This window comes from Haemophilus sp. SZY H36 (genome assembly GCF_018829625.1).
GTDB classification, from domain to species: domain Bacteria; phylum Pseudomonadota; class Gammaproteobacteria; order Enterobacterales; family Pasteurellaceae; genus Haemophilus; species Haemophilus haemolyticus_K.
In genome coordinates, this window is the sequence record NZ_JAHKKA010000001.1 from 576,382 (window position 1) to 634,052 (window position 57,671).

56 protein-coding genes, 2 tRNA genes and 1 other RNA gene (2 of these 59 only partly in view) are annotated in these 57,671 nt (G+C 37.7%); 17 read left to right on the forward strand and 42 right to left on the reverse strand.

The window, feature by feature from the left end; genetic code table 11:
* Positions 1–1,141, forward strand: partial view of a heme ABC transporter ATP-binding protein/permease CydC gene (gene cydC / locus KP713_RS02535; RefSeq protein WP_215769764.1) — the 3' portion only. 590 nt of this gene lie to the left of the window's left edge; only the last 1,141 of its 1,731 coding nucleotides appear in the window; the start codon falls outside the window, past its left edge; its stop codon occupies positions 1,139–1,141.
* A 20-nt stretch (positions 1,142–1,161) separates the two neighbouring features.
* Here the strand turns inward: cydC and ffs are convergent.
* Positions 1,162–1,260: signal recognition particle sRNA small type (gene ffs / locus KP713_RS02540), an RNA gene on the reverse strand.
* Positions 1,261–1,398: 138 nt separating this feature from the next.
* Between ffs and nrdG the strand changes: the two genes are divergently transcribed.
* Entirely contained in the window at positions 1,399–1,866 is a 468-nt protein-coding gene (gene nrdG / locus KP713_RS02545) for an anaerobic ribonucleoside-triphosphate reductase-activating protein (protein ID WP_106013389.1), read from the forward strand.
* Between the two features lie 16 nt (positions 1,867–1,882).
* Here nrdG and rapZ read toward each other — a convergent pair whose 3' ends face one another.
* The 6 genes from rapZ to yjgA all read right to left on the reverse strand — a co-directional run bounded on the left by rapZ (position 1,883) and on the right by yjgA (position 5,702).
* The gene (gene rapZ, locus KP713_RS02550) at positions 1,883–2,743 is read right to left on the reverse strand and encodes an RNase adapter RapZ (RefSeq protein WP_215769765.1); all 861 of its coding nucleotides are present in this window, start codon (positions 2,741–2,743) and stop codon (positions 1,883–1,885) included.
* Positions 2,744–2,765: 22 nt separating this feature from the next.
* Positions 2,766–3,260, reverse strand: a complete 495-nt coding sequence (gene ptsN / locus KP713_RS02555; protein WP_140520438.1) for a PTS IIA-like nitrogen regulatory protein PtsN — start codon at positions 3,258–3,260, stop codon at positions 2,766–2,768.
* Between the two features lie 2 nt (positions 3,261–3,262).
* Positions 3,263–3,988, reverse strand: a complete 726-nt coding sequence (gene lptB / locus KP713_RS02560) for an LPS export ABC transporter ATP-binding protein (RefSeq protein ID WP_106013390.1) — start codon at positions 3,986–3,988, stop codon at positions 3,263–3,265.
* 2 nt (positions 3,989–3,990) lie between these two features.
* A complete protein-coding gene (gene lptA / locus KP713_RS02565) occupies positions 3,991–4,509 on the reverse strand; it encodes a lipopolysaccharide transport periplasmic protein LptA (protein WP_215769766.1) in 519 nt (172 codons plus the stop codon).
* Positions 4,493–5,095 carry an LPS export ABC transporter periplasmic protein LptC gene (lptC, locus tag KP713_RS02570; RefSeq protein ID WP_215769767.1) on the reverse strand — a complete coding sequence of 201 codons (603 nt, stop codon included), beginning with the start codon at positions 5,093–5,095 and terminating at the stop codon, positions 4,493–4,495. The genes lptA and lptC overlap by 17 nt, the downstream gene beginning before the upstream one ends.
* A gap of 70 nt (positions 5,096–5,165) precedes the next feature.
* A complete protein-coding gene (gene yjgA / locus KP713_RS02575) occupies positions 5,166–5,702 on the reverse strand; it encodes a ribosome biogenesis factor YjgA (protein ID WP_048954109.1) in 537 nt (178 codons plus the stop codon).
* 87 nt (positions 5,703–5,789) lie between these two features.
* On the opposite strand from yjgA, the gene pmbA reads away from it, so the two are divergent.
* Together pmbA and hpt are read left to right on the forward strand one after the other, a co-directional pair.
* Positions 5,790–7,145, forward strand: a complete 1,356-nt coding sequence (pmbA, locus tag KP713_RS02580; RefSeq protein WP_215769768.1) for a metalloprotease PmbA — start codon at positions 5,790–5,792, stop codon at positions 7,143–7,145.
* Between the two features lie 323 nt (positions 7,146–7,468).
* Positions 7,469–8,008: a hypoxanthine phosphoribosyltransferase gene (gene hpt / locus KP713_RS02585; RefSeq protein WP_215769769.1), complete on the forward strand. Its 540-nt coding sequence runs from the start codon at positions 7,469–7,471 to the stop codon at positions 8,006–8,008.
* Positions 8,009–8,063: 55 nt separating this feature from the next.
* Here hpt and der read toward each other — a convergent pair whose 3' ends face one another.
* Entirely contained in the window at positions 8,064–9,575 is a 1,512-nt protein-coding gene (gene der, locus KP713_RS02590) for a ribosome biogenesis GTPase Der (RefSeq protein ID WP_005630139.1), read from the reverse strand.
* Positions 9,576–9,800: 225 nt separating this feature from the next.
* Here der and KP713_RS09090 point away from each other — a divergent pair, with 225 nt between their 5' ends.
* Complete coding sequence (locus tag KP713_RS09090) at positions 9,801–9,860, forward strand: hypothetical protein (protein WP_371316042.1); 60 nt, start codon at positions 9,801–9,803, stop codon at positions 9,858–9,860.
* Between the two features lie 133 nt (positions 9,861–9,993).
* Here the strand turns inward: KP713_RS09090 and KP713_RS02595 are convergent.
* The 3 genes from KP713_RS02595 to dnaQ all read right to left on the reverse strand — a co-directional run bounded on the left by KP713_RS02595 (position 9,994) and on the right by dnaQ (position 11,028).
* Positions 9,994–10,070 (reverse strand) — tRNA-Asp (locus tag KP713_RS02595).
* 23 nt (positions 10,071–10,093) lie between these two features.
* A tRNA-Asp gene (locus KP713_RS02600) sits at positions 10,094–10,170 on the reverse strand.
* Between the two features lie 87 nt (positions 10,171–10,257).
* A complete protein-coding gene (gene dnaQ / locus KP713_RS02605) occupies positions 10,258–11,028 on the reverse strand; it encodes a DNA polymerase III subunit epsilon (protein ID WP_140449525.1) in 771 nt (256 codons plus the stop codon).
* 60 nt (positions 11,029–11,088) lie between these two features.
* Between dnaQ and rnhA the strand changes: the two genes are divergently transcribed.
* Positions 11,089–11,559, forward strand: coding sequence for a ribonuclease HI (gene rnhA, locus KP713_RS02610; RefSeq protein ID WP_048954113.1), 471 nt, complete (start codon positions 11,089–11,091; stop codon positions 11,557–11,559).
* Positions 11,560–11,813: 254 nt separating this feature from the next.
* Entirely contained in the window at positions 11,814–12,896 is a 1,083-nt protein-coding gene (locus tag KP713_RS02615) for a porin (RefSeq protein WP_215769770.1), read from the forward strand.
* A gap of 120 nt (positions 12,897–13,016) precedes the next feature.
* Here KP713_RS02615 and KP713_RS02620 read toward each other — a convergent pair whose 3' ends face one another.
* The 20 genes from KP713_RS02620 to ffh all read right to left on the reverse strand — a co-directional run bounded on the left by KP713_RS02620 (position 13,017) and on the right by ffh (position 36,346).
* Positions 13,017–14,174, reverse strand: coding sequence for a chorismate mutase (locus KP713_RS02620; RefSeq protein ID WP_215769771.1), 1,158 nt, complete (start codon positions 14,172–14,174; stop codon positions 13,017–13,019).
* Between the two features lie 123 nt (positions 14,175–14,297).
* Positions 14,298–15,215 (reverse strand): UDP-3-O-acyl-N-acetylglucosamine deacetylase, encoded by a 918-nt coding sequence (gene lpxC / locus KP713_RS02625; RefSeq protein WP_215769772.1) that lies wholly within the window; start codon positions 15,213–15,215, stop codon positions 14,298–14,300.
* Positions 15,216–15,247: 32 nt separating this feature from the next.
* Positions 15,248–16,507 carry a cell division protein FtsZ gene (gene ftsZ, locus KP713_RS02630; RefSeq protein WP_139990268.1) on the reverse strand — a complete coding sequence of 420 codons (1,260 nt, stop codon included), beginning with the start codon at positions 16,505–16,507 and terminating at the stop codon, positions 15,248–15,250.
* 83 nt (positions 16,508–16,590) lie between these two features.
* Positions 16,591–17,868, reverse strand: coding sequence for a cell division protein FtsA (ftsA, locus tag KP713_RS02635; RefSeq protein ID WP_048954118.1), 1,278 nt, complete (start codon positions 17,866–17,868; stop codon positions 16,591–16,593).
* Positions 17,869–17,886: 18 nt separating this feature from the next.
* The gene (locus tag KP713_RS02640; RefSeq protein WP_215769773.1) at positions 17,887–18,651 is read right to left on the reverse strand and encodes a cell division protein FtsQ/DivIB; all 765 of its coding nucleotides are present in this window, start codon (positions 18,649–18,651) and stop codon (positions 17,887–17,889) included.
* Between the two features lies 1 nt (position 18,652).
* Complete coding sequence (locus tag KP713_RS02645; protein ID WP_215769774.1) at positions 18,653–19,573, reverse strand: D-alanine--D-alanine ligase; 921 nt, start codon at positions 19,571–19,573, stop codon at positions 18,653–18,655.
* Between the two features lie 119 nt (positions 19,574–19,692).
* Positions 19,693–21,120, reverse strand: coding sequence for a UDP-N-acetylmuramate--L-alanine ligase (murC, locus tag KP713_RS02650; protein WP_140520429.1), 1,428 nt, complete (start codon positions 21,118–21,120; stop codon positions 19,693–19,695).
* 67 nt (positions 21,121–21,187) lie between these two features.
* Positions 21,188–22,243, reverse strand: a complete 1,056-nt coding sequence (murG, locus tag KP713_RS02655; protein ID WP_111407202.1) for an undecaprenyldiphospho-muramoylpentapeptide beta-N-acetylglucosaminyltransferase — start codon at positions 22,241–22,243, stop codon at positions 21,188–21,190.
* 10 nt (positions 22,244–22,253) lie between these two features.
* Positions 22,254–23,438, reverse strand: coding sequence for a putative lipid II flippase FtsW (gene ftsW, locus KP713_RS02660; protein ID WP_048954123.1), 1,185 nt, complete (start codon positions 23,436–23,438; stop codon positions 22,254–22,256).
* A 5-nt stretch (positions 23,439–23,443) separates the two neighbouring features.
* Positions 23,444–24,760 (reverse strand): UDP-N-acetylmuramoyl-L-alanine--D-glutamate ligase, encoded by a 1,317-nt coding sequence (murD, locus tag KP713_RS02665; protein ID WP_106013402.1) that lies wholly within the window; start codon positions 24,758–24,760, stop codon positions 23,444–23,446.
* A 122-nt stretch (positions 24,761–24,882) separates the two neighbouring features.
* The gene (mraY, locus tag KP713_RS02670; protein WP_048954125.1) at positions 24,883–25,965 is read right to left on the reverse strand and encodes a phospho-N-acetylmuramoyl-pentapeptide-transferase; all 1,083 of its coding nucleotides are present in this window, start codon (positions 25,963–25,965) and stop codon (positions 24,883–24,885) included.
* Entirely contained in the window at positions 25,959–27,332 is a 1,374-nt protein-coding gene (gene murF, locus KP713_RS02675; RefSeq protein WP_215769775.1) for a UDP-N-acetylmuramoyl-tripeptide--D-alanyl-D-alanine ligase, read from the reverse strand. Before murF ends, mraY begins: the two co-directional genes overlap by 7 nt.
* Before the next feature lie 18 nt (positions 27,333–27,350).
* Positions 27,351–28,817, reverse strand: a complete 1,467-nt coding sequence (gene murE / locus KP713_RS02680; RefSeq protein ID WP_048954127.1) for a UDP-N-acetylmuramoyl-L-alanyl-D-glutamate--2,6-diaminopimelate ligase — start codon at positions 28,815–28,817, stop codon at positions 27,351–27,353.
* 9 nt (positions 28,818–28,826) lie between these two features.
* Complete coding sequence (locus tag KP713_RS02685; RefSeq protein WP_048954128.1) at positions 28,827–30,656, reverse strand: penicillin-binding transpeptidase domain-containing protein; 1,830 nt, start codon at positions 30,654–30,656, stop codon at positions 28,827–28,829.
* Positions 30,657–30,667: 11 nt separating this feature from the next.
* On the reverse strand, positions 30,668–30,991 hold the full coding sequence (gene ftsL / locus KP713_RS02690) for a cell division protein FtsL (RefSeq protein ID WP_048954129.1): 324 nt from the start codon (positions 30,989–30,991) through the stop codon (positions 30,668–30,670).
* A gap of 2 nt (positions 30,992–30,993) precedes the next feature.
* Positions 30,994–31,959: a 16S rRNA (cytosine(1402)-N(4))-methyltransferase RsmH gene (rsmH, locus tag KP713_RS02695; protein WP_048954130.1), complete on the reverse strand. Its 966-nt coding sequence runs from the start codon at positions 31,957–31,959 to the stop codon at positions 30,994–30,996.
* Between the two features lie 37 nt (positions 31,960–31,996).
* On the reverse strand, positions 31,997–32,452 hold the full coding sequence (mraZ, locus tag KP713_RS02700) for a division/cell wall cluster transcriptional repressor MraZ (RefSeq protein ID WP_048954131.1): 456 nt from the start codon (positions 32,450–32,452) through the stop codon (positions 31,997–31,999).
* A 204-nt stretch (positions 32,453–32,656) separates the two neighbouring features.
* Complete coding sequence (locus KP713_RS02705; protein WP_048954132.1) at positions 32,657–34,243, reverse strand: carbon starvation CstA family protein; 1,587 nt, start codon at positions 34,241–34,243, stop codon at positions 32,657–32,659.
* A 186-nt stretch (positions 34,244–34,429) separates the two neighbouring features.
* Positions 34,430–34,768, reverse strand: a complete 339-nt coding sequence (locus KP713_RS02710) for a PM0253 family protein (RefSeq protein WP_048954133.1) — start codon at positions 34,766–34,768, stop codon at positions 34,430–34,432.
* Between the two features lie 189 nt (positions 34,769–34,957).
* Positions 34,958–36,346, reverse strand: coding sequence for a signal recognition particle protein (ffh, locus tag KP713_RS02715; RefSeq protein ID WP_215769776.1), 1,389 nt, complete (start codon positions 36,344–36,346; stop codon positions 34,958–34,960).
* A 143-nt stretch (positions 36,347–36,489) separates the two neighbouring features.
* Between ffh and KP713_RS02720 the strand changes: the two genes are divergently transcribed.
* The 4 genes from KP713_RS02720 (at position 36,490) to KP713_RS02735 (ending at position 40,052) form a co-directional block, all read left to right on the forward strand.
* Entirely contained in the window at positions 36,490–37,275 is a 786-nt protein-coding gene (locus KP713_RS02720) for a cytochrome C assembly family protein (RefSeq protein WP_048954135.1), read from the forward strand.
* 135 nt (positions 37,276–37,410) lie between these two features.
* Positions 37,411–38,673: an HlyC/CorC family transporter gene (locus tag KP713_RS02725; protein ID WP_005626318.1), complete on the forward strand. Its 1,263-nt coding sequence runs from the start codon at positions 37,411–37,413 to the stop codon at positions 38,671–38,673.
* 127 nt (positions 38,674–38,800) lie between these two features.
* Positions 38,801–39,571, forward strand: coding sequence for a threonine/serine exporter family protein (locus KP713_RS02730; protein WP_005634905.1), 771 nt, complete (start codon positions 38,801–38,803; stop codon positions 39,569–39,571).
* A 1-nt stretch (position 39,572) separates the two neighbouring features.
* Positions 39,573–40,052, forward strand: coding sequence for a threonine/serine exporter family protein (locus KP713_RS02735; protein ID WP_005639515.1), 480 nt, complete (start codon positions 39,573–39,575; stop codon positions 40,050–40,052).
* Positions 40,053–40,097: 45 nt separating this feature from the next.
* Here KP713_RS02735 and KP713_RS02740 read toward each other — a convergent pair whose 3' ends face one another.
* Together KP713_RS02740 and KP713_RS02745 are read right to left on the reverse strand one after the other, a co-directional pair.
* On the reverse strand, positions 40,098–40,316 hold the full coding sequence (locus tag KP713_RS02740; RefSeq protein ID WP_005628252.1) for an HP1242/YdcH family protein: 219 nt from the start codon (positions 40,314–40,316) through the stop codon (positions 40,098–40,100).
* 118 nt (positions 40,317–40,434) lie between these two features.
* Entirely contained in the window at positions 40,435–41,193 is a 759-nt protein-coding gene (locus tag KP713_RS02745) for a hypothetical protein (RefSeq protein ID WP_215769777.1), read from the reverse strand.
* Positions 41,194–41,362: 169 nt separating this feature from the next.
* Between KP713_RS02745 and serS the strand changes: the two genes are divergently transcribed.
* Entirely contained in the window at positions 41,363–42,652 is a 1,290-nt protein-coding gene (gene serS, locus KP713_RS02750; protein ID WP_111407190.1) for a serine--tRNA ligase, read from the forward strand.
* A 51-nt stretch (positions 42,653–42,703) separates the two neighbouring features.
* Here the strand turns inward: serS and selD are convergent, their stop codons facing one another.
* The 8 genes from selD to seqA form a co-directional block, all read right to left on the reverse strand.
* Entirely contained in the window at positions 42,704–43,744 is a 1,041-nt protein-coding gene (gene selD / locus KP713_RS02755; RefSeq protein ID WP_215769778.1) for a selenide, water dikinase SelD, read from the reverse strand.
* A gap of 57 nt (positions 43,745–43,801) precedes the next feature.
* Positions 43,802–44,758, reverse strand: coding sequence for a lauroyl-Kdo(2)-lipid IV(A) myristoyltransferase (lpxM, locus tag KP713_RS02760; protein ID WP_215769779.1), 957 nt, complete (start codon positions 44,756–44,758; stop codon positions 43,802–43,804).
* 46 nt (positions 44,759–44,804) lie between these two features.
* Positions 44,805–45,572 carry a TSUP family transporter gene (locus tag KP713_RS02765; RefSeq protein WP_215769780.1) on the reverse strand — a complete coding sequence of 256 codons (768 nt, stop codon included), beginning with the start codon at positions 45,570–45,572 and terminating at the stop codon, positions 44,805–44,807.
* A 17-nt stretch (positions 45,573–45,589) separates the two neighbouring features.
* The gene (gene mepA / locus KP713_RS02770; RefSeq protein WP_215769781.1) at positions 45,590–46,450 is read right to left on the reverse strand and encodes a penicillin-insensitive murein endopeptidase; all 861 of its coding nucleotides are present in this window, start codon (positions 46,448–46,450) and stop codon (positions 45,590–45,592) included.
* Positions 46,451–46,596: 146 nt separating this feature from the next.
* On the reverse strand, positions 46,597–47,670 hold the full coding sequence (gene aroC / locus KP713_RS02775) for a chorismate synthase (protein WP_215769782.1): 1,074 nt from the start codon (positions 47,668–47,670) through the stop codon (positions 46,597–46,599).
* An 11-nt stretch (positions 47,671–47,681) separates the two neighbouring features.
* Complete coding sequence (gene mscK, locus KP713_RS02780; RefSeq protein ID WP_215769783.1) at positions 47,682–51,020, reverse strand: mechanosensitive channel MscK; 3,339 nt, start codon at positions 51,018–51,020, stop codon at positions 47,682–47,684.
* Between the two features lie 16 nt (positions 51,021–51,036).
* Positions 51,037–52,398, reverse strand: a complete 1,362-nt coding sequence (menE, locus tag KP713_RS02785) for an o-succinylbenzoate--CoA ligase (protein WP_215769898.1) — start codon at positions 52,396–52,398, stop codon at positions 51,037–51,039.
* A gap of 2 nt (positions 52,399–52,400) precedes the next feature.
* The gene (gene seqA / locus KP713_RS02790; RefSeq protein WP_215769784.1) at positions 52,401–53,012 is read right to left on the reverse strand and encodes a replication initiation negative regulator SeqA; all 612 of its coding nucleotides are present in this window, start codon (positions 53,010–53,012) and stop codon (positions 52,401–52,403) included.
* Between the two features lie 69 nt (positions 53,013–53,081).
* On the opposite strand from seqA, the gene KP713_RS02795 reads away from it, so the two are divergent.
* The 3 genes from KP713_RS02795 to fur all read left to right on the forward strand — a co-directional run bounded on the left by KP713_RS02795 (position 53,082) and on the right by fur (position 54,957).
* The gene (locus KP713_RS02795; RefSeq protein WP_215769785.1) at positions 53,082–53,864 is read left to right on the forward strand and encodes an alpha/beta fold hydrolase; all 783 of its coding nucleotides are present in this window, start codon (positions 53,082–53,084) and stop codon (positions 53,862–53,864) included.
* A gap of 98 nt (positions 53,865–53,962) precedes the next feature.
* Positions 53,963–54,487 (forward strand): flavodoxin FldA, encoded by a 525-nt coding sequence (fldA, locus tag KP713_RS02800; protein WP_215769786.1) that lies wholly within the window; start codon positions 53,963–53,965, stop codon positions 54,485–54,487.
* A gap of 29 nt (positions 54,488–54,516) precedes the next feature.
* Positions 54,517–54,957 carry a ferric iron uptake transcriptional regulator gene (gene fur / locus KP713_RS02805; protein ID WP_048954146.1) on the forward strand — a complete coding sequence of 147 codons (441 nt, stop codon included), beginning with the start codon at positions 54,517–54,519 and terminating at the stop codon, positions 54,955–54,957.
* Positions 54,958–55,091: 134 nt separating this feature from the next.
* On the opposite strand, the gene cysS is transcribed toward fur, so the two are convergent.
* Positions 55,092–56,471, reverse strand: coding sequence for a cysteine--tRNA ligase (gene cysS, locus KP713_RS02810; protein WP_215769787.1), 1,380 nt, complete (start codon positions 56,469–56,471; stop codon positions 55,092–55,094).
* A gap of 102 nt (positions 56,472–56,573) precedes the next feature.
* Here cysS and KP713_RS02815 point away from each other — a divergent pair, with 102 nt between their 5' ends.
* Complete coding sequence (locus tag KP713_RS02815) at positions 56,574–57,083, forward strand: peptidylprolyl isomerase (RefSeq protein WP_215769788.1); 510 nt, start codon at positions 56,574–56,576, stop codon at positions 57,081–57,083.
* Positions 57,084–57,137: 54 nt separating this feature from the next.
* Positions 57,138–57,671 carry the 5' portion of a TatD family hydrolase gene (locus KP713_RS02820; protein ID WP_215769789.1) on the forward strand. Its footprint extends 255 nt past the window's final position, so 534 of the gene's 789 nt are visible here — the first part of the coding sequence; it begins with the start codon at positions 57,138–57,140; the stop codon falls past the right edge of the window.

The window sequence follows — 57,671 nt, forward strand, 5'->3', positions numbered from 1 at the left end:
TCGAACCCAGTTTTTAGAATTTATCCAAGCACAAGCCGAGCTTTTATTATTTAATGCAGAAGATAAATTAAAAGAGAAAATGTCAGTCACAGAAAAAACATGGCAGGAAGATCAAGCCAAAGAAGCAAAATTAAGCGGATTTTCTACTGCACTTGTTCTGTTTCTAAATGGTTTGTTGATTTCTGGAATGCTATGGTTTGCAAGTAACGCCGATTTTGGCACAGATGAATATCGCACGGCTTATATTGCACTTTTCACTTTTGCTGCACTTGCAGCCTTTGAGATCATCATGCCATTGGGTGCCGCATTTTTACATATAGGTCAAGTGATTGCTGCAGCAGAACGTGTGACCGAAATCATTGAGCAAAAACCGCTTGTTGAGTTTAATGGTAACGAGGAATTTGAAACAAAAGTGCGGTTGATTTCTGCGAAGGATTTAAGTTTTTCCTATCCAGGGCAAGAAACGCTTGTATTAAAAAATCTTACATTAGATTTAGAACAAGGCAAAAAAATTGCTATTTTAGGCAAAACTGGAAGTGGGAAATCTTCACTCCTTCAACTTTTAGTACGCAATTATGATGCGAATCAAGGTGAGCTTTTATTGGCAGAAAAACCAATTTCCACCTATTCAGAAGAGACATTACGCAGCCAAATTTGTTTTTTAACTCAACGTGTTCATGTATTTAGCGATACGCTTCGTCAAAATTTACAATTTGCAAGTGCGGACAAAATTTCTGATGAAAAAATGATTGAAGTGCTACATCAAGTTGGTTTAAGCAAATTACTTGAGCAAGAAGAAAAAGGTTTAAATCTTTGGCTTGGGGATGGCGGCCGTCCACTTTCCGGTGGGGAACAACGCCGTTTAGGTTTAGCCCGCATTTTACTTAATAATGCGCCAATTTTATTATTGGATGAACCAACAGAAGGTTTAGATCGCGAAACTGAACGTCAAATTTTACGTTTAATTCTACAACATGCCGAAAATAAAACCCTAATTATGGTCACTCACCGTCTAAGTTCAATTGAACAATTCGATAAAATTTGTGTAATTGATAACGGAAGATTAATCGAAGAAGGCGATTACAATAGCTTAATCACAAAGGAAAATGGTTTCTTTAAAAGATTGATTGAGCGGGTATAAGAAAAGGAAGCTGGGCGGAAACCTTCCCAGCTTCTTCTCGGCACACAGTAATTCCGACTTTGGCTGCTTCCTTCCGGACCTGACCGAGTAAACCAGACACCGTTGCGAGAGACCGAGAAGGTTTCCATTGATATCGCAGAACGATTGCGGGCTATTATGCAAGAATTACTATATTATTGCAAAGATTAATTCTCTTTAATTACAAAAGTGCGGTTAATTTGCTGAGAATTTACACCATATTCCAGGAGTTTAATAATATGAACTATCTTCAATACTATCCCACTGATGTCATTAATGGCGAAGGTACACGTTGTACTTTATTTGTCAGTGGCTGTACCCATGGTTGTAAAGGTTGCTACAATCAAAAAAGCTGGTCATTTTCAGCAGGTGTATTATTTGATGAAGCGATGGAACAACAAATTATTAATGATTTAAAAGACACTCGCATTAAACGCCAAGGGTTGACGCTTTCAGGTGGCGATCCACTTCATCCCCTCAACGTAGAAACATTATTGCCATTTGTGCAACGCGTAAAACGAGAATGTCCCGATAAAGACATTTGGGTTTGGACGGGTTATAAGCTGGATGAACTAGACGAACAACAACGTGCTATGTTGCCTTATATTGATGTGTTAATTGATGGGAAATTCATTCAAGAACAGGCTGACCCAAGTTTAGTTTGGCGGGGTTCAGCAAATCAAATTATTCATCGATTTAAACTATAATATTACCGATATACCATTATTGAGTCTTTTTATTTCGCTCTAAAGATTTATGCTGAATCTGCACTATTTTTCCTTTTGCCTGAAAATATTCTCCAAGTTGTTGTGCTATATAAACAGAGCGATGTTTCCCACCAGTACATCCAATAGCAATAGTTAAGTAACTTCTATTATTTTTTTCTAAAAGCGGCAACCATGTCTCTATATAATTTCGTGTAAGATAAATAAATTCATTCACTTCTGTATGACTATTTAAAAATGCCGCCACAGGCGCATCTAATCCTGTCATTGGGCGAAGTGCCGGATCCCAATGTGGATTGGGTAAGAATCGCACATCAAAAACATAATCTGCATCAAGCGGAATACCATATTTAAACCCAAAAGATTCTATAATAATTTTAAGCTCTTTTTCGCCATACCCACAAATAAACTCTCGTAATTTTTCTGCAAGCGTATGTGTTGAAAGACGTGTCGTATCAAGAATGAAATTAGCATGTTGGATTAGTGGCTCTAAATATTGATATTCTGCATCAATCGCAACTTCAAGGGACAGATCTTGAACAGAAAGTGGGTGTAAACGCCGAGAATCACTATATCGACGAATCAACGTACTGCGATCCGCCTCTAAGAAAATAATCTTAACCTGATGATGATTTTGTAATGTTGAAAGTGTTTGCTCTAACGTCGTCGCAGAATTTGGAATATTACGAATATCTAGACTAATCGCTACTGAAGATTGTGACTGAGAAAGAATCTGAGTTAATTGAGGTAGTAAATCAAAAGGGATATTATCCACACAATAATAGCCCATATCCTCCAAAGCGCGTAGTGCCACAGACTTTCCCGCACCAGAACGTCCGCTAATAATGATAATATCCATATGCCCTCCCACTCTTTATTTCTTATTCATTATTCTCAAAAGAGATATTTTCTGAGCTATCTGAAATTTCAAAAACCTGCCAAATTTCCTCAGCACTTTTTGCTGAACGTAACTGCTTCAAAAGGTTTTTATCCGTTAGTCTTTCAGTTAAGAAAGATAAAATTGGCATATAGGTTGCGCACTGATTTTCAGGTACCAATACCGCAAATACAAGATCAACAAATTTACCATCTGATGAATCGTAATCAATCGGTGTATCTAATTGCATAAATACAGCTATTGCTTTGTCTGATAATGTTACAGGAATTTTAGCTTTAGGCATGGCGATACCATTTCCTAAACCTGAATTACCTAATTTTTCCCGTTCAAAAAGACATTCCAAACAAACTTGTTCACCTTTCTCATCATTAACTTGCTCAATGACAAAATGCGCAATAGATTCAAATAATCGTTTTTTACTGGAAAAACTTACCCCCTGACGAATATTCTCAGGGCTTAATAACTCGGTAATGTTCATCTTTATAACTTAAACTGATCACCAAGATAAACACGTTTAACATGCTCATCATTCATAACAGCCTCAGGCGTACCTGTCGCAATAATTTTACCTTCTCCAACAATATAAGCACGCTCACACACATCTAAAGTTTCACGCACATTATGATCAGTAATTAGCACACCTAATCCGCGATTACGTAAATCAGTAATAATTTTCTTAATATCAGATACTGAAATAGGGTCAACACCAGCAAAAGGTTCATCTAATAAAATAAATTTAGGATTAGCGGCTAATGCTCGAGCAATTTCTACACGACGACGTTCCCCACCAGATAAAGATTGGCCGAGACTATCTCTAATATGACTAATATTAAATTCTTCGATTAATTCATCCGCTCTTTCACGGCGTTGCTCAGCGGTTAAATCTTTACGAATTTCTAAAACAGCCATCAAATTTTCATAGACGGTTAAACGGCGAAAAATAGATGCCTCTTGGGGTAAATACCCAATACCTCGCTGGGCGCGATTATGCATTGGAAGTAAACTAATATCCTCACCATCAATCACAATCTTACCTTGATCTTGGCGAACGAGTCCCACCACCATGTAAAAAGTCGTCGTTTTTCCTGCTCCATTCGGCCCAAGTAATCCCACAATTTCATTTGAATTAACTTGAAGACTAACATCAGATACCACTTTACGGCTTTTATAGCTTTTCGCTAAATTCTCAGCAATCAAAACTGACATGATTACTTCCCTTTCGCTTTTTGTAATTGAGACGGAATTAACACCGTAGTCACTCGTGATTTCGCACCGCCATTGGCTCTAAGTTGCTGTTTCTTCACATCATAAGTGATAAGTTCACCATTAATTTTGCTATCTAATTGTTTCAACTCAGCATTACCTGTCAATGTTAAAAACTCCGTACCAAGATCATAGTGCACCTTATTAGCCTTCCCATCAACCGGTTTCCCATCGTCAAGTAATTGATGAAATGTAACAGGGCTACCAAAAGCATCAACAGTTTCTTTTTTACCTGAGTTTTCTAGTGGACGTGTAATCACAACCTTGCTTGCTTTAATTAAAATCGACCCTTGAGTTATCACAACATTATCCGTAAAAGTCACTACACTCTTTTCCATATCCAACGCTTGATTATCCGAAACGATATTAATCGGTTGATTTGTATCATCTTTAAGCGCAAAAGCCGATATGGATGTCATCATTAACGTTGTGAGTAAAAATATTTTATTATTTACGAACTTCATAATATGTTTTCACCTGTTCTTTTAAAGTAGCAACTTGTTGACGTAAATTGCCAACCATTTTTAATCCTGTTGAACTAAAATTTTGTCCATTAATCTTGACCATTGAGTCTGATGTCATATCCTGTGTTTTCAAATTGACAATTGCCATCTGAGTTTCTACACGCTGCAAATGAGAAGTTGGTTCCAAACTTTCCGCCACAACATCTCCCTCTAAATACAGCATTTCATCTTTTGTGAGCTTGGCTTTTTTAGCACTCAATTTCCAACTCTGTGATGCCAAAGCATGAGCAACATCCTTTGCTTGACTGGTATTAGATGAATTAACATCGAATAAATAGACTAATGGCATCTCAAAATCAGTATGTCCATCTACAGTATAATGTTTCACATTATCCGCAAGAGAAACATATTGTTTTTTCCCTTCTGGTGAAAACACTGTTGTTTCCATTTTATTGCCAATATAATCGGGGCTATCTGGCTTTTTCACCAAATTTGATAAATCTGGTGCATCCCGATTCAGTGAATAAAACCAACCTAGTAAACAAAAAGCAATAATACTTAAAATTACATTCCAACGAATATTCATTTTTTCTACTTTATTATCCGGATAAGTGCGGTTAAAAACATTGATAGCACTTGCTTAAGTGCTCACAAAGCTAATCTTCCAGCATCAATGATTTCAGCATTTGATAAATATCTCTATATGCTTTTGAAGGTTTATTTTGTTCCCGCTCTTTCTGTGCAGAACGAATCAAATTACGTAATTTCTGGCGATCAGCTTCTGGATAATTATTTAATAAATTCGTCAATGCTATATCACCATTTTCGATCAACTCATCACGAATTTTTTCAATTTTATGTAACATCGCTTGCTGCTGATTATGCTTATTTTCGATTTTATCTAACGCTTCACGAATTGGGGCAACATCAATACCACGAAATAATTTTCCAATATATTGTAATTGACGACGGCGAGCCTCTTTTTGTAAACGCTGGGCAAGCTCAATGGCATCAAGCAAAGATTCATCAAGGGGAATTTTAGCTAAATTTGCTTTGGTTAAATTCACAATTTTTTCGCCAAGTTGCTTTAAATCTTCCGCATCTCGCTTAATTTCACTTTTACTTACCCAAATAATTTCTTCTTGCGCCTCATCTTCCCAATCAAAAGCTTCTTTTTTCTTACGTTTCGCCATTTTTTGTCCTTTATAAAAATTGGGGGCATTTTACCATAAACTTTGAAAATAAGATAAAATGTTGCAAATTTTTAACAGGAAAAAACAATGAAAGCACCCGAAAATCAAACCGCGCTTTTAAAAGCGCAGGAGCAAGAATTACGTCACGCTGTTAGTTTTGCAGTTGAATTAGCCCAAAAAGCAGGAGCCAGTGCAGAGGTGGCTGTAACCAAAGTAAGCGGCTTATCTGTTTCAACACGATTGCAAGATATTGAAAATGTGGAATTTACTAATGATGGCGCACTAGGTATTTCCGTTTATTTAGGACAACAAAAAGGTAATGCTTCTACCTCTGATTTAAGTGAAAATGCCATTAAAAATACTGTAGAAGCGGCACTTTCTATCGCAAAATATACATCCCCCGATGATTGTACAGGACTTGCTGATGAGCAATTAATGGCCTTTGATGCGCCCGACTTAGCACTTTACCATCCTGCTAATATTGATGTAGAAAAAGCAACAGAACTTGCTCTCCGTACAGAAAAATCTGCTCTTGAAGCAGATAAACGAATCGTAAATAGCAATGGTGCAAGCTTTAATTCTCACACGGGTGTAAAAGTATATGGTAATACCTACGGTATGTTACAAAGCTATTTATCCAGTCGCTATTCATTATCTTGCTCAGTCATTGGGGGCGTAGAAGGTGCATTAGAAAATGACTACGAATATACAATTTCCCGTGAGTTTGATCGACTTCAATCACCGACCTGGGTCGGTGAAACTTGTGCGAGAAAAGTAGTTTCACGCCTAAATCCACAAAAGATTAATACATGTGAAGTACCCGTCATTTTTTTAAATGATGTTGCAACTAGTATTATTTCGCATTTAGCGGCATCAATAAGTGGCGGTAGTTTATACCGAAAATCAAGTTTTTTACTTGATCGACTAGGAACATCCGTCTTACCTGAATGGTTTAATATCAGCGAACGCCCCCATTTATTACGTGCACTGGCTTCAACGCCTTTTGATAGTGAAGGAGTCCGCACACAAAATCGTGAAATTGTTGAGAATGGTATATTACAAACCTATTTATTGACCAGTTACAGTGGAAAAAAACTCGGAATGCCAAGCACAGGTCATGCAGGCGGGATTCACAATTGGCTTATTCAACCAAATTTAACGGGAGGATTAACCGCACTCTTACGTAAAATGGATAGAGGTCTATTAGTAACGGATGTTATGGGACAAGGAGTAAACCTTGTGACAGGTGATTATTCTCGAGGTGCATCAGGATTCTGGGTTGAAAACGGTGAAATTCAATACCCTGTCGCTGAAATTACAATTGCAGGTCAATTACAAGATATGTTGAAAAACATTGTTGCCGTATCAGATGATATAGAACATCGTTCAAACATACAAACTGGCTCAATTTTATTAGAAAAACTGAAAATTTCTGGAAACTAAAAAATATTTAATATTGATAATTATTCTTATTGACAGAAGTTAAAATTCTGATAAGATACCCACCATCTGTTAAGCGATTGCAGGTTGCTCCAACAGGTAGAGTAGAAAGTAAATTCGTTAGGGTTCAAAAGGCTGAAGATTAATCTTCAGCCTTTTTTATATTTCATCTTCCATCTCTAAATCTATCTTAAAAGAATTCAAGTTATTTATATTGAAATATAGAATAACACTCAGCGAGAAATTCTGATACACATGGCATAACGATCAATTTTTTTGTAGAATAGCAAACGATTACATTCCTTTTAAATTTACAAGGACATTTTATGAAAAAACACCATGTTGATGTTTTAATTGCAGAAAGCGACGTTCACTCTCGTATTGCAGAGCTTGGGGCCAAAATAACAAAACATTATCAAGAAAAACAAGTCAATAACCTTGTTGTTATCGGACTTTTACGTGGCTCATTTATGTTTATGGCTGATATTGTACGCCACATTCATTTACCTGTAGAAATTGAGTTTATGACTACTTCCAGTTATGGAACAGGGATGACAACAAATCATGATGTGCGTATCACAAAAGATCTTGATGGCGATATTAAAGGTAAACACGTATTAATCGTAGAAGATATTATTGACACGGGTTACACACTTGAAAAAGTACGTGATATTTTGAATTTACGTGATCCTGCAAGCCTTGCTATCTGTACCTTGCTTGATAAACCCTCTCGTCGCGAGGTTGAAGTGCCGGTAGAATGGATAGGTTTTGAAATTCCAGATGAATTTGTGGTGGGATATGGTATCGATTATGCTCAACGTCACCGTAATTTAGGCTATATTGGCAAAGTGGTTTTAGAAGAATAATGCTCATCAAACAAGTGCGGTCAAAATTTATAATGAATTTTGACCGCACTTGTTTTTAACGTTTCGCTTTCTTAATAAACTTCATCAAACGTTTACGCTTACGCAATTGGTTTGGAGTAAGTTTATTTTTACGCCCCGCAAATGGATTCGAACCTTCTTGGAAAAGAAGACGAATCGGTGAGCCAATAATTTTCAAACTCTTACGATAATAATTAGATAAATAACGTTTATAAGAATCTGGTAATTTATCCATTTGGTTACCGTGAACCACTATAATCGGCGGATTGTAACCACCCGGATGGGCATATTTTAATTTAATTCGACGACCGCCAATCATCGGTGGTTGGTGCTCATCGGTTGCCATTTGCAAAATACGAGTTAAAAGCGAAGTCGTCATTTTTTGAGTCGCACAAGCATAGGCTTCTTTAATCGAATCAAAAAGATTACCCACACCACTGCCGTGCAATGCAGAAATAAAATGCACGCGAGCAAAATCAATAAAATCTAAACGACGATCAAGTTCAGATTTAACGCGGTCTTTCACATCTTGATCTAAACCATCCCATTTATTCACAACGATCACTAGGGAACGACCTGCATTTAAAATAAAGCCGAGCAAAGATAAATCCTGATCAGAAATGTTCTCTCTCGCGTCAATAGTCAATAACACAACATTAGCATCTTGAATCGCTTGCAAGGTTTTAATCACGGAGAATTTTTCCACTGCCAAATGTACCTTACCACGCTTACGCACACCAGCCGTATCAATCAACGTATATTGCTGCCCATCACGCTCCATTGGAATATAAATACTATCGCGTGTCGTGCCTGGCATATCGTAAACCACCACACGATCTTCACCTAAAATACGATTGGTTAAAGTGGATTTACCCACATTTGGACGACCAACAATGGCAATCTTAATATTTTTATCTTGCTCTTCTTCCGATTCCTCTAAAGCCTCATCAAGCAATGCCGTATCTTCTTCTGAATCAAAATCGAATTCTTGTTCCCATTCGTCTTGTTCTTCCTCAGAAGTGCGGTCATTTTCATCGGAGTTTTCCATTTGCTCCGCAAAAGGCGCAAGTACTTGTTCCATTAACTGAGTGACACCACGGCCTTGTGAGGCAGCAATTTGCTCAATTTCCCCTAAACCTAACTGATAAAATTCAGCACAATGAGAATCCGCATCGATACCATCGGTTTTATTTGCCACCACAATCGTCGTTTTATTTTGACGTTGACGTAAGTAATTGGCAATACCAATATCGGCTGCCGTTAAACCAGCTCGCGCATCCACAAGGAAAAGAACAATATCGGCTTCATCAATAGCAAGCAAAGATTGCTCCGCCATTTTTTCTTCAACGCCCTCTTCAGTTCCATCAATACCGCCAGTATCAATAACAATAAACTCATAACCAGCAATATGAGCATGGCCGTATTTTCTATCACGAGTTAAACCAGGAAAATCAGCGACTAACGCATCTCTTGTACGAGTAAGGCGATTAAATAATGTGGATTTTCCCACATTCGGGCGACCGACAAGGGCCACAACTGGAGTTGCCATAAAAAATCTCTTATTTTGTCAAAAATGGCGGCTATTATATCGGAAGTTAAAGGATTGGTAAAAAATGATTTCATAAAGAAAATAAAAAGCCACAGGATACAATCCTATGGCTTTCTAAACACTGTTTATTTATCTATAACCTAACGTTATAATAATCTCGCTTTCAAGTCATCACCTTGAAAGCGAGTGTTGCGCTTTTTCGCAACGTTTGAAGAGGATAAGAAAATGATTAAACTCATTATCCTTGTCGTACTACTATTATTAGTGAGTTTACCGACTTACTAATAACACGACATACTAGGGAGTAACAGCTCCCTAGTTCTTCAAATCCTAAAAGATTACTTTATTTTTGTCAAGGATGAAGCAAATTTCACATACAAAAAAAGCACCGTTAGGTGCTATCTTTATTTATCTTAATTGGCGGAATGGACGGGACTCGAACCCGCGACCCCCTGCGTGACAGGCAGGTATTCTAACCAGCTGAACTACCACTCCGAGATAAGATATTAATTTTAAATTGGCGGAATGGACGGGACTCGAACCCGCGACCCCCTGCGTGACAGGCAGGTATTCTAACCAGCTGAACTACCACTCCGCTAAGTGGTGCGTATCATAATGATGAACATAAATCTCGTCAATCTTTTTTTATGATTTTTTTATTGTATGATTAAATCCTAAACGATTAGTGAATAACCTCTTTGTCTAAACGTTTATCCCATAAACAATTATCACCGCTTTTTTTATTAATCATTTTAATAAATTCTAAATGCGCCAATAATTCATCTTCACTCGGTTGTAATACTTTCAAATTATGCGAAACATTCACCGCACTTCGTAAAGCTGCATCTTTATTGCCTGACATGGTTCGAATAAAATGTGATTCATTCACATCATTTTCATCAAACAAACTGGTTTGACCGCCTGTCATTGCCAAATAAACATCAGCTAAAATTTCAGCATCTAGCAACGCCCCGTGTAGCGTACGTTTACTATTATCAATATTCAAACGGTCACAAAGTGCATCTAAGCTATTACGCTTGCCTGGATACATTTGACGCGCCATCTGTAGCGTATCTGTGACTAAGCAAATTTCATCAGTTTTCACATTAAGATTCAACTTACGAAACTCATAATCCATAAACCCCACATCGAAGGGCGCATTATGAATCAATAATTCTGCGCCTTTAATATAATCCAAAAATGGCTGTGCAATCTCATTAAATGAGGGTTTATCTGCCAACATTTCATCTGTAATGCCATGAACTTTAATTGCTTCAGGATCAACAGGACGATCAGGCTTAATATAAAAGTGAAAATTATTACCAGTATAACGACGATTAATCATTTCTACCGCACCAATTTCAATAATACAATGTCCTTCATAATGCGCCCCTAATTGATTCATCCCCGTTGTCTCGGTATCCAGTACAATTTGGCGATTTGGATTAACCATTTGTTCAACCTATTTCTTTCCTTTAAAATGAGGGCCATTTTACACAACAACCCTTTTGTTATGCAAAAACAGATTGAAATTTTTACTGACGGATCCTGCTTGGGCAATCCTGGCCCTGGAGGAATTGGCATTGTCTTACGCTATAAGCAACATGAAAAAACCATTTCCAAAGGCTACTTCAAAACTACAAATAATCGAATGGAACTTCGTGCTGTCATTGAAGCACTGAATATTTTAAAAGAGCCCTGCCAAATCACACTTTACAGTGATAGCCAATATATGAAAAACGGGATCACGAAATGGATTTTCAATTGGAAAAAAAATAATTGGAAATCAAGTCAAGGCAAACCTGTAAAAAATCAAGACTTATGGCAAGCGCTGAACGAAGCCATTCAACATCATCAAATCAATTGGCAATGGGTAAAAGGGCATGCGGGACATCGTGAAAATGAAATCTGTGATGAATTAGCCAAAAAAGGGGCTGAAAACCCAATATTGGAAGATGAAGGATATTTTGAAACCTCAATATAAATACACAGCTTCGATGTATTTTTATACCACTTTACTTAAGCAAACGATTACGAAAGCATTCACTTGAACACAAAATAAACAAAAATAGATGAAAAATGTGATCCTGATCAGATTTTTGGAAATTAAGCCTATAGGAGTGATTGACACAAAAAATGGAATTTGCAATGATTTGCACGTCTATTTAGGCGATTGGACTGCCATATAAGGAAAGAGTTCAATCATAGATAGTAAAACAACCATAAGGAATACAAATTATGAAAAAAACACTTGCAGCATTAATTATTGGTGCATTCGCAGCTTCAGCAGCAAATGCAACAGTAATCTATAATAATGAAGGTACTAAAGTTGAATTAAACGGTTCTTTACGTATCAACTTAGAAAAATCTAACCAAGAAGGTATTAATAAATCAGGGAGTTTAAAACGTCATACTCATTCAGGATTGAAAAATGATGGTTCTCGTTTTGAAATTAAAGCACGTCATGATTTAGGTGATGGCTATTACGCATTAGCGCGTACTGAAGTACGTTTTGATGGTGATGAAAAAGGTCTTAAAAAGAAAGACAACGATGGTTTTGGTAATTTAACTACGAAACGTGCTTATGTTGGTTTAGGCCACAAAGAATTTGGTCAAGTAACTTTTGGCCGTCAAGTAACTATTGTTGATGACGTAGTAACAGCAGAAGACAAAACATACGGTCTAATTGAACCAGGTGATTATGTATCAAAAGAAGGAAAATCTGTTGTTCGTTACGACTACTATGGCATTGAAGGTTTACAATTAGGGGTTGGTTACCAATTTGCAGAACAACGCAAAGATGATAATGAAGTAATTGAAGGTTCTGTTCAAAACTCAAACCAATTTGGTGCTTTATATGAAAAAGATGGCATAATTGCTAAAACTGTGTTTGGTAGAACAAATTACAAAACTGGCAATAAAGAAACTAAAGAACATAGAGATGGCGTTGTTGCTAGCTTAGGTTATGAGTTCAATGATGTAACTCTTTCTGTGGATGGTGGTTACGCAAAAACCAAATTTAAAGATACCGATAAAAAAGAAACTCGTTTCTTTGTATCACCAGGTTTCCAATATCAAATTACTGACTTAAGTAAAGTATATGGTAACTATAAATATGAACAAGTTAAAAACACAGATAGTTCTAAAGATAAACAACACGGTTTCTTACTAGGTATTGACTATAAACTTCATAAACAAGTAGTAACCTACTTAGAAGGTAAATATCAAGTTACTAAATCTTATGACAAAGATGGTAAATACGTAGACGATAGCAAAGTTAAAGATAAAGCTATTGGCGTAGGTATCCGTGTATACTTCTAATTAGTTGATTAAAAACTACTGTATAAAAGGCGAATCAAATGATTCGCCTTTTATGTAATAAAAAATCTATTTATAACGAAAGTGCGGTAATAAAATAGTATTTTATTACCGCACTTTTTCCTATATTTTCACAGGCTTAACAATTTCGCTCGGATAGCACCCTAAAATCTTTAAATAATTACTATAATTTTTCAGCTCTTCCAAGGCTTGTTGCGTATCTGGATGATGAATATTCGCCTCAATTTCTAAATAGAACATTTCTTCCCATGGTTTACCATAGATTGGGCGAGATTCTAATTTTGTCATATTAATGTGATGTTTTTTAAATACCAATAAGGCATCGACTAATGATCCCACCTGTTGTGAAGTCGTCATCAACAGTAAGGTTTTTGTTGGGATCTGAGAAGAAACCTCTCGAGGTGTTTTAGCAACCACAATAAAACGTGTAATATTATTTTCTTGATTAGCAATATTCGTTTTCAGGACATTCAAACCATATAATTTTCCACCATCTTCATTACCCAATGCCGCGATATTAGGTTTATTCAAACTTGAAACTAATTGCATAGCATGGGAACTACTTTCGCAATATTCAATATGAACACGCTCAAGACTGTGAATAAATTGGCTACATTGTTGAATAACTTGAGGATGGCTATATAAGGTATCAATTTGGCTTAAATCTGCCATGTCATTGACTAATAGGCAATGTTTAATTGGATAAGCCAACTCTCCCACCAATGAAAGCTCTGTATGTTGAAGTAAATCATAAACTTCATTAATCGCACCCGAAGTAGTATTTTCTAAAGGAAGGATACCAAAATCAGCCTCACCATTTTGTACTTTTTCAAATACTTGCTCAAAAGATTGACAGCCTAATTCAATAAATTGTTTTTGGTAACGTGCCGCATAATTCCTAGCCGCAAGATTAGAATAAGATCCACGTTTCCCTAAAAATGCAATATGCAAATTTTGGCTACGCTGTTCATTTAATTTATTTTGTAGGTAAACTTGCTGCGTTAATACTGAATCTTCAATGATTTTTTGAAAAATTGATGTGATATATTGAGCCTCAAGTTGATAGTTCTCATTTTCAGCAAATTGAATCAATTCTTGTAAAAGTGCTTGTTCACGCTCAACATCTCGTAAAGCCTTTTGAGTGACTTCTTTGCTTCTTACAACATCAAAAGCTAAGCGATGACGTTCTGACAGCAACTTCAACAAACTACGATCAATTTGTGTAATTTGTTGCCGAATTTCTGATAATTCTAATGCCATAATGTTTTCCTATAAAATCTTCCCGAAATTAACAGCACTTTTGCGCTTTACAATTAAAATACGTTAGTAAATAAAAAAGCTATACTTCTTATCAGAAATATAGCTTTTTCAACAAAAAAAGAATTAAATCAATACTTGAACAGGCGCTACATACCCTTGCGGTACTTGAGCTTTATCTTCAAAGGTAACAAATTCCCACGCTTCTTGATTAGCTAAAACAGCGCGAAGCAATTTATTATTTAAACCATGTCCTGATTTATAAGCTTTGAAATCACCAATGATGTTATAGCCTGCCATGTAAAGATCGCCGATCGCATCTAACATTTTATGGCGTACTAATTCATCTTTGAAACGTAATCCATCCTCGTTAAGAATACGATAATCATCTAATACGATGGCATTATCAAGGCTACCGCCTAATGCCAAACCTTGAGATTGAAGATATTCAATATCTTTCATAAAACCAAAGGTTCTTGCTCGGCTTATTTGATGAACAAATGCTTGAGCCGAAAATTCCATATCATAATTACGTACGTTTTTACCAATCGCAGGATGATCAAAATCAATAGTGAAATTTAAACGAAAACCATTATAAGGCTTAAATTCAGCCCACTTATCACCGTCTTCTACACGTACATATTCTTTAATACGAATAAATTTCTTCGCTGCGTTTTGTTCTTCAATACCCGCATCCAATAATAAATAAATAAATGGGCTTGCACTCCCATCCATAATAGGAATTTCTGGAGCATCGACTTCAATAATAATATTATCAATACTAAGGCCTGCTAGTGCAGCATTTAAATGCTCAACTGTTGAAATACGCACACCTTGCTCATTTATTAAGGCAGTACAAAGCATAGTATCACGCACAGAATTAGGATCAGCAGGAAATGCCACAGCTGGATTTAAATCTGTACGGTAATATACAACCCCTGTATTTGGCATTGCAGGGCGTAAAGTTAATGTTACCTTTTTGCCACTATGCAAGCCTACACCAGTGACCTTAATGCTTTGTTTTAATGTTCTTTGTTTAATCATATTATTTACCCTTAATTTCAGGCAATACTGCATCAATTTGATGAATTTTCATCACGTTGTGCTGCAGGGTTAAAGAAAGCATTGTTTTTAAACATATCTAAACGATCTGTAATAGGTTTATCAAGCGGACGATGATATTCCTCTTCTACTGTTTTAGTTTCTTCAACCGGTTCCGGACGACGAATATCTGGCACAATACTTACATCTTGTGGCTGGCGCACTGGGCGAACAACTTGAATTGGCTCATTAACTGATATGTCTCCCAATCCTGTTGCAACAATAGTCACTCGGATTTCGTCCGTCATTTCAGGCACTAAGCTGGTACCAATCACTACAGTCGCATCTTCAGAAGCAAAACTACCCACCGTTTCACCGACAATATTAAATTCTTCGAAAGAAAGATCCATACCAGCAGTGATATTCACCAAAATACCTTTTGCATTTGAAAGATCGATTTTCTCTAATAAATCATTACGTACGGCAATACGAGCGGCTTCTTCAGCACGTCCTTCACCCGCAGAACCAACAGCAGAACCAAAGCCAATCATTGCTTGTCCCATTTCTGACATAACAGTTCTTACGTCAGCAAAGTCTACGTTGATTAAACCTGGTGAGGTAATCATATCTGAAATACCCATTACAGAATTACGTAATACATCGTTTGCTGCAGCAAATGCATCAATTAATTTAGCGTTTTTAGGGAGAACTTTTTGAATTTGTTGATTTGGGATAATAATCATTGAATCAACATATTGCGCTAAATCTTTAATACCCAATTCAGCAAATTGCATACGTTTTTTGCCTTCAAAAGCAAACGGCTTAGTAACAACCGCTACGGTTAAAATACCTAATTCTTTTGCAATTCTCGCTACAACAGGCGCAGCCCCCGTACCTGTACCGCCACCCATACCAGCTGCAATAAAGACCATATCAGCACCTTCAAGCATTTTACGGATTTCTTCTTGATCATCTTCCGCGGCTTTACGGCCAATATTTGGATTTGCCCCTGCACCTAAACCTTTAGTCGTCTCTCCACCAATTTGTACAGTTTGTTGAACATGGCTTTTACGTAGAGCTTGTGCATCAGTATTTACTGCATAGAAAATAATGCGGCCATGCTCTTCCGATGTTAATGTGCTTTCCCCTAAGTAGGTACCACCCATTTCTTGTTTCACCATATTCATAACCATATGGTTGACGGCATTACCGCCACCGCCTCCCACACCTACGACTTTAATCAGTGCGCCGGACTCGTTAAAATTGTCGTACTCAGGGTACTCAGGGTATAGCATTGATGTTCTCCGTTATGATCAGACAAACTGACCCAATATATAAAACCTAAATTCTCTTTATTGTAGATGAAAAATCAAAATAATCAAAATTCTGACCGCACTTTATTGACAATTTTTTTAATTCCTTGCCAAATTGGCTGCCAAACACCACTCTCTGAATCATCACTACCCGAAATTAAATCATCATCACTATTGCTTTGATTATATTGTAATAATCCTACTACTGTAGAATATTGTGGACGACTAACATAATCCGTTAAACCAGTAATATTTAACGGGCTACCAATACGTACTTGGCAATTAAATACATCTGAAGCACATTCTTTTAAATCTTCAATTTGTGCGCCACCGCCGGTAATCACAACACCTGCAATTAATTCAAATTTAATATGTTTTGCTTCTAATTCTTTTTTTAATTTATCTAATTCATCTTTTACTACACCTAAAAGTTCAGTATAACGCGCAGATGTAATTAAGGATAAATCACTTTTAGTTAAAGAACGAGGTGCTCGACCACCAATACTTGCCACTTCAATTTTTTTATCGCCATGCAAACGTGCTGGATAAAATGCACTTGCATAATTAACTTTAACACGCTCAGCTTCTGCACGAGAAATGGTACAAGCGTGTGCAATATCATTTGTCACAATATTCCCAGCATAAGGAATTACCTTACTAAAACGCAAAGCACCATTAGTATAAACCATCACATTCATTGTACCTGCGCCAAAGTCAATTAAGCATACCCCTAAATCTTTTTCATCTTCAGTTAATACTGAATGGGTAGCAGCAAAACCAGAAAATACAACTTTATCAACCTGTAAACCACAACGTTCAACAGCTTTTTTTAAGTTATTTTGCCAATCTTGATGGCAAGCTATTAAGTGCACTTGAGCTTTTAATCGAACACCTTGTAAACCAAGAGGATTCTTGATATTAAATTGACGATCTACTGCATATTCTTGTGGAATAATATGTAATAAAGATAATCCTTCTGGCAATTTAATCGAACTTGCAGTGTGAAGTGCCGCATCAATTTCATCTTGTGTTACTTCGCGATCAGAAATAGGGACAAAGCCGCTTTCATTTAAGCTTTGAATATGCTCACCTGTAATTGCTAAAGTCACACTCATAATTTGGCAGTCTGCCATGGATTCAGCGCCTTCAATCGCACGTTGAATCGAATTGACGACAGCATCAAGATCAGTAATACTGCCACGATCAATACCTTTTGATGGACAACTTCCCATCCCAAGAACATTTACCACACCATCAGGGAAAACTTCCCCAACAACTGCGACAACTTTTGACGTGCCAACTTCTAATCCTACAATCGTTTTTGCTTCCACACCTTTAACCATTTTTGCACCTAGTTATTTTTATTTATCTGCCATACCTACAGCAGCACCTGCCGTATATCGTAAATCTACATAATCTATTTTTTTATTTTCTGGTACATCAATTTGTGGATAAATCGTTACAAAGCGCTCCAGTTTCGATTTCCACTCACCTCTGCCTAATCTTAACACAATATCATTATCAAGCGTAACCTGCCATGCACCACGCTCATCAATTGTCATGCCTTTTGCCATTAAATTCTTGGCTTTAAAATCAGCATAAATTTGATTCCATGCCTCCAAAACTTTTAAGCTTTGATAATCTGGCCCTCCTAAATAAGGTAACGTTTGCTTATTCAACCTTTCAAAAGGAAGCTGAAATACAACACCATCTTGTGTGACTAACTGGTTATGATTCCAAAATGCTACAGGCTGATATTCAGTTACCCAAATGCTTAAACGATTTGGCCATATTTTCCGAACAATTGCATTCTTAACCCAAGGCAAAGCTTCTATTTGAGCCTGAATAGGCTCAACATCCTGTCCCCAGAAGCCTTTTAACGATCCCATTTTTAATAGGCTTTCTTTTATATCTGCATCTGTCGTAAATATTTTCTGCCCCATAAGTGCAAATGCCCCCATGGGTTTGTCATCCATTTTTTCTAAAATTGTTTGCCAATTAATATATACGCTAAACACAAGCAAAGCGCCTAACAAAGCAAAGAAAGCCCGGATGTGAAGATAATACTTGGACTTTTTTTCGCCAAAACGAATATTCTGTGGTGTATTCCCTTTCAGAATGTTCATATTATGCACTTAACTCCAAAATTTTCACGACAAGTTGCTCAAAAGAAATCCCGACTGTCGCAGCTGATTTAGGAAATAAACTATGACTAGTCATACCTGGGTTTGTATTCACTTCCACTAAACGGAAATTGCCTTTTGAATCACACATGACATCAATACGGCTCCAACCACGACAACCTACTGCATCATAAGCACGTTTCACTAATAACACTAATTCTTGTTCACGTTCAGGCGTTAAACCTGCAGGACAAAAATATTGTGTATTATCTGAAATGTATTTTGCCTCATAATCATAAAACTCGCCTTCAGGTACAATACGAATAGCAGGTAAAACCTTTCCATCTAATACCGGTACAGTTAACTCATCTCCAGCAAGCCACTCTTCAATCAAAATTGTATTATCAAATTTAAGGGCAAATTCTACCGCACTTTTTAGAGCTTCTACGGTTTTCACTTTTGTTAATCCCACACTAGATCCTTCTAAAGACGGTTTTACCATTAATGGTAAGCCCAGTCTTGCCACAACCTCTTCAGAATTAAGATTATTAAAAGTTTCACGCGTAACCACTTCCATTTCAGCGACAGGTAAACCAAACGCCTTCCATAGCATTTTTGTACGCATTTTATCCATCGTCAACGCAGAAGCCATCACGCCACAACCAGTATAAGGCAAACCAATTTGCTCTAATAAACCTTGCATTGTGCCATCTTCACCACCACGACCGTGTAAAATATTAAATACTCGATCAAAACCATCATTTTTAAGGTTTGCAACAGGGTATTCTTTAGGATCTACTGGATGAGCGTTATACCCCTGATTCAATAAAGCTTCTAATACGGCTTTCCCTGATTGAAGAGACACTTCTCGCTCAGCAGATGTACCGCCTAGTAATACAGCAATTTTTTCTTTTTTTAAGTTCATTTTTTATCCTATTCGTCATTACCTAGGGAAAATATATCCTAGATTTCTTTCTGTTCTATTTCATGGGAAATGTAGCCGTTCCTCAACAGAGGATGATTATAAATAACCAAGAGCCTATATTAATTTTTCCAAGATTCAGCCAAACCACGAGAAATTTTACTCACACTTCCCGCACCTTGCGCTAGAATTAAATCACCGTCTTGAATAATTTGATCAAGCACATCACCTAATTGTGATGTATCAGAAACTAAAATTGGATCAACTTTTCCCAAATTACGAATAGAACGGCAAAGTGATTTACTATCCGCACCGACAATTGCGGCTTCTCCTGCTGCATAAACATCAAGCATAATTAACGCATCAACTTGAGAAAGTACCTGAACGAAATCATCAAATAAATCTCGAGTACGAGAATAACGATGAGGTTGGAAAATCATCACAATTCGTTTATCGCCCCATCCTTCTCGTGCAGCTTTAATGGTTACACCAACTTCTGTTGGGTGATGGCCATAATCATCTACTAAACGTACCTTTCCATTAGGACGAATAAATTCACCTAATTGATCGAATCGGCGACCAGCCCCTTGGAAATCAGCTAATGCTTCTAAGATAGCTTCATTATCAATACCTTCTTCTTTTGCTACCGCCAATGCTGCCGTTGCATTTAAGGCATTATGTTTACCTGGCACATTTAATAATACATTGATACGTTCACCATTTGGGCAAATCACTACATAATGCCCTTGGAAACCAGTCTGTTCATAATCTTCAATGCGATAATCCGCATTTTCACTGAATCCATAGGTAATTACTTGACGGCCAACTTTTGGTACAAGTTCCATTAATACAGGATCATCTGCACACATCACGGCTAAACCATAGAATGGTAAATTATGTAGAAACTTGACATAGGTCGCTTTCATTTTCTCAAAATCACCTTCATACGTATCCATATGATCGGGTTCCATATTAGTCACCACTGAAACCATAGGTTGCAAATGTAAAAATGAAGCATCACTTTCATCCGCCTCCGCAATTAAATAGCGACTCGCACCAAGATGCGCATTTTTACCCGCAGATTTTACCAATCCTCCATTTACAAAGGTTGGATCAAGTTTTGCCTGGGTATAAATCATGGAAATCATAGCTGTGGTAGTCGTCTTCCCGTGTGTTCCTGCAACAGCAATACCATGACGAAAACGCATAATTTCAGCTAGCATTTGTGCGCGTTGAATAACTGGGATACGTTTCTCCTTAGCAGCAATAAGCTCAGGATTATCTTCATGAATCGCACTTGACACAACAACAACACTTGCGCCTTCTATATTCTCTGCCGCATGACCAATATAAATTTGCGCCCCAGCCTGCACTAAACGTTGAGTAACAACGCTATCGGCAATATCTGAACCAGAGATTTGATAGCCCTCATTTAATAAAATCTCAGCGATACCACTCATTCCCGCACCACCAATACCAATAAAATGGATTTGTTGTACACGGCGCATTTCAGGAATAATTTTTCTAATTTCTTCGTGGGAATGTTTCATTTATATTTCCTTTTTGACCTATCGGCAAAATACTAAAGTGCGGTTAAAACTCACAATGTTTTTGTTATTACTTTGAATTTTCAATGATTACATCTGCAACTCGTTGTGCTGATAATGGTGTCGCCATTTCTTTTGCTTTGATTGCCATTTGCAATAAATTTTCACGTGAGAAATTTTTCAAATAGTTCACCAAAATATCAGGTGTTAAATCAACTTGCTCCACAATTTTTGCGGCACCAACATCAGCCAAATATTTAGCATTCAAATATTGCTGGCGATCTTTATGTTGGAAAGGTACAAAAATGGCTGCTGCACCAACTGCGGCAATTTCGCAAACCGTTAATGCACCTGAACGACAAATCACCACATCCGCCCAAGAATAAGCTTCTGCCATATCATCAATAAACTCTGTTATTTTAACTCGATGAGCATTTTCTGCATAAAGTGCTTTCACTTCATCTACCGCACCTTTCCCTACTTGATGGCGAATATCTAATTTATTCTCGAGTTTAGAGAAAACTTTTGGTAACGTATGATTTAATACTCTCGCCCCTTGGCTTCCCCCTACAACTAAAACACGTAATTTATCTCCACGTTCAGAAAAACGAATTTCAGGATTAGACATCTGAAATAAATCTTGTCTAACAGGATTCCCAACAACCTCTGCATTTGGAAAAGCCGTTGGAAAAGCCTGCAATACACGCTTCGCAATTTTAGCTAACCACTTATTCGTTAATCCCGCTATCGCATTTTGTTCATGCAAAATAACTGGTACACCACAAAGCTTCGCAGCAATACCACCAGGACCTGACACATATCCGCCCATACCAAGTACGGCATCAGGTTTCTCATGTTGAATAATTTTTTTTGCTTGTAGGATTGCGCGTAAAATAGCAAAAGGTGCAGTAAGTAAGGCTTTTAAGCCTTTACCACGCAATCCAGAAATTTGAATAAAATAAATTGGAATACCGTACTTAGGTACAAGCTGGGCCTCCATCCTATCTTTTGTACCTAACCAACAAATATCCCATCCTTGTTTCTGTAAAGTTTGTGCGACAGCTATTGCTGGAAAAACATGTCCGCCAGTTCCACCGGCCATTACTAATAATTTTTTATTTTTCATCTTTATGTCTCTAATCATCACGCAAACGTGCTTGGCCAGCTCGGAGTAGGCGATTTTCATGATCTATACGTAATAAAATACCAATCGTTGCTGACATAATAATAATACTAGAGCCACCATAGCTGACAAGAGGGAAAGTTAAACCTTTAGTTGGTAACATGCCAAGAGCCATACCTAAATTGACAAATCCTTGGAAAAAAATCCAAAAGCCAATTCCTAATGCAAAAAAACCTCGAAAACGTTGCTCTAATATCAAAGACTCTTTACCAATTTTCAAAGCGCGAAATATAAGTAATCCCAATAAAGTGACAACAATAATAATACCAATCAAGCCAAACTCTTCGCCAATAATCGCCATGATAAAGTCTGTATGCGCTTCGGGTAAATAATCTAGTTTTTGAATTGAATTACCCAGTCCCTCACCAGTAATCTCACCTCGACCAAATGCCATAAGAGAATTAGTTAATTGGAAACCTGTACCGTATGGATCTTTAAAAGGATCTAAAAAACCTGTAAATCGTTTCAAACGATAAGATGCTGAAATAATCAACCATGCACCTAGTACCCCCCCTGTAGCCACTAATAAAACAAATTGAAAAAAGTGTGCGCCAACAATAAATAGCATACAGAAAGTTATTACAAAGAGCACCACGGTACTTCCCATATCTGGCTGAACCAACAGGAACATCCCCATTACACCCATAACAATAAATGGCTTCACCGCACTAAATTTACGACCACGTACTTCATCATAACGACGAGTAAAATAGCTTGCTAAAAAACAAGTTAGGGCTAATTTTGCAAATTCTGCAGGCTGAAAATTCAAAATACCTAAAGAAATCCAACGTTTAGCACCGTTTACCGAAGTGCCAATAAATAACACAGCTACGAGCAATACTACCGCAACCCAGAAAATTTTTGCATGCCATCTTTCTAACCTTTCAGAAGGTAAATACAACATGCTGTAGCAAGTTGCTAAAGATAAGCAGACATAGAGTGCATCACGTTTGGCAAAGTAAAACGGATCATTGAATAGTCTTGAGCTATAAGGAATGGAAGCGGATGTCACTGCAATAAGACCAATCAAAAGCAAAATTACAAATAGCCAGAATAGAGCACGATCATATAATAGTCCTTGTGGGGTAATACGAGTCCACTCATCGTAATTTTTTTTGAGCTTTTGTAATAATTCCATATATTCTATACGTTATTAAGTTGAGCCAAACGTGTAAATTCTTCACCACGTTTTTCAAAAGAGGTAAACTGATCTAAACTTGCACAAGCAGGAGACAATAATACCATATCACCTACACACAATATAGGGCGTAAAAATTCAATTGCCTGCCCCATTGTTTCAAATAAGTGACTTTGTGGAGAAAGTTTCGCTAATTGTGAACCATCTCGACCAAAACAATAACAAATAATGTGTGGTTGATTAATTAATTCAGCTAATTCTGAAAAATCAGCTCCTTTTCCATCACCGCCTAACAACAAATGCAATTTGCCTTCCACATAAAGGCCAGCTAATGCGGCAACTGTACTCCCCACATTTGTTGCTTTAGAATCATTAATCCAACGAATGCCATTAGCCTGATACGCTAATTGAAAACGATGGTCTAGCCCTTTGAAATGACGAAGTGCGGTACGAATTGAATCTAAATTAATACCAACAGCTTGTGCCAATGCCGTTGCCGCCAAAATATTCATATAATTATGGCGACCGACTAATGTTGCTTCTTCACAAGGCAAAATTACTTCATCTTTTGCCATTAAGTATTGCTTGCCGTTTTCCGTTTTTAGCCAATAATCTGCTGACTTTTCCGCAAAAGAAATGGTTTGTTTCGCTTGATTTTCATCTTCACCAAAAGTCAGCTTATCCTCATTATTCAAAACGCCGACCTCAGCATTATGATAAATGCGTAATTTTGCTTGGCGATAATCTTCTAAATCCACATAACGATCCATATGATCTTCAGTCACGTTTAAGACAGTTGCAGCCGCAGATTTTAAGCTGTAAGTTGTTTCAAGCTGAAAACTAGACAGCTCTAATACATAAAGTTCACAATCTTCATTCAACAATGACAAAGCGGGAATCCCAATATTTCCCCCCATACCAACTTTCACACCAGCAGCTTTCGCCATTTCATAAACCAAGGTAGTCACAGTACTTTTTCCATTTGAACCGGTAATCCCGACAATTGGCTTCGTCGCCGCACGGCAGAATAATTCAATATCACCAATTACTTCTACGCCAGCTTTAAGTGCGGTTTGAATTTCAGGTGTTTTTACCGCAAGCCCTGGGCTGATAACGATCATATCGCTTTCCAGTAACCATTCCTGATTTAAACTACCAGTATGAAGAGGGATATTTTGAGGAAGTTTATCAACACCAGTAGGATTTTTTCGGGTATCAATCACTCGAATATTAGCCTGTTGGGATAAGAGATAATCCACGCAAGAAAGACCTGTTTTGCCAAGCCCGATGATAGTAATATTTTTGTTTTGATAGGCGTTCATTTTCTTTCTTCTTAATTGCTATAAATTCTAAAATTATATTATGGATGGAAATATAAATTTCCTTTACTAACGTAAAAAGGTCGCCCTTTCAAAAACTGAAAGAGCGAACCTAGCTATATTTATTAACGTAACTTCAAGGTTACCAATCCCATCAACACCAACATTAAGGAAATAATCCAAAACCGAATAATGACTCTTGGCTCTGGCCATCCCTTCAATTCAAAATGATGGTGAATCGGTGCCATTCTAAAAATGCGTTGTTTGCGTAACTTATAAGATCCCACTTGCAAAATAACAGAGAGCGCTTCAACAACAAACACCCCGCCCATTATCACAAGCAAAAATTCCTGACGAACTAGGATTGCCACGACACCAAGCGCGCCGCCTAATGCAAGGGAACCTACATCGCCCATAAAGACTTGTGCTGGATAAGTATTGAACCATAAGAATCCTAGCCCTGCACCAACAATGGCTGTACAAAATACAACCACCTCAGAACTATATTTAATGTATGGGATGTGCAAGTATTCTGCGAAATTCACGTTACCCGTCGCCCATGCAATTAACGCAAACGCACCTGCGACAAGCGCGGTTGGCATTATCGCCAATCCATCCAAACCATCTGTTAAATTCACCGCATTACCGGTTCCAACAATCACAAAGTAAGACAACACAATATAGAACAAACCTAATTGAGGCATAATGTCTTTAAAGAATGGAATCACTAAACGGGTGGCATCAGTGTCGTGGCCAAGCCAATAAAGCCAAAGGATTGCCACTAATGCCACAACAGACATCCAAAAATATTTCCAACGCGCAATCAAACCATCCGTGTTTTTACGGGTAATTTTACGGAAATCATCCACAAAACCAATTGCACCATATCCAAATAATACAAATAAGCAAACCCAAATATAAGGATTAGCAAGATTTGCCCATAATAACGTACTTACGCCAATAGAGAATAAAATCATCACTCCGCCCATAGTGGGGGTGCCTTTTTTTGCAAAGTGACTTTCAGGACCATCATTTCGCACTTCTTGGCCAAACTTTAAGATCTGTAAACGTTTGATCACTTTTGGACCAATCCAAAGTGAGATAAAAAGTGCGGTTAATAATGCAAGAATTGCACGGACGGTAATATAAGAAATCGCATTAAATGCGGTTTCATAACGAATAAGATATTCAGCAAGCCAGACTAACATTTAATTTTATCCTTTAATGAATAAATCACATCTTCCATTTTCATTGAGCGCGAGCCTTTTCCTAGCACCACGACTTTGTTATTTTGTTGTAATTGTGTTTCAATCAATGGCACAAGAAAATCAACCATTTCCACCTTATCAGTAAAATGCTTACCCGAAACAGCCTCAGAAATAACCGCACTTTCGTTGCCATAAGAACAAACTAAATTTAAATTTGCCGAGTTGGCATGTTGTCCTACTTCACGGTGAATAGCGAGAGAGTTTTCCCCCAACTCTTTCATATCACCGACACACAAAATACGGAAAGCTTCATAACTTTTTAGGACATCAATGGCAGCACACAGAGAATCTTTATTTGCGTTATAAGTATCATCTAATAACAATAAATTAGGCGTTACTTGAATTGGGAATAAACGTCCTTTCACTTGTGAACGTTGTTCTAATCCAGCTTTTACATCCGTAAGGGTTGCACCGACATTCATCGCAAGTGCGGTAGCAGCCAAGGCATTTTTTACATTATGTTCACCAAGGTAAGGTAAGTTAATCTCCATTTCACCTTGTGGGGAAATAAGTGTAAAAGTGGAGCCTTGAGCAGTATGATGAATATTTTTTGCAGAATAATCTTTACCGTTGAAATATTGAATTTCATGTTTACCGATTTCTTTTTGCCAAAAATCTAAATGGTTATGTTCTGCATTAATAATCGCCACGCCATTCGATGTTAAACCACGATAAATCTCACCTTTAGCTTGTGCAACGCCCTCTAAAGAACCAAAGCCCTCTAAATGCGCAGGCGCAATATTATTAATCAATGCGGCATCAGGTTGAGCTAATTTTGTGGTGTAATCAATTTCACCTTGATGATTTGCACCAAGTTCGATCACAGCGAAACGATGTTTTTCTGTTAAGCGAAGAAGGGTTAAAGGCACACCAATATCATTATTAAAATTACCATTGGTAAAAAGTATTGCTTCCGAATCACCAGCAGTATGTTGCAAAATACTCGCCGTCATTTCTTTTACCGTAGTTTTACCAGAAGACCCTGTCATCGCGACAGTACGCGGATTAATTTTCTCACGTAACCATTTTGCAAGTTCGCCCAAAGCAATTCGAGTATCCTTAACCACCAGTTGTGGAACAGAAATGGAAGAATTTTCTTGCTGAACAACAACGGCTACCGCACCTTGTACTACCGCTTGTTCAAGATATTGGTGAGCATCAAACTTTTCGCCTTTCAACGCAAAAAATAAACTATTTGATACACTTTTTCGGGTATCTGTATTAATTTCTTCAACTTGCACATTTTTATCGCCAATTAATTTAGCTTGAAGAATCTGTGCTAATTGTTCAGTAGAGAGTTTAATCATAATTTAATTGTTATTATTTTACTTTAAAAAATCATGTGCTACATCTTGATCAGAAAATGAAATCACTTCATTACCAATAATTTGATAATGCTCATGACCTTTACCCGCAATTAAAATTACATCATTTTCAATAGTACTTTCAATTGCAAATTGGATAGCTTGTTCTCTATCAGGAATAATACCCACTTTATCCATATTAATAAAACCAGAAACAATATCATCCTCAATTTGTTTATAAGGCTCTGATCGCGGGTTATCTTTTGTCACGATAACTTTATCAGCAAATTGTTCTGCCACTTTTGCCATTAATGGACGTTTACCTCGATCGCGATCACCGCCACAGCCAAAAATGCACCATAATTCACCTTGACAGTGCTCCCGTGCTGCAAGTAATGCCTTCTCTAATGCATCAGGGGTGTGAGCATAATCAACGATGACCGTTGGCTTGTTTGGATACTGAATCATTTCCATTCTTCCACATACTCCTTTCAAAGATTTCGCCGTAGCGAGTAAATTTTCCAATGGGTAACCAAATGATAATAACGTGGTCATCACTAATAACAAATTGCTTACATTGAAAGCACCGATTAATGGACTATGCAATACGCCATTACCCCAGCTAGATTCAAAAGTAATCTCTGCGCCTTGAGCATGATAGTGGATATTTGTTGCCTTCATCCATTGATGTGAGTTTGCTTGGAAATCGGTGCTTGTACTAACTGCAATCGCATCAGGCAATTCACTTAACCATTGGCAGCCAATCTCATCATCCACATTAATCACTTTAATTTGCGTATCTAATTCGGTGAATAAGCGTTTTTTAGCGGAAGCATAATTTTCCATTGTTTGATGATAATCAAGATGATCACGAGTTAGATTTGTAAAAATAGCGGCCTTAAAATGTAATGCTTCTACTCGATATTGGGCTAAACCATGTGATGAAACCTCAATTGCAGCGAAATCGGCTCCATCTTGTCTAAATTTGGCAAGGGAAGACTGAAGTTCTACCGCAGACCCTGTCGTATTCTTAGCCTCAACTACGGCACCTAAAAGTCCATTACCAATTGTTCCCATTACTGCCGCACGATGGCCTAATAGCTCCGCCCATTGTGCTAATAATTGAGAAATAGTAGTCTTGCCATTTGTCCCAGTTACGCCAACAAGCGTTAATTTCTTAGAAGGCGAATCATAAAAAATATCTGCCAACAACGAAAGATGGCGTGCAAGTTGATAAAACTTAACTACTGGCACATTCCCAATAAATATTACTGTTAAATGCTCGCTAGATAATTCCGTCTCAGAAAGCACCGCACTTGCACCAAAGTGAATAGCCGAATCAATAAATTGATTTCCATCGACTTGATGTCCTTTTATTGCTACAAAAAGATCCCCTGTTTTAACTTTACGGCTATCCAATACCATATTATGGAGTTCTATCTCATCCTTTAATTCAGGTAAATCAAAAAGTGCGGTGAGTTTTTTCATTATTTTTCCTTAATTCATTTTTTCATTCTTACGCTCACCAACATATACAATGCGTTTCGCACTTTTCATTGTTTTTTCTGTTGGTTCCGCATCTTGTGGAATTCCGTTAGCACGTAATGCATAACCCATAATACTAGAGAACACAGGAGCTGAAACCGCACCACCATAATATTCCCCAGCTTTTGGATCGTTAATCAAAATGACTAAGGCATAACGTGGATCACTAATTGGTGCAATCCCCGCTGTGAATGCAACGTATTTATTCACATAATGACCATTCTCTAATTTACGTGCTGTACCCGTTTTTACACCAACACGATATCCTTCAACCATCGCTCGCTTATTTTTAATCGCTACTTTTTCTAAAATACCGACAATATCCTTCGTGATTTTTTCAGAAAAAACTCGTTTCCCTATTACAGGTGGATCAACTTTTGTAATAGAGAGTGGACGATAAATACCGAAGCTACCAAGCGTTGCATAAGCTCTAGCTATTTGGAGTGGTGTTGCAGTAATACCATAACCATAAGAAACCGTTGCACGTTCAATATCCGCCCAACGTTTACGATTGGCATTTAAAATCCCAGCCTGTTCACCAATCAATCCCAAATCTGTCGACTTACCTAAACCTGCATTTTGATAGGTTTCCATCAAGGCACTTGGGGGCATACGTAACGCAAGGCGACTTACACCACGGTTACTTGAATTAATTAATATTTCATCTAATGTTTGTTGCGCACGTGGTGCTACGTCTACAATTTCTTTTCCACTTACTGTAAAAGACCCCGTATTAATAACTTCATCACGACGAACTACACCACGTTGAAGTGCAGTTAACACAACTAAAGGCTTTACAGTAGAACCCGGCTCAAAGGTATCCGTAATAGCACGATTACGCATTAATTCTGATTTAACGCCAACACGATTATTCGGGTTATAGGATGGCGCAGTAGCCATGGCTAATACTTCTCCTGTACGAACATCAACTAATACAGCTGTACCTGATTCAGCATTATTTTCTGATACCGCTTTTTTAATTTCACGATACACCATAGATTGTAATTTTTCATCAATACTTAACGTAACATCTTGCGCATCATATTTTTTTTCATCAGAAATGTGTTCAACAATGTTACCTCGCTTATCTTTACGTACTGTGCGTGAACCATCTTTCCCCACAAGCATGGTATTAAAACTTTTCTCTATCCCTTCTATACCATTCCCATCAATATCAGTATAACCAACTAAATGTGCAGCTTCTTCTACACGTGGATAAAAACGACGATGTTCAGTTTCTAAGAAAACGCCTTTAACGTTTAATTTTTTAATATAATCTGCTTTATTTGACTCTACTTGACGAGCCAAATACAAATAACCTGATTTTGAATTTTTCTCAATTTTTTTAATCAAGTCATTGCTACTCATTCCTATCTCTTGTGCTAATGCATTAATACGCTCTTTATCCGCTAAAGCATCTTCTTTTAACATCGTTTTGGGATCAGCTACTATTGCACTCATCGGGACACTTACTGATAATAATTGCCCATTACGATCTAAAATTGAACCACGCACTGAAAGAATTTCATCTTTACGTAACGAGCGTTTATCTGCCTCGCCAGATAAGGTATCAGCATTAATAGATTGGACATAACCAGCACGAGCTACCAATGCACACAAACCAAGAAAAACAAAAAATACCGAAATAATATAACGTCCACGCATAAAACATTTATCAAACACCATTTTCGGTTTGTTATGTTTCACGGCTTCAGGTGCGGTTAATTTTCTAATTGTTTTTTTAGACTTATTTGATTTACGAGAAGAATTGAATTTAACCATCTTTTTACCTATTATTCTCTAATCTCAACTTCTTGTTCTGTCGTTAAAGGTTTCATTTTTAAAGTACCTACAGCAATAGATTCTACTCTTGTGCTATCCCCTTCAGTCGCTTCCTGCACCTGTAAATTTCGATATTCATTTTCAAGCGCTTGCCGTTGTAAAATAAGTGCACCATTTTCAGAAATTAACTGACGTGTTTTATGCGTCACCCAAATAGCGCCCATTGCGGATACCAAAATTGCTATTAATAAGAAAACAATTAACTTATTTGAAGAAAATAAATCTTCAACTAAAATCTGCTGTAACGGATAACGAGGTTTATTATTTTCAGACATCACTAAATTCTCTCCGCTACACGCAATACTGCACTTCTTGAACGAGGATTTGCTTGAATTTCCGCCTCACTTGGTTGAATTGCTTTACCAATTAGTTTTAATTTCTGATTACGTTGAATTTGGTCTTCTCGCAATGGTAAACCTTTAGGGATATCCTCACCTTTACTTTGTTTTTTCATAAAATGTTTCACCATTCTATCTTCCAAAGAATGGAAACTAATAATTGATAAACGCCCTTCTGGCGCTAACATGTCTAAAGCAGAATTGAGTACACTTTCCAATTCGTCTAGTTCTGAATTGATGAAAATACGAATGGCCTGGAAACTACGAGTCGCAGGATGTTTATGTTTATCTTTAAAAGGTACCGCTTGTGAAATAAGCTCAGCTAATTGACTAGTACGTGATAAAAATTCTGTGCCATTTTTGGCCGCACTTTTGTTGTAATCAACAATAGCAGTGGCAATACGTTTAGCAAAACGCTCCTCGCCAAAAGTTTTCAAAACCCAAGTTAAATCCTCAACCGATACTTGTTTTAACCATTCTGCTGCTGATAAACCTTGAGTCGTGTCCATACGCATATCAAGTGGGCCATCTTTCATAAAACTAAAACCACGTTCTGCTTCATCAAGCTGGGGAGATGACACGCCAAGATCAAGCAAAATACCATCAATTTTGCCAACCAAATTTAATTTTTCACAAATTTCAGGAATATGAGAAAAGCTGTTATGTTCAATCTGAAAACGTGGGTCTTGAATTTTTTGAGCTTCAGCAATGGCTCTAGGATCGCGGTCAACGCCAATAAGACGACCATTTGGGGATAATTTAGAAAGGATTAAGCGAGAATGTCCACCACGGCCAAAAGTACCGTCAATATAAATTCCATTTTCCTTCAATGCCAAGCCATTCACGGCTTCGTGAAGTAAAACTGTGATATGTTCAGGTGAAGAAAAGGAATTTTCGGTATCCATAAATACAATATAAAAGTAAAAAACGGTGAATCATTTTCTATAATGAGAAATCTTTCAGAGCCTCAGACGCAAAGTCTGCACTTGAACCAATTTCCATATCTTCTTCAATTTGAGCATGCCATTCTACAGCACTCCAAATTTCAAATTTATTAAGTTGTCCTACTAACATTAAACCTTTTTCTAATTTTGCATGTTGGCGTAATGGTCCACTAAGCAAAATACGGCCCTGAGCATCCATCTCACATTCAGTGGCATGACCAAGCATTACTCGTTGCAAACGGCGTTGGGTAGGATCAAAATTAGAAAGTTCGAGAAGTTTTTGTTCGATTTTTTCCCATTCATCAAGGGGATAAAGTAAAAGACAAGGTTGGCGAATATCGACGGTACAAACCATTTGCCCTTGGTTCTTTTCAAGAATTTCAGAGCGATAGCGGGTTGGGATCGCTACGCGTCCCTTAGAATCTAAATTAACCGCTGTTGCACCACGAAACATATTACGCCTTCAAAATTAAACTTATTTTGAGAAATTTTTCTAAAAATCTCCACAAAACACCACTTTTCTCCACATCTACGTAAGTTTATAATTTGTTTGCTTAAGTTGCAAGCGATTATCCCTGATATAACCCTATTTTTTATCAAAATAAAAAGCCGTTTGAGAAAATATCCCAAACGGCTTTTTTCAACCAGATGTTCTTAATTAATTATTCACATAAGCTTCTTCGTCACGATCACCGAATGGTTTAAGTAACGTAAAGAATAATATGATACATACTACTGTTGTTGCCAAACCTAAATATACTGACAATTGATAATCTAAGTGGAAACCAATTGGATTGTAATATAAATAAGTTGCACACACTGTGGTAATAAACCAAGCAGGAATAGAAGCAACCCAATGGAATTTATGATAACGATATAAATATGCAGCTGCTGTCCATAACATTACCATTGCTGTCATTTGGTTTGCCCAAGTGAAATAACGCCATAATACGCTAAAGTCAATGGTTGAAACAAAATAGCCTAATACGAATAGTGGTACAGCAATTAATAAGCGTTTAGATAATGAACGTTGGTCAATATGGAAAATTTCCGCTAATTGTAAACGAGCAGCACGGAATGCGGTATCACCAGAAGTGATAGGTAAAACAACCACACCTAACACAGCAAAAATACCACCAACAAAACCTAAGAAATGTAATGAACTGTCATATACAACTTTAGATGGTGATCCTGCAGAAATTGCATCTTGTAATGCTTGTGGATTTTCATAGAATGCGAGACCAACCATACACCAGATTAGCGCAATTACACCTTCAGCAATCATTGCACCGTAAAAGATAAAACGACCTTCTTTTTCATTTTCAGCACAACGCGCCATTAAAGGAGTTTGAGTTGCGTGGAAACCAGATAATGCACCACAAGAAATAGTTAAGAACAACAATGGCCAAATTGGAACATCACCCTTCACTTGGAAGTTTTGTGTGAATTTCTCTAAAGTTAAACCTTGACCATCTGCATTGATAGTACGGAAGAACTCAATAGGATCAACAGCACTAAAGTGTGCAGAAACTAAGCCATACACCATACCCACAGACATAAATAGCAATAATGCGCCAAAGAGCGGATAGATTCGACCGATAATTTTATCGATCGGTAATAAAGTCGCAAGAATATAGTAAGCAAAGATAATAATCGTCCAAACTGCAACAACAGTTGCTTTATCCATTCCCCATACTTTGATACCACCGGCTTCAACTGCATGATGAACAGCTTCAGCATCACCTAATTGTAACGCTCCTTGAGATGCGCCCAATAAGTCCATGGTAATCGTACCCATTAATTGAGCTGGGCTTGATACAAACACAACACCTACTAATAATAAAAGTACAAGCGCTAATGTGTTAATAAATACTTTTACAGGGCGACCTAAGAATTTACCGGCTAAATATGGCATTGTTGCACCACCATGACGGATACTCAACATACCGCAGAAATAATCATGTACTGCCCCAGCAAAAATACAGCCTAGTACAATCCATAACATCGCGACAGGTCCGTATAATGCACCAAGAATAGGGCCAAAAATTGGGCCAGTACCAGCAATATTCAACAATTGAATTAACCAAATCTTAGTTTTTGACATTGGCATATAATCCACACCATCATTTATTTGATAGGCTGGTGTTTGACGTTTTGGATTAATGACAAAGATTTTTTCGATAATTTTTCCATAAATAAAGTAACCAAGAATAAGAATGGCTACACAAAAGAAAAACCACAACATAGAAATACTCCTCAAAAGATGGGTAATAATATTTAGATATACTCTAAATTAGCGGCCGTATTCTATGTCAAATTGATAGAAATCAAAAATTGAATTTAAGAGTTTTTTTAAAATTTGTGACTTTTATCACATTTATTAATAACACTATTTACATTAAAAGAATAAAACAGATTGATACTCTCAAAGTTAAATACACCCTCCACAGCTCCCGCAGCGCCAATCGGCCTGATTTACTGCTTGATAAAATGCTCTCATTATATTTTCCTCTAAAGGAATATTATGCTCAATAAATACATCAGAAAGCCATTCAATATTTTCAACAATCCAATCATCCTCACCCAATCCCTCGCGATAAAGCTCATCTTCAGGATCCATAAAATTATAAATATTTTCTGTTCCCATATCTTTATCTTGGCGCTCTCGAGGTAACACGACGGGTAAACCAAGATATTTAATTTCCCAATGTCCCAAACATAATGTATGTCCCTTAGATGACCAGTTAACTTGGAATGGATTATTATTCATGTTGAATTTTTATAGAAAAAGTTGAAATGTGTAATGAGTATAGAATGAAGTAAAGAAAATTCCCATACTAAGTACCGGGTATTATTTCAACTAAAATTCACTTATAAATGACACTTAGGCTAATATTTTGCCCAAAACAAAGTGCGATTAAAAATATTTCTTTTTTAACCGCACTTTGATCTTATGAAATTATCGTTTAAACATTCCGCCTAAACCACCAAGACCGCCCAAGCCTCCGCCCATTAAGCCTTGCATTCCACGCATCATTTTAGCCATGCCACCTTTACGCATTTTCTTCATCATACGTTGCATTTCATCGAATTGTTTAAGTAATTTATTGACATCTTGCACTTGAGTGCCAGAACCTAATGCAATACGACGACGGCGAGATCCTTTGATAATATCTGGGTTGGCACGTTCTTTTAAGGTCATAGAGTTAATGATCGCTTCCATTTTGACAAACATTTTGTCATCCACTTGATTTTTAACGTGATCAGGCAAATTTTTTGCACCGGGTAATTTCTCAAGCATAGACATCATGCCACCCATTTTTTTCATCTCGATAAGCTGTTCTCTGAAATCATCTAAAGTAAAATCATCGCCTTTCTTGAATTTCTGCGCCATTTTTTCTGCTTTTTCACGGTCAACAGAACGTTCAAGATCTTCAATCAGTGAAAGCACATCGCCCATACCCAAAATACGGGAAGCGATACGGTCTGGATGGAACGGCTCAAGCGCTTCTGTTTTCTCACCCACACCCAAGAATTTGATTGGTTTACCAGTGATTTGACGAATTGATAACGCCGCACCACCGCGTGCATCACCGTCCACTTTTGTCAAAATAACACCTGTAAGCGGCAATGCTTCATTAAAGGCTTTTGCCGTATTGGCTGCATCTTGACCAGTCATCGCATCTACGGTGAAAAGGGTTTCGATTGGATTTAACGCTGCATGGACTTGCTTGATTTCATCCATCATTTCTGTATCAACGTGCAAACGCCCTGCCGTATCCACAATCAATACATCGTAGAATTTCAGTTTTGCATCAGCAAGTGCCGATTTAGCAATATCAACTGGGTTTTGTTTAACATCCGATGGGAAAAAATCCACGCCAACGGACTGAGCCAAAGTTTCAAGCTGCTTAATCGCAGCTGGGCGATATACGTCGGCAGAAACTACTAACACTTTCTTTTTATGGCGTTCACGCAAGAATTTTGCTAATTTACCCACGCTGGTGGTTTTACCCGCACCTTGTAAACCCGCCATTAAGATAACCGCTGGTGGTTGAGTTGCTAGGTTTAAACTCTCATTCGCTTCACCCATGGCTTTTTCAAGCTCACGCTGAACGATTTTTAAGAACTCTTGCCCCGGCGTTAAGCTTTTATTGACTTCTTCCCCAAGCGCGCGTTCTTTTACTTTTGCGATAAATTCACGCACCACAGGTAAAGCAACATCTGCTTCAAGTAATGCCATACGCACTTCGCGTAAGGTTTCTTTAATATTATCTTCCGTTAAACGGCCTTTTCCCGTGATATTGCGTAAAGTTTTAGAAAGGCGATCCGATAAATTATCAAACATAACTCGTAATCCTGTTTTTTTCTAAAAAAATTGCCTTGATTATACCGAAATTTAGGCGTTTTTCATCATTTCAAATAAATTTATAGCGAATTGTGTGTGAGAACGATAAAATACGAACCATTCCCAAACAGAGAAAAGAAATTATGTGGTTTGCTATTTTTTCGATTTTATTTTATCTAATTAGTGTGTTGATGATCGCTCCTTTACTTACGTCCGTAGAAAACACACAACATTCTCCGAAAAAAACACCGTTGTTTTTTACCTCACTTTTTGCGATAGCATTACACGGTATTACGCTTTTCCCTTCCTTGAAGGAATTAGCTGAAGAGCATACATTCACATTAATTCAAATTAGTTCATTAATGAGTGTTAGCATCTCTGCCCTTGCAGTATTTGCTATTTTATCAGTGAATTCTATCTGGTTCGTTTTACCTATCGTCTTTGCCTTTTCAATTTTTAACTTAATTTTGGCAACATTTATACCAAGTCATTTTATTCAATTACTCAATCAAGATTCTGCGATGTTATTTCATATAGGCTTATCAATATTTACTTATGCCGTATGCTTTATTGCCATGCTTTATGCAATCCAACTCAATTGGATTGATCGTTCATTAAAAGCCAAAAAAACCAACTTTTCTCCGATTATACCTTCTTTAATGACCGTAGAACGTCATTTTGCAAGGGTATTTGCTTTTGGTGAATTATTATTAACACTGACATTAATTTCAGGTATTTATCATTCTATCAATGCATTAACTGCGGAAAATATTCACAAAGCACTATTTTCATTTTTTGCTTGGATAGTCTTTGGCATCGCACTTTTTGGTCATTGGAAAAAAGGATGGCATGGAAAAAGGATGATAATTTATGCAATTTCAGGTATTATCTTACTCACGATTGCTTATTTTGGCAGTCGGCTGATTTAAAAATAAGGGCGAATTCAAATTCGCCTTTATTATTCCATAGGGCATAACTTATTACATAAACTTAATTAGCTAGACTAATTTATGCTTCAATAAATTACGCCCTATGATGTGATTAACGAACAAAAGGATTTTCCCTTGGACAGTATTCCCCTTAGTACTTTATTTATTATTCTCATTATCTGTTTAGTGTTATCTGCATATTTTTCTGGCTCAGAAACCGGACTACTCTCTCTCAATAAATATCGTCTTCGTTTTCTATCCGAACAAGGCAATAAAGGCGCACAAAAGGCAGAAAAACTGTTAGAAAAGCCAGATACCTTGTTAAGCTTTATTCTTATTTTTAATAACCTTGTGAATATCAGCGCATCAGCGATTGCGACCATGATTGGTATGCGTTTATACGGTGATGCGGGCGTGGCGATTGCAACAGGTTTGCTCACTTTCGTGATGCTTGTATTTTCTGAAATTTTCCCCAAAACGGTGGCTGCAATGCACGCGGAAAAAGTCGGTTTTGTTTCCAGCCACATTTTGACGGTATTACTTAAAATCTTCTATCCGTTAGTTTGGCTGATGAATATTTTTACCAAATCATTAATGCATTTGGTGGGATTAAAACCCGATATGCAAAAACAAGTAATTAGCCGTGAGGAACTTCGTAGTATCGTATCAGAAGCGGGTGAAGCGACACCTGATGAACAACATCCACAAATGTTGCTTTCTATTTTAGATATGGAAACCGTCACCGTTGATGACATTATGGTTCCGCGCAACGAAATTGGCGGCATTGATATTGATGATGATTGGAAAGCCATTATGCGCCAGCTCAATCATGCGGCACATAACCGCGTGGTGCTTTACAAAGGCAGTCTTGATGAACAAGTGCTTGGCATTTTGCGCGTGCGTGAAGCATTCCGCTTACTGCTTGAAAAAAATGAATTTACCAAAGAAACCTTAATTCGTGCCGCTGATGAAGTGTATTTCATTCCTGAAAGCACGCCATTAAAAACGCAACTTGCGAATTTCCGTGCAAATAAAGAACGCATTGGCTTAGTGGTGGACGAATACGGCGATATTAAAGGGCTTGTGACGTTGGAAGATATTTTGGAAGAAATCGTTGGTGATTTTACCACTTCCACCGCGCCAAGCATTGACGAAGAAGTAACGCAACAATCTGATGGTTCCATGATTATCGATGGCTCTGCCAACCTACGCGATCTCAACAAAATGTTTAACTGGGAATTGGATACCGAAGATGCACGTACGTTTAATGGTTTAATCCTCGAACACTTAGAAGAAATTCCCGATGAAGGCACGGTTTGCGAAATTGATGGCTTGCAAATTACCATTCTTGAAGTGGGCGATAATATGATTAAACAAGCGAAAGTCGTCAAACTTTAATCATAAAAACTCCGCCAAATTGAACCGCACTTTTGACTTGGATCATAAGTGCGGTTCTTTTTTTGCGCATTTTTCAGAAAACATTTTTATAATTATTTATAGGTATATTTTAATAGAGAACAAAGATATGGAACACGAATATCAACGGGCGGTGACTCGCGTGTGCGTACAAACGGCATTGCTCTTGTTACAACATGGGGCAGAAAGTACCGTAGTGGTGCAAATGGCGCAGCGTTTAGGCATAGCACTTGGCGTAGAAAGTGTAGAATGTGCGCTTACGGCAAATGCGGTGGTGCTGACGACCTTATCAGATAATCATTGCATTACCACCGCAAGAAAAAATACGGATAAAGGCATTAATATGCAAATGGTTACTGATGTGCAGCGCATTGTGATTGCCGTTGAACATCATTTGTATGACTTAGAAATCGCACAAAGAAAACTGGATCAATTAAAACCGCTTAAATATAACCGATGGTTAGTTGTATTCATGATAGGCTTATCTTGTGCAGCATTCGCCCATTTATCTGGCGGAGACTGGGTGATCTGTGGTATCACCTTTGTGGCGGCAGCCATCGCCATGTTTGTGCGACAAGAATTTTCTAAACGGCACTATAATCCTCTTATCGTCTTTTCCATCACCTCTTTCGTCGCCTCGCTGATTTCTGGCGTGAGCTTAAAATATAACTTAGGTAATGATCCTCAAATTGCTTTAGCGTCTAGTGTGTTATTACTTGTGCCGGGGTTTCCGCTGATTAATTCTTTGGCGGATATATTAAAAGGTTATGTGAATATGGGATTAGGCCGTTGGACGATTGCAACTATTCTCACTTTTGGCGCATGTCTTGGCATTGTATTCGCTTTAAGCGTATTACATATTACAACTTGGGGGCATTAAAATGTTATTAGATATAACAATATTTATATTGAAATTATTCGATGATATGTTATTTGCCGCAATTCCAGCCGTGGGCTTTGCTTTAGTATTTAATGTACCGCCCAAGGCCTTAAAATATTGCGCAATTTTAGCCGCACTTGGGCATGTTACACGCACATTATTACTGCATATTAATATGCCTATTGTATTTGCCACATTCTTTGCAACTTGCGTAATTGGATTTTTAGGCGTGCATCTTTCCCATCGTTATTTAGCCCATCCTAAAGCCTTCACCGTTGCCGCTATTATCCCCATGATCCCTGGCGTTCATGCCTATAAAGCAATGATTTCAATGGTACAAATCCATCATTTCGGCTTTTCTGATGCTTTATTTGAGCAGATGATTAGCTCCTTTATTAATACCAGTTTTATCCTAGGCGCAATAGTATTTGGATTGGCCTTACCAGGATTATTGTTTTATCGACAAAAACCGGTGGTGTGACACTAAAATAGTTCAACAAAAAAACCGGCATCAGCCGGTTCTTTACTATTCTTGAGATTTTTTCTTGAGATATTCATAAAGCTCATCTTTAATCCGTAATTTTTCTTTTTTCAAAGCCTCAATTTCCATATGAGTGGCGAGCTGAATGTTTTCCTGCATATTCTTAATTTCATGATCTAATTCGTTATGCTTTTCAAAAAGACGATCGAAATAAGCATCATTACTTTTAAGTTTGGTGATTAATTCTCGGTATTCGGGAAACATAGCATTGCTCCTATAGTGGTTTTAACTGGTTTCAGTTTACTACATTCGCCCCAAATAAACAGAAAACAATCTTAAAAATTTGACAACGATCACAAAATTTATTTCTCTCAAACAATCCTTACTCTTTTGCTTTTTTATTTCTTCCAGCACCTAAAATCAGCATCGCTAACAAACTAAGGATAATTCCAAAACCAGCACCAATACCCGTTGAGATAACATAAGGTTTCTCTGATATCACAAGATTAGGCTGTTGAACAAAATGAAATGCCACCAAATTATTATCTAACGGTTGAACAGATTGCATCATTTTCAATTTGTTTTCCCAAGAAACGTCAATTTTAACGTCTGCAGCATTTTTCACTTGTTCGAATAACGATTTCCATTTTGTAATCAATTCATTATTTAATGTTTGGCGCGCTTGATTATTCACATAACGAATGTATTCCACAAAAAGTTGATCCACTTCTTCACGATCAAAAGAAGACAGGGTTAATTGATCAAGATTATTTTCTTGGGAAAATTTAAAATGCGAAGCAATTTGCTGAATGGTTTGATTTTCAACTTTAGCTCTCACTTTCACAAAATCAGATTGATTTAAAAACGCCATTAATTGAGCGGGAGAACTCAGAATTTTTGTAAATTCATGATACGCAGAATCTGTCGCCTTACGCTCAATTTTTACCATATCAACGGCATCCGCATCACCACTAACTAAACTGTATGTAGAAAAAAGAGAAAAATAATTACCTAGCTCACTCATTTTTGGCGTTTCAAATTGCGCACTAACCTGCCATTTTGTCGGATGAAAATGAGCCCCGGCAAAACCAAGCCCACCGCCGATAATCATAAATAGAAAAGAAAGAATAAATTTTCTCATAACCCACCTAAAAATTTGATTAAATCGGCGCAAATTTTAACACAAAGTGCGGTGTATTTTTCTTTATTTTCAGAATCTCGCTTTTCACTAGGCTTTTAACTGGTTTATTTCAACAACGTGCGATAGAATAAAACCGTTTTCATTTCAACGAAAAAAGTAAGGAAATACCATGATCGATCCAAATTTACTCCGTAATAATTTAGCGGAAGTCGCAGAAAAATTAAAAGTAAAACGTAACTTTATTCTTGATACAGAAAAACTCACCTCATTAGAAGAACAACGCAAGAACTTACAAGTAACCACTGAAAATTTACAAGCTGAACGTAATACTCGTTCAAAAGCTATTGGTGCTGCGAAAGCACGTGGTGAAGATATCGCGCCATTATTGGCTGAAGTGGATAATATGGGCAATCAATTGACTGAAGCAAAAGCACAATTAGATGCGGTACTTGCGGAAATTAATCAAATTGCATTAAGTATTCCAAATCTACCTGCAGACGAAGTGCCATTAGGCAAAGATGATACAGAAAATAAAGAAATCTTACGTTGGGGTACACCGCGTACATTTGATTTTGAAGTGAAAGATCATGTCTCATTAGGTGAAGATGCCAATGGCTTAGATTTTGCCGCTGGGGCTAAATTAGCTGGTGCTCGTTTCGCTGTGATGAAAGGTCAAATCGCCAAAATGCACCGTGCATTAGCGCAATTCATGTTAGATCTTCATACTGAACAACACGGCTATTTAGAAACCTATGTGCCTTATTTAGTCAATCACGCCACACTTTATGGCACAGGTCAATTACCAAAATTTGGGGAAGATTTATTCCATACTTTAGCCTTAGAAGGCGAACAACCTTACGCATTAATTCCAACCGCAGAAGTGCCCGTCACTAATTTAGTGCGTGACGTGATTATTGATGAAACAGAATTACCAATAAAAATGACCGCACATACGCCATGTTTCCGTTCTGAAGCGGGTTCTTACGGTCGTGATACTCGCGGTTTAATTCGTATGCACCAATTTGATAAAGTGGAAATGGTACAAATCGTTGATCCAGATAAATCAATGGAAGCACTCGAAGAATTAACCAGTCATGCGGAAAAAGTATTGCAATTATTAAATCTTCCGTATCGTAAAGTTTTACTTTGCACAGGCGATATGGGCTTTGGTTCTTGCAAAACTTACGATTTAGAAGTTTGGGTGCCTGCACAAAATACTTATCGCGAAATTTCTTCTTGCTCAAATATGTGGGATTTCCAAGCCCGCCGTATGCAAGCACGCTGTAAAGCAAAAGGCGATAAGAAAACCCGCTTAGTGCACACATTAAATGGTTCTGGCTTGGCTGTTGGTCGTACTTTAGTAGCAGTGCTTGAAAACTATCAAAATGCGGATGGTTCAATCACCGTACCAGAAGTGTTACGTCCATATATGGGCGGATTAGACGTTATCGGCAAATAATCCTTCTAGAAGATAAAAAAGCGTGGATTTTAAAATTTCCACGCTTTTTTATTAAGCTATTTCCACGACGACATCGAGTTCTGATTTAGGTTTTAATTCCCCCACTTCATATAAATCAATGCCCGCATCTTTAGCTATTTCAATTACCGTTTGAACGCTATTAGGCTCAACTGCCACTAATAAACCGCCTGATGTTTGAGGATCACACAAAATCGCTTTTTGCTCTTCCGTTAATGCGCCAACTTTATACCCATAACTTTCAAAATTACGCCCTGTTCCACCGGGTACGTAACCTTTAGCAATATAATCTTTTACACCGTCCAAAGTTTTAATTTTGTCCGCAAAAACTACCGCACTTAAATTTGAACCTTCACAGATTTCAATTAAATGACCAAGTAAACCAAATCCGGTGACATCCGTCATTGCGGTGACGCCCTCCACTTGGGAAAATTGGCTGCCAATAGAATTCATTTGGCACATGGCGGCAGTAGCTAAACCTTGATGTTCTGGTTTAAGTTTTCCTTTTTTCTCCGCCGTCGTCAAAATACCAATACCAAGCGGTTTCGTCATATAAAGCTTACAACCTGATTTTGCAGATGCATTACATTTCACTTTTTCAGTGTCAATCACGCCTGTCACGGCTAACCCAAAAATAGGTTCAGGCGAATCAATGGAATGCCCACCTGCCAAAGCAATCCCTGCTTGATGGCAAGCAAAACGCCCACCATCAACAATTTTCTGTGCAACTTCTGCGGGCAATACATTAGTTGGAAAACCTAAAATGGCGATGCCCATAATCGGCTTACCGCCCATAGCAAAAATGTCACTGATGGCATTGGTTGCGGCAATTCGTCCAAAATCAAAAGGATCATCCACAATTGGCATGAAAAAGTCTGTGGTACTGATAATCGCAGTTCCATTACCAAGATCATACACCGCTGCATCGTCAGCAGTTTCATTGCCGACGAGCAAATTTGGATCATAAAATTTTTCCAGTTCTGAATGTAAAATTGTCCCTAACACCTTAGGCGAAATTTTACAGCCTCAACCCGCGCCATGACTGTATTGCGTCAGCCGAATTTTTTCTTCCATTTCTTATTTACCTTATTGAATATCCGTTTTCGAGAATATGACTTTCAAACCCTATTCTTAATCATAAAGATCTTCGCCATCTTTCCTTGTACGCAATAATTGCAAAATCCAAACATATTGCTCTGGCGCTGGCGTAACAAAAGATTCTATTTCTTCATTCATTGCTCGGGCTGATTGTTCAGGATCATCACTTAAATTCATTGCTGAATGAATTTCCATTTCATATTTTCCAGTTTCAGCGTTATAACGAGGAAACATTGGAATGACCACGGCTTTAGAAAGTTTTGCCATTTTATTTAATCCCGGCAATGTAGCTTTATAAGTTCCAAAGAAATCAACAAATACGCTTTGCTCCGCACCAAAATCTTCATCTGGTAAGTAATAACCCATTTCGCCTTTACGAACATGATTTAAAAAAGGTTTAATACCATTTTGGCGAGCATGCATTTTTCCACCGAAACGTTGGCGTGTAATCGTCCAAAGCCAATCCACCAATGGATTTCGGTGTGGATTATACATAGAAGTCATTGGCATGCCTTGAGTGTGCAAAATAATGCCCGAGGCATCAATCGCCCAGCCATGTGGCACCATAAGAATAATATTCTTTCCCTCAGCTTTTGCCTGTTCAATATGTTCAAGACCGATAAGTTCGCTACGTTTTTGTAAATGTTTCTTTGAACGGATAGCAATCTCACCAATACCAAACATAACTTGAGCGACGACCGCAAACATTTTATCAATGACTTGCTCACGTTGTTGCTCAGTCCAATAAGGGAAACAATATTGTAAGTTAGTTTGCGCACGCGTACGCTGTTTCTTTGCTTTATGCCCAATCCAAATACCTAATTTTCCCGCCAATTTATCGCGCAGACGAAAAGGCACAAATGCTAACAACAATAAAAAGAAAATACCGAGCCAAATTCCCCAATATTGAGGCTTTAAATACGACCATGAAAAGTGCGCTTCATAGCCCACTCTCGCCGTCAAACGTAAATTTTGTTGATTATCCGACATAATAAAATGTAATTAATTTTAACCGCACTTTTGCGCGCTTTCCGAATTAAAAATGAAACCACCCCTGATCGTAAACCATTTTAGCCGTCATCATAAAAGACATGATAACAACCATCGGTCGAATCAAGGTTTTACCTTTCGTCATCACCATTTTAGCACCTAAATTTGCGCCTAAAATGCTCCCAGCCATCATCACGAAACCCACTTTCCAAAGAATTTGTCCACCCAATAAGAAAAGCGCAAAAGAAGCAAGGTTCGAAGTGAAATTCATCACTTTTGCATGTGCTGTCGCTTTCGGGAGATTAAATCCTAGCAAAGTAACACAGGCTAAACTCATAATTGAGCCAGTTCCTGGGCCAAAGAAGCCATCATAAAAACCTAAAAATGGGCTAACTAAAAGACCAAATAACAGATAACTTAATCGTTGTTTCCGATCTTCATCACCTAATTTAGGAGTAAATAGGAAATATAGACCAATGGCTAAAATCAAAAAAGGCAGAATTTTTTTGAAAATCGCTACATCAATTGATTGAATTAACAATGTACCTAAGGCAGAACCTAAGAAAACCCAAATCAAAATAAACCCAATATCGCGTAAATTGACCGCTCTTTTTCGCAAGAAATAAAGGCTTGCAGATAATGCGCCCCCCATAGCTTGTAATTTGTTGGTGCCTAACGCCATTGCAGGTGGCATACCTGTCATGAGCAACGCTGGAATAGTGATTAATCCACCACCGCCAGCAATCGCATCGATAAATGATGCAACAAAACCAACACAAAACAATATTGCTAAAAGATCAATTCCGATATCCATATTGATTTACCTTAATGCTATTCTAACCATTCACTCCGATTCGGTGAGTTCAAAATTTGTTGGCACAAAAACGGCTCTGGTGGTGTAACTTTAGGTTTGCTCACTGAAGCGCCTGGTTTTGGCGGTTCAAACCAAGAATATAATTCGTCGCCGCAACCATCACCGGCAGGCACAGGCGCTTGATTTTCACAATAAGGCGCATCTGCTGGGCAAGTTAAACGAACATGAAAATGAGAGTCGTGTCCATACCAAGGACGAACTTTGTGTAGCCAACCGCGATCATTGCCAGCGGTTTGGCATAATTTTACCTTAATCGCGGGATTAACAAAAATACGTGTCACACTTGGATCTTGTGCCGCTAACTTGATTAACATCGCATGATTGGTATTCCATACGCGTTCATCCACTCGTTGCGCCTTTCTATCTACAACTAATAAACCTTTACCGTCAGAATTCAGCGCATCGGCATCCGACATTTCGCCCATTCTTAACCAAATATCCGCATCTAATCCCATCTGATGGCTAGCATGGCCAGTTAAAAATCGGCCGCCACCCGGCATGGCAATATCCCCCACTAACATTGTTGGCAACCCAGCAGCTTTAACGCGTTGTCCCAAACGTTCAAGATACTGAATCATATTTGGATGGCCATAATAGCGATTGCGATTCATGCGAATCACTTGGTAACCTTCCCCTTTCGGCGGTAATGCTTGCGCTCCAATAATACACCCATTGGTATAACTACCAATAGGTTTTGCTTTCCCATCATCACTTGGAATGGGACGTTTCACTTTTTGCCAATCGAGAGGAGACGCAACAACATTCAGAGAGAAAAGTGCGGTAAAAATTATGGTTGTTTTTAATAAAATTTTATTCATTCTAATATTATCATTAATAGTTTCACCGTCGATAAATATACCCACGATAAACAATAACTCCCCTTTGAGGAACATTCATTGCTCAAAGGGGTAACATCAAAGCTTATCTAGGAGATAGCAACCTAGCCTTAAATATTACATTAAGATCACTTACACTGTGCCTTAAAACGTAATAGATGATCTAATAATACAATCGCCATCATGGCTTCTGCGATGGGTACAGCACGAATACCCACACAAGGATCGTGTCGACCTTTTGTTACAACCTCTACGGATTCACCATTAAGATTGATTGAACGACCAGGAATTGTAATACTTGAAGTTGGTTTTAGCGCAATCGTGGCGATAATCGGTTGACCAGAACTAATTCCGCCTAAAATGCCACCAGCATGATTGCTTTCAAATCCATCGGGGGTCATTTCATCACGATGTTCACTTCCATGTTGCTCAACCACAGCAAAACCATCACCAATTTCGACGCCTTTTACTGCATTAATTCCCATTAATGCATGGGCAAGATCCGCATCTAAACGGTCAAATACTGGCTCACCTAATCCGACTGGAACATTTTCAGCGATAACGGTAAGTTTAGCACCAATAGAATCCCCTTCTTTTTTAAGTTCACGGATCAATTCATCGAATTTTTCTACCGTACTTTCATCAGGACAAAAGAATGGATTGCTGTTTACCTTTTCCCAATCAATTTCTCCGATAGTCTGCGGTGCAATTTTCACATGACCGATTTGACTTAAAAAACCACGGACTTCAATACCAAAATGTTCGCGTAAATATTTTTTCGCAATCGCCCCCGCAGCAACCCGCATCGCTGTTTCACGCGCTGACGAACGCCCACCGCCACGATAATCACGGATTCCATACTTTTGCTGATAGGTAAAATCCGCATGCCCTGGGCGGAAACGATCTTTAATCTCGCCATAATCTTGCGAACGCTGATCACCATTTTTAATGATCATTCCAATACTTGTGCCTGTCGTTTTTCCTTCAAACACACCAGATAAAATTTGAACTTCATCGTCCTCACGACGTGGCGTGGTATATCGAGATGTCCCGGGTTTACGACGATCTAAATCTGGCTGAATATCTTTCTCTGATAATTCAAGATTTGGCGGTACCCCATCAACGATACAGCCTAATGCAATACCATGTGACTCCCCAAAGGTTGTCACACGAAAAAGTTGTCCGATTGTGTTACCTGCCATATTATTTCTCTTTAATTAGTTGTAGTTAATTTTTCCATATTAATAAAAGGAATCTCTTCACCCGTGTCGTTATTTTTAATAAAGATATCCAATTGATTGAAAGCAATGTCTATATTATTTTCTTTAAATAATTGATTTACACGACGATTTAATAAATCGAGCGTATCATTACGATCTGAAACCTGTCCGACATAAACTCGTAACTCATGATCTAAAGTGCTTGCACCAAAATTTAAAAACAATGCTCTTGGCTCAGGTTCTTTTAAAACGCTCGGCAATTCATAAGCAGCTTGTAACAACAAACGTTTTACTAATTCTAAATCGGAGTTATAAGCAACCCCCACAGATATAACTAAACGAGTAATAGTATTTGATAATGCCCAGTTGGTCACTTGCCCTGTGACAAACGATTTATTCGGCACAATCACTTCTTTTCTATCCGGATCAATCATCGTAATAGCACGAATACGGATTTTTGCTACCGTACCGGTGACACCGTTTATGGTAACGGTATCGCCCACTCGAATTGGGCGTTCAAATAATAAAATAATCCCGGATACAAAGTTTGCAAAGATTTCTTGCATACCAAAGCCCAAACCAACTGAAAGGGCAGCAAACAACCATTGCAATTTAGACCACGACATACCTAATGTAGCAAATGCCCACGCACCACCAACCGCAACTAAAACATAAGTTAATAATGTAGTAATAGTATAAGGCGTTCCTTGTGAAAGTTTAACCCGTGAGAAAATTAATACTTCTAAAATACCTGAGATATTGCGTACTAAGACATAAGTAATCCCTACAATAACCAAAGCCACAAGAAGATTAAATAAAGTGATACTTTCCATCACAGTACCAGCTTCAGTAGTCGTCGTTTGCTGCCATAAGGTCACTTCACGCAAATAACTTGCCACCGTGACAAGATCTGACCAAACATAATAGAAAATGCCAAACAAAGCAGTCCAAATGAAAAGATCCGCAAAACGCAATAATTGGCTACGCACTTCATTTAACGCTAAGCCTTCTTCTTTTTCATTAAGAACAAGCTCATCGGATGCTGATCCTTCATTAATATTTGCTCGTTTTTGATGACGTTTTTCTTCTAAACGGCGATGAGCCAAGCGACGAGAAGATACAGTAATGCCACGATAAATCATTTGACGAATTAACCACCACACACACCATGCGATATAAGAATTAATCAAATGCTGTATTAAATTCAATGCAGTGTAATAGTATCCCAACGCAACTAATACCACTAAGCCAACAGGAATAATCTGTAAACCGAATTGAACGATTTTAACAATAATGTGATTATGACTTTTTTTCTCATCTTCGTAAGAACGTAGCACATTTTTGAAACGTGGGGCGATGATAATAATGCAGAACAGCAATGAAACTATTGTATTCACTTGTCCAATCACATCATTTGCCAACCCATAATCAGTCACGTTACTAAATACTGATGTATTCAGTAATAAAACAACCGCTACAACAATACGTTTAATGACGCTTTGAAAACGCACCGCACTTTGTTGAGAAAATTCAAAGTGGCGCACAAAAATTCCATTCGGGCGGAATAAAGAAAGCCAAAACGTGAAGAACCACCAATAGCCCGCCATACTAAACGACCAATCCCAAAACTCAGTTGGATTTTTCACAAAAAAGAAACCAATCATTTGGCAAATGGCTAAAAACCATAATGTCCCTGAAAGGGTTAAAAATGCAGTCAATAATATAGCCAATGGAGTATTCCACTGATTGTCATATTTCAAACGATTAATTTCACTATTAATTTTGGCTAAACGCTGTTTAATACGTTCTTTAAAGCGAAAAATCGCACCGCCTACAACAAACAGCGCAAAGAAATACATCAGTAAATAAGGTAAATTACTATAGTTGGTTGGAAAACCAATTTTCTTCACAATACCATCTACTTGAGCAACAAATATATGTGGTAATTCACTAAACCAATCTAAATTAATAGGATTATTACTTTTAACCCAAAAACTTTGTTGATCTAATTTAGCTTGAACTTGATCACTTATTTGAGTAATTTGCTGCTGAGTAAGCTCTAATGAAATAGCTAAATTAAGCTGGCTATTCAATGATTTAATTAAATCAGATAAAACTTTCCGACGCTCAGTTAATAAATTCGTTAATTGAATCTTCTCTGTATTACTAAACTTTTCGCCTTCATCTGATTCTACTTTAAGAATATAAGCATCTAAATCGTAAAGCTCATTACGTTTTTGAGTAATATCAAAAATCTGAACCCTCAAATCCGCAATTTGTTTTGATAAACCTTGAATATTTAAATTAGTTGGTAATTTTTGTTTTTGTTGTTGAATAATACGAGAAAGTACCAATGTACCTTGTAAGGCGCTAATTTGCTCGTCAATCGTATGTTGAGTTTGAGTAAGACTCTCCAACACATTACGCATTCTCAAGTCATCTTGCGTCAAGGTATTAGTTTTCTCAGTTTGTTGTAGCAAATATTGACTCAAGTCCGCATTACGTGCCAATTCTTTCTGAATATAAGCATTTTTTGCACTATTTAGTTGCTGTTGCTGAACTTGTTCCACTTGGTTTTGAGTTTGCGCCAAGTTTTTCTGATTAATCACCTCTTGAATTGCCACAATTTGTTGTTGTAGCAATTGCAAACGCACATTCAACAAATCATAACGGCTTTGATAAAGCAATGTCAGCTGATCACTATTTTTCAATAAATCTTGGTTATAAGCGTTTTTTAAATCAATCAACTGTAATTCTATTTGATTTTTTTGACGTAAAGTTTTTGTAAGATTGCTATCGGCTAATTGTTGATTAATTTCTTGTGTGCGTTTCAAATTCTCAGTAAGACTGGTTTGAGCACGCTCAGATACAGAACTTTGCCCCGCTAATTGAGTATTCGCTTTACTTAATGCAGTTTGGGTTTCCTGCTGTTGAGCATTAAGTTTGCTTAATGTAGCCTGTAAATCCGCTAAATTTTGAGCTTGATAATCGACTGATTTAGATTGTTCTAACTGCTTCTTAAACGCCAATAAATCTGCATTATTTTTCTTAATTTCACTGTCAGCATGGGCTAAAACATCATGTAAATCTTCATTATTTTTTTGTTGAGTTTGAATGAGTTGCAATAAATCCAAAGAGGTTTGCAATTCATTAATAAGTTCTGTTTTTACATCACCATCAGCCATTTTTTGCACATCAGCTAAATCTGCAGTGAGCTCTTGCTCCGTAGGTAATAATATTTTGCTTTTATTTGCAGCAAATGTTGGATGCACCGTCGCCCAACCAAGTAAAGCTGTAGCTAAAAGTGCGGTGAAAAAACGTGATGTTTTCATAAGTTACCTGTATTTTTTATTGTTCGTTTATTTGTTTTGCTAACCAATCGGCAAGCACTTTACGTGATATTTTTATTGCGCCAGCAGATAAATCTACTGGCAATTCATAATAAGCTATTGGCTGTTTAAAGCGAGCCAATTTATCTTGTAAAAATTCAGTGAGTTTTTCGACCGTACTTTGATTAAAGGGTTCATTCAAAGCAACAATCGCAACTGGGCGATAGCCAAATTCATGATCGGCTTTAGGTAAAACAAAAACTTGTTTCACCATAGCATTTTTCAGCATCACTTGCTCTATTTCTTCTGGCTGAATATTTTCACCGCCCGAAATAAACATATTATCAAGTCGTCCGATAATAACCAGTTCGCCCTCTTGCAAAATGCCTTTATCTTTTGTCTGAAGCCAGCCGTCGCTATTGGTTAATGGAAAAATTTGTCGGTCTTTCCAATACCCCATCGCCAAACCAGCGCCTTTTAACCAAACTTCATCATTCACCAAACGATATTCTCGACCTAATAGCGGTTGCCCTACGCCTTGTTTTTTATCAGATTGTTTGGCAAAAACCGTAGAGGCCATTTCCGTCATTCCATAACCAGAATAAGTTTTAATGCCATATTTCACCATTTTTTGTGTAAGTTCTGTCGGAATATGCGCACCGCCCAGTAAAATATGGCGCGTAGAAAATGAAATACTCGGATTTTCCTGTAAATAATCTAATAAACGCTGCAATTGCGTTGGCACAAGAGAAACGTGAGTCGCCTCCAATAATGAAGCGTAAAAATCCGTTTTCGGAAAATGCAATTCAGCACCACAACTCAACCAACGCCAAACAATACCTTGACCTGAAACATGATATAACGGCAAGGAAAGTAGCCAAGAATGTTCGCTATCGAACCTCATCAATTCGCATACGCCCTTCGCGTTATCTAAATGCGCTTGAACATTATGTACTACCGCTTTTGGCAAACCTGTCGAGCCAGACGTGAGCGTCATTGTCGCAGGGCGAAAAAAATCAGCTTTTTGGATTACAACATCGGCTTTTGGCAAATCCCTCAAATCTTCATCATAAAAACAAAAATCGATGTGATGAACTTCACACAACTCAGCAATTTTTTCTTGAGGGAAAGCCGGATTAATACCTAGAATTTTTGCACCAAGTTGGATTGTAGCAAGATATAAAAATAAAATGTTTTCTGTATTTTTTCCAATAAAAGCAACCGCACTTTCAGGATTTACACCTTTATTGTGTAAAAAGGAAACAGTTTGGTTCACTTTCTCGGCTACTTGCGCCCAATTAAAAATATCGCCCTGTGCAGTGCGCAAGGCGATTTTATGAGAAAACTTAGGTTGGATAGCAAACCCTTGCCAAGGATACATCATTAATTTACCGTGAAATATGTCCGCACTTCGTCAATTAAACTTTCAGGCAAATCCATTGATTGCATTGCACCTTCCAACATCAGCATTTTACGACCACTATTTGTGTTAGTAATAACCCAATAAGGCGTATCTGGAATTTGTTTTGGTTTTGTATGATTGCCTGTCATTAACAATGTCGCTTCATCTCGAGCAAAATAAACTCGAGTGCGTCCTTGTAAAGATTCTGTGGCTTGCGCAAAACTCTCAGGATTAGTGCGATAAAGCACGCGCAGAATTGCTAAGAAACGAGTAACAGCTTTGCCTTCTTCTTGAAATTCTGTCGAGTTCAACAACGTTTGAACTTTTTCTACGATCTGATTAATTGCAGTTATCGGCTGTTTTTTCGTCGGCTTTACACTTTCTGACTTAGCAGACTCGGGCTGTACTTCTACTTTTGATTCTGTTTTTTCGTTATTTTCAGCCGGAGCAAATGTTAAGTCATCGGCAAAAACACTCGCATGTGCCGGTAAATTAAGCAAACGGCGTAAAATATCCGAAGCACTTTCCCCAATAGAGCGGGTTTGGCTCGCAATGTATTGGTATAATTCTTCATCAACTTCAATGATCTTCATTTTTTTCTCTCTGTTTGCTAGAATTTTTTTAATTATAGCGACTTCTTTACAAATTCTCACGCAAAAATTATGGCAAACTCATTGCTCAATTATCAATTTCATCAAGTAAAACAAACGATTAATTCTCCAACTTTAGTTTTTATTCACGGTTTATTCGGGGATATGAACAACCTTGGCATCATCGCCAGAGCTTTTAGCGAAAATTACAATATTTTACGCGTAGATCTGCGTAATCACGGCCATAGTTTTCATTCGGAAAAAATGAATTACCAACTTATGGCTGAAGATGTTATCGCGGTAATCCGCCACTTAAATTTACCCAAAGTGATACTAATTGGTCATTCTATGGGGGGAAAAACCGCCATGAAAATCACCGCACTTTGCCCAGAATTAGTCGAAAAATTAATTGTAATTGATATGTCTCCCCTGCCTTACGAAGGATTTGGACATAAAGATGTGTTTAATGGCTTGTTCGCTGTAAAAAATGCAGCCCCTCAAACTCGTCAAGAAGCTAAACCGCTATTAGAAAAGGAAATTGATGATCAGGATGTCGTGCAATTTATGCTGAAATCTTTTGAGCCCAGTTCACCTGATTATTTTCGCTTTAATCTCACCGCACTTTTCAACAATTATGCAAACATTATGGATTGGGAAAAAGTGCATGTACTCACGCCGACGCTGTTTATTAAAGGCGGAAATTCTTCTTATATAAAAATAGAAAATAGCGAAAAAATTTTAGAACAATTTCCTCATGCGACGTCTTTTACTATTAGTGGTTGTGGGCATTGGGTGCATGCTGAAAAACCTGAATTTGTTATACGTGCGATAGAGCGATTTGTAAATAAGAATTAATTAATTTAAATGAGAATACTTTTGTAGTATACTCCCACATAATTTAGGGTATATCCCCTATTTATAATCAATACGTTAAATTTTAAAAGGAAAGAAAAATGGCAGTTGTTGGTCTATTTTATGGCAGTGACACAGGCAATACCGAAAACATCGCGAAAATGATCCAAAAACAATTAGGTAGTGACTTAATCGATATTCGTGATATTGCAAAAAGTAGTAAAGAAGATATTGAAGCATACGATTTCTTACTTTTCGGTATTCCGACTTGGTATTACGGCGAAGCACAAGCTGACTGGGATGATTTTTTCCCAACGCTAGAAGAGATTGATTTTACAGATAAACTCGTAGGTATTTTCGGCTGTGGCGATCAAGAAGATTATGCTGATTATTTCTGTGATGCTATCGGCACCGTGCGTGACATCGTAGAACCGCGCGGCGCAATCATTGTGGGTAATTGGCCAACTGAAGGTTATACTTTTGAAGCATCAAAAGCATTATTAGAAGATGGAACTTTCATTGGGTTGTGTATTGATGAAGATCGCCAACCTGAACTCACGGCAGAACGTGTAGAAAAATGGTGTAAACAAATTTACGATGAAATGTGTTTAGCTGAGCTCGCTTAGAATTTTTCACATAAAAGGAAGGGAACTTTATGTCTGAAGAAAACATTAAATTACTTAAAAAAGCTGGATTAAAAATCACTGAACCTCGTTTAACGATTCTTGCTTTAATGCAAAATCACAAAAATGAGCATTTTTCTGCAGAAGATGTATATAAGATTTTACTTGAACAAGGTAGTGAAATTGGGCTTGCAACGGTTTATCGTGTACTTAATCAATTTGACGAAGCACACATTTTAATCCGTCATAATTTTGAAGGAAATAAATCAGTATTTGAATTAGCTCCAGTCGAGCACCACGATCACATTATCTGCGAGGATTGCGGAAAAGTATTTGAATTCACAGATAATATCATTGAACAACGTCAACGCGAAATTAGCGAACAATATGGTATAAAATTAAAAGCTCACAGTTTATACCTTTACGGTAAGTGTAGTGACATCAATAAATGTGATGAAAACTCAAATAAATAATCTCAGCAAGGCGACTAAAAGTCGCCTTTACTTTTTCCATTTATCAATTTCAATAAAAATACCCAATCACTTCTCTAACCTACTTCATTGGTCAGTTTTTGAATCTAAATGTGATTCGATAGGCAATAAACTTGTTATTGCTTACGCCAAGTTGTTCCATTCGGACCATCTTCTAATACTATGCCCATAGCTGTCAATTCATTACGTGCTGCATCTGCGGCAGGCCAATCTTTAGCCGCTCGCGCTTCGTTGCGTTGTTTGATGAGTGCTTCAATTTTTGCCACTTCATCATCGTCAGAACCAGCTTGTAAGAATTTTTCTGGATCTTGTTGAAGTAAGCCTAAAATCGCACCTAATTCACGCAAACGAGCGGCAAGCCCATTGGCTTTCTCAACATCTTCTGTTTTTAACTTGTTGATTTCACGCGCCATTTCGAATAAAACAGAAAGTGCATTTGGCGTATTAAAATCATCATCCATTGCTTCACGGAAAGTTTCGACAAAATTTTCTCCGCCAAAAGCAACCGCACTTTGAGCTGTTCCGCGTAAAGCCGTGTATAAACGTTCTAACGCACCCTGCGCTAAATTCAAGTTTTCTTCGCTATAATTGAGCTGGCTACGATAATGTGCCGTTAATAAGAAATAACGTACTGCCTCTGCATTATAGTGATTTAATACATCACGAATTGTGAAGAAATTGCCGAGGGATTTCGACATTTTTTCTTTATCCACCATAATCATGCCAGAATGGATCCAATAATTCACATATTGACCACCATGCGCACAGCAAGATTGTGCAATTTCATTTTCGTGGTGAGGGAACATTAAATCAGAGCCACCACCGTGAATATCAAAATGCTCGCCAAGCTGTTTGCAGTTCATTGCGGAACATTCAATGTGCCAACCTGGACGACCTGCGCCCCAAGGAGAAGACCAACTTGGTTCGTTTTCTTTCGACATTTTCCAAAGCACGAAATCCATTGGATTTTTCTTGATTTCATTGATTTCAATACGTGCACCCGCTTGTAATTGCTCAAGATCTTGACGAGATAATTTGCCGTATTCTTTAAAACTTTCCACATCAAACATCACATCGCCATTATCCGCAACATAAGCATGTCCGCGTTTAATTAATTTTTCCACAATTTCAATAATTTCTGGAATATGATGCGTAGCGCGAGGTTCAAAATCAGGGCGTAATACATTAAGTGCATCAAAATCTTTATACATTTCCTGAACCATACGATCCACAAGTTGATCGCAGGTTTCTTTGTTTTCTAACGCACGTTTAATAATTTTGTCATCTACGTCCGTAATATTACGCACATAAGTTAAATCGTAACCCAAAGAACGTAAATAACGAGCAATCACATCAAAACACACAAAAGTGCGTCCATGACCGATATGGCACAAATCATAAACAGTGACGCCACAAACATACATTCCCACTTTATTTTCGTGGATAGGTTTAAAGATTTCTTTTTCTCTCGTTAAGGTATTGAAAATTTTTAGCATTTTTAAGCTCGTAAAATGAAATAAAAACAAACCGCACTTTTATAGCACTTTTACCTCGATTGTGGAATAATACGACCCTTAATTTTTCAGAAGGAAAACAAAATGGTTACGTTACACACAAACTTTGGCGACATTAAAATTAAATTGGATTTTGATAAAGCTCCGATTACTGCAGAAAACTTCTTAAATTACTGCAAAGACGGCTTTTATAATAACACAATTTTTCACCGTGTTATTGATGGCTTTATGATTCAAGGCGGCGGTATGGAAAGCGGTATGCGCGAAAAAGCAACCAAAGCACCAATCCAAAATGAAGCAAACAATCGTTTAAGTAACAAACGTGGAACCATTGCAATGGCTCGCACTTCAGATCCACATTCAGCGACCGCACAATTTTTCATTAACGTGTCAGACAATGATTTCTTAAATTATCGTTCAAAAGAAATGTTTGGTCGTGAAGTCGTTCAAGAATGGGGCTATGCCGTATTTGGTGAAGTGGTTGAAGGTATGGATGTTGTGGATAAAATCAAAAAAGTGAAAACAGGCAACAAAGGCTTTCATCAAGATGTCCCAACTGAAGATGTAGTGATTACATCGGTTTCAGTAGAATAATGGTGAATGGCGGATGAATTCCGCCATTTTTTATCGACCTAAAGGAAAATGCTCATGTCTTTCTTCGACACTCACACGCATCTCGATTATCTCCAACAATTTACAGGGGAACCTTTGTCACAGCTTATTGATAATGCTAAGAAAGCCGATGTGCAAAAAATACTGATTGTGGCGGTGAAAGAAGCTGATTTTAAAACAATCCAAAATATGACCGCACTTTTTCCTGATAATTTGTACTATGGGCTTGGGCTCCATCCTCTTTATATTCAAGAACACGCCGAAAATGATTTGATTCTGTTAGAACAAGCCTTAAAAAATCGTGATGCAAATTGCACGGCGGTGGCAGAAATTGGTTTGGAACGTGCGATTCCCGATTTGCTCACCGATGAACTTTGGGCAAAACAATGTCATTTTTTTGAAAGCCAACTTTATTTGGCAAAGCAATTTAATTTACCCGTCAATATTCACAGTCGAAAAACCCATGATCAAATTTTTACTTTTTTAAAACGTATTCCATTATCTAAACTTGGCGTAGTACACGGTTTTTCAGGAAGCTACGATCAAGCAAAACGCTTTGTTGATTTAGGT

Excerpts from the sequence above, each read along its gene's own strand:
- nrdG (WP_106013389.1), top strand. The coding sequence starts at position 1,399 with ATGAACTATCTTCAATACTATCCCACTGATGTCATTAATGGCGAAGGT.
- rapZ (WP_215769765.1), bottom strand. The coding sequence starts at position 2,743 with ATGGATATTATCATTATTAGCGGACGTTCTGGTGCGGGAAAGTCTGTG.
- ptsN (WP_140520438.1), bottom strand. The coding sequence starts at position 3,260 with ATGAACATTACCGAGTTATTAAGCCCTGAGAATATTCGTCAGGGGGTA.
- lptB (WP_106013390.1), bottom strand. The coding sequence starts at position 3,988 with ATGTCAGTTTTGATTGCTGAGAATTTAGCGAAAAGCTATAAAAGCCGT.
- lptA (WP_215769766.1), bottom strand. The coding sequence starts at position 4,509 with ATGAAGTTCGTAAATAATAAAATATTTTTACTCACAACGTTAATGATG.
- lptC (WP_215769767.1), bottom strand. The coding sequence starts at position 5,095 with ATGAATATTCGTTGGAATGTAATTTTAAGTATTATTGCTTTTTGTTTA.
- yjgA (WP_048954109.1), bottom strand. The coding sequence starts at position 5,702 with ATGGCGAAACGTAAGAAAAAAGAAGCTTTTGATTGGGAAGATGAGGCG.
- pmbA (WP_215769768.1), top strand. The coding sequence starts at position 5,790 with ATGAAAGCACCCGAAAATCAAACCGCGCTTTTAAAAGCGCAGGAGCAA.
- hpt (WP_215769769.1), top strand. The coding sequence starts at position 7,469 with ATGAAAAAACACCATGTTGATGTTTTAATTGCAGAAAGCGACGTTCAC.
- der (WP_005630139.1), bottom strand. The coding sequence starts at position 9,575 with ATGGCAACTCCAGTTGTGGCCCTTGTCGGTCGCCCGAATGTGGGAAAA.
- dnaQ (WP_140449525.1), bottom strand. The coding sequence starts at position 11,028 with ATGGTTAATCCAAATCGCCAAATTGTACTGGATACCGAGACAACGGGG.
- rnhA (WP_048954113.1), top strand. The coding sequence starts at position 11,089 with ATGCAAAAACAGATTGAAATTTTTACTGACGGATCCTGCTTGGGCAAT.
- KP713_RS02615 (WP_215769770.1), top strand. The coding sequence starts at position 11,814 with ATGAAAAAAACACTTGCAGCATTAATTATTGGTGCATTCGCAGCTTCA.
- KP713_RS02620 (WP_215769771.1), bottom strand. The coding sequence starts at position 14,174 with ATGGCATTAGAATTATCAGAAATTCGGCAACAAATTACACAAATTGAT.
- lpxC (WP_215769772.1), bottom strand. The coding sequence starts at position 15,215 with ATGATTAAACAAAGAACATTAAAACAAAGCATTAAGGTCACTGGTGTA.
- ftsZ (WP_139990268.1), bottom strand. The coding sequence starts at position 16,507 with ATGCTATACCCTGAGTACCCTGAGTACGACAATTTTAACGAGTCCGGC.
- ftsA (WP_048954118.1), bottom strand. The coding sequence starts at position 17,868 with ATGGTTAAAGGTGTGGAAGCAAAAACGATTGTAGGATTAGAAGTTGGC.
- KP713_RS02640 (WP_215769773.1), bottom strand. The coding sequence starts at position 18,651 with ATGAACATTCTGAAAGGGAATACACCACAGAATATTCGTTTTGGCGAA.
- KP713_RS02645 (WP_215769774.1), bottom strand. The coding sequence starts at position 19,573 with ATGAACTTAAAAAAAGAAAAAATTGCTGTATTACTAGGCGGTACATCT.
- murC (WP_140520429.1), bottom strand. The coding sequence starts at position 21,120 with ATGAAACATTCCCACGAAGAAATTAGAAAAATTATTCCTGAAATGCGC.
- murG (WP_111407202.1), bottom strand. The coding sequence starts at position 22,243 with ATGAAAAATAAAAAATTATTAGTAATGGCCGGTGGAACTGGCGGACAT.
- ftsW (WP_048954123.1), bottom strand. The coding sequence starts at position 23,438 with ATGGAATTATTACAAAAGCTCAAAAAAAATTACGATGAGTGGACTCGT.
- murD (WP_106013402.1), bottom strand. The coding sequence starts at position 24,760 with ATGAACGCCTATCAAAACAAAAATATTACTATCATCGGGCTTGGCAAA.
- mraY (WP_048954125.1), bottom strand. The coding sequence starts at position 25,965 with ATGTTAGTCTGGCTTGCTGAATATCTTATTCGTTATGAAACCGCATTT.
- murF (WP_215769775.1), bottom strand. The coding sequence starts at position 27,332 with ATGATTAAACTCTCTACTGAACAATTAGCACAGATTCTTCAAGCTAAA.
- murE (WP_048954127.1), bottom strand. The coding sequence starts at position 28,817 with ATGAAAAAACTCACCGCACTTTTTGATTTACCTGAATTAAAGGATGAG.
- KP713_RS02685 (WP_048954128.1), bottom strand. The coding sequence starts at position 30,656 with ATGGTTAAATTCAATTCTTCTCGTAAATCAAATAAGTCTAAAAAAACA.
- ftsL (WP_048954129.1), bottom strand. The coding sequence starts at position 30,991 with ATGTCTGAAAATAATAAACCTCGTTATCCGTTACAGCAGATTTTAGTT.
- rsmH (WP_048954130.1), bottom strand. The coding sequence starts at position 31,959 with ATGGATACCGAAAATTCCTTTTCTTCACCTGAACATATCACAGTTTTA.
- mraZ (WP_048954131.1), bottom strand. The coding sequence starts at position 32,452 with ATGTTTCGTGGTGCAACAGCGGTTAATTTAGATTCTAAGGGACGCGTA.
- KP713_RS02705 (WP_048954132.1), bottom strand. The coding sequence starts at position 34,243 with ATGTTGTGGTTTTTCTTTTGTGTAGCCATTCTTATTCTTGGTTACTTT.
- KP713_RS02710 (WP_048954133.1), bottom strand. The coding sequence starts at position 34,768 with ATGAATAATAATCCATTCCAAGTTAACTGGTCATCTAAGGGACATACA.
- ffh (WP_215769776.1), bottom strand. The coding sequence starts at position 36,346 with ATGTTTGATAATTTATCGGATCGCCTTTCTAAAACTTTACGCAATATC.
- KP713_RS02720 (WP_048954135.1), top strand. The coding sequence starts at position 36,490 with ATGTGGTTTGCTATTTTTTCGATTTTATTTTATCTAATTAGTGTGTTG.
- KP713_RS02730 (WP_005634905.1), top strand. The coding sequence starts at position 38,801 with ATGGAACACGAATATCAACGGGCGGTGACTCGCGTGTGCGTACAAACG.
- KP713_RS02735 (WP_005639515.1), top strand. The coding sequence starts at position 39,573 with ATGTTATTAGATATAACAATATTTATATTGAAATTATTCGATGATATG.
- KP713_RS02740 (WP_005628252.1), bottom strand. The coding sequence starts at position 40,316 with ATGTTTCCCGAATACCGAGAATTAATCACCAAACTTAAAAGTAATGAT.
- KP713_RS02745 (WP_215769777.1), bottom strand. The coding sequence starts at position 41,193 with ATGAGAAAATTTATTCTTTCTTTTCTATTTATGATTATCGGCGGTGGG.
- serS (WP_111407190.1), top strand. The coding sequence starts at position 41,363 with ATGATCGATCCAAATTTACTCCGTAATAATTTAGCGGAAGTCGCAGAA.
- lpxM (WP_215769779.1), bottom strand. The coding sequence starts at position 44,758 with ATGTCGGATAATCAACAAAATTTACGTTTGACGGCGAGAGTGGGCTAT.
- KP713_RS02765 (WP_215769780.1), bottom strand. The coding sequence starts at position 45,572 with ATGGATATCGGAATTGATCTTTTAGCAATATTGTTTTGTGTTGGTTTT.
- mepA (WP_215769781.1), bottom strand. The coding sequence starts at position 46,450 with ATGAATAAAATTTTATTAAAAACAACCATAATTTTTACCGCACTTTTC.
- aroC (WP_215769782.1), bottom strand. The coding sequence starts at position 47,670 with ATGGCAGGTAACACAATCGGACAACTTTTTCGTGTGACAACCTTTGGG.
- mscK (WP_215769783.1), bottom strand. The coding sequence starts at position 51,020 with ATGAAAACATCACGTTTTTTCACCGCACTTTTAGCTACAGCTTTACTT.
- menE (WP_215769898.1), bottom strand. The coding sequence starts at position 52,398 with ATGTATCCTTGGCAAGGGTTTGCTATCCAACCTAAGTTTTCTCATAAA.
- seqA (WP_215769784.1), bottom strand. The coding sequence starts at position 53,012 with ATGAAGATCATTGAAGTTGATGAAGAATTATACCAATACATTGCGAGC.
- KP713_RS02795 (WP_215769785.1), top strand. The coding sequence starts at position 53,082 with ATGGCAAACTCATTGCTCAATTATCAATTTCATCAAGTAAAACAAACG.
- fldA (WP_215769786.1), top strand. The coding sequence starts at position 53,963 with ATGGCAGTTGTTGGTCTATTTTATGGCAGTGACACAGGCAATACCGAA.
- fur (WP_048954146.1), top strand. The coding sequence starts at position 54,517 with ATGTCTGAAGAAAACATTAAATTACTTAAAAAAGCTGGATTAAAAATC.
- cysS (WP_215769787.1), bottom strand. The coding sequence starts at position 56,471 with ATGCTAAAAATTTTCAATACCTTAACGAGAGAAAAAGAAATCTTTAAA.
- KP713_RS02815 (WP_215769788.1), top strand. The coding sequence starts at position 56,574 with ATGGTTACGTTACACACAAACTTTGGCGACATTAAAATTAAATTGGAT.